The sequence below is a fragment of the Anoxybacillus sp. CHMUD genome (genome assembly GCF_013096965.1).
Taxonomy (GTDB): domain Bacteria; phylum Bacillota; class Bacilli; order Bacillales; family Anoxybacillaceae; genus Anoxybacillus; species Anoxybacillus kestanbolensis_A.
Window position 1 is genome coordinate 1 of sequence record NZ_SDLG01000011.1, and the last position, 57,671, is coordinate 57,671.

The following is a 57,671-nucleotide window of genomic DNA, read 5'->3' on the forward strand; positions in this document are numbered from 1 at the left end:
TGATGGAACAAAGTACGTCAACCCGAAATGGCTTCGTAAGCTAGAAGAACAACTAGCAAAAGCACAACGTATTCTTTCCAGACGAAAAAAAGGTGGCTCGAATTGGAATAAGCAACGAATAAAAGTTGCACGATTGCACGAAAAAATAACAAATGCACGACATGATTACTTGCACAAAATTTCCACCGAGATTGTCAAAAACCACGACATCATCGGGATGGAAGATTTGTCGGTAGCTAATATGCTAAAAAATCACAACCTTGCAAAAGCGATTCAAGAAGTATCTTGGTCAATGTTTAAAGCCATGATCGAATACAAAGCTAGATGGTACGGAAAACAAGTTGTCACCGTAGCAAAAAACTTTCCGTCTAGTCAGCTTTGTTCGTGCTGTGGCTATCAAAACAAAGACGTGAAACATCTTGCTTTGCGTGAATGGGAATGTCCTGTGTGCCATACTCATCACGACCGAGATGTGAACGCAAGTATCAATATTAAAAACGAAGCGATTAGGCTTCTTAACCGCAGGAACTGTGGGGATCGCCTACTAAATAACCGAAAAAACTTTCGGTGTTCGTAGGAATCCGCTATGGCTTTAGCCTAGTGGTAGTTCAATCGTGTATCAAATGTTTTCGATTTGCCAGTCAATCGTCTCTCTCCCTGTTCGTTGTAAAAACGCGTTCGTTTTCGAAAACGGGCGGCTGCCGAAAAAGCCTCGCGCGGCTGAAAGTGGGCTCGGATGCGGGGCTTCAATAAGATAATGATGTTCATTTGTAATGAGCGCTTTTTTCGCTTGCGCATGACGCCCCCATAAAATAAAGACGACCGGCTCCGTCTTTTCATTCACAAGTTCAATGACACGATCCGTGAAATGTTCCCATCCTTTTCCTTTGTGCGAGTTTGCTTCCCCTTGCCGTACCGTTAATACCGTATTTAACAATAATACCCCTTGCTTCGCCCATTTTAACAAATAGCCATTGTTCGGTATGTAACAGCCGAGATCATCGTGTAATTCTTTAAAGATGTTTAATAACGACGGAGGTAAAGGGACGCCCGGTTTAACAGAAAAACTTAATCCGTGCGCTTGATTCGGTCCATGATACGGATCTTGGCCTAAAATAACGACTTTCACATCGGCATATGGCGTGTAATGAAGAGCGTTGAAAATATCGTGCATATCGGGATAAATCGTTTTCGTGCGATATTCTTCTTTTAAAAACTGACGCAACTTCAAATAATACGGCTTTTGAAATTCCTCTTCTAATAGAGGCGCCCAATCATTTTTCAATATGCTCATCGTTTCACTCCTTCCTAACATAAAGGCTACCCTAACGATAGGATAGCCTGTTTTTGCTTAAAACTGAATTTTTTCTTCTAAAAAGTCTTTTAATTGTGCGATTGGAATGCGTGTTTGTTCCATCGTGTCGCGATCACGCACAGTTACCATTTGATCTTGTTCTGAGTCGAAATCATACGTAATACAGAACGGTGTTCCGATTTCATCTTGACGGCGATATCGTTTTCCGATCGAACCAGACTCGTCGTAATCGACCATGAAGTGCTGGGAAAGCTGTTCAAAAATAGCACGTGCACCTTCTGATAACTTTTTCGACAACGGCAATACGGCGGCCTTGTACGGCGCTAATGCTGGGTGAAGATGCATAACGGTGCGCGTCGTGCCATCTGCAAGTTGTTCTTCTTCATATGCATCAATCATAAAGGCAAGCGTCACGCGGTCTGCACCGAGTGAAGGTTCAATGCAGTACGGAATGAAACGCTCATTCGTCTCTTGATCGAGGTAATGGAAATCTTCTCCTGAATATTCCATATGACGGCGCAAATCGTAATCGGTGCGCGATGCAACGCCCCATAGCTCGCCCCAACCGAACGGGAACTTATATTCAATATCTGTTGTCGCGTTGCTGTAGTGAGATAGTTCATCTTCAGAATGATCGCGCAAACGAATGTTTTCACGCTTCATGCCAAGCGATAAAAGCCACTGTTCGCAATATTGTTTCCAATAATCAAACCATTGCAATTCCTCGCCCGGCTTGCAGAAAAATTCAAGCTCCATTTGCTCAAATTCGCGCGTACGGAATGTGAAGTTTCCTGGTGTAATTTCGTTCCGAAAACTTTTTCCGATTTGCGCAATACCAAACGGCAATTTTTTGCGCATCGTCCGCTGCACGTTTTTAAAGTTTACAAAAATGCCTTGTGCCGTTTCAGGACGAAGATAAATTTCGTTCGCGCTCGATTCCGTCACACCTTGGAACGTTTTAAACATTAAGTTAAATTGGCGAATGTTCGTAAAGTCGCGACTGCCGCAATCCGGACAAGCGATGTCGTGCTCTTGAATGAGCTGCTCCATTTTTTCAAATGGTAGCCCATCGACAACCATTTCAATGCCTTTCGCTTCAAGGGCGCTTTCAATAAGTTTGTCTGCCCGGTGACGCGCTTTACATTGTTTACAGTCAATCATCGGATCGTTGAAATTCCCTAAATGACCTGACGCTTCCCACGTGCGCGGATTCATTAAAATCGCTGCATCTAATCCGACATTGTACGGCGATTGTTGGACAAACTTTTTCCACCATGCGCGCTTAATATTGTTTTTTAATTCTGTCCCTAACGGACCGTAATCCCACGTATTCGCTAACCCGCCGTAAATTTCTGAGCCAGGAAAAACAAAACCGCGATGTTTCGCATGTGCCACAATTTGATCCATCGTTACCGACATATTTCATCCTCCTCTTATGAAGTGTAAACAAAAAAACGCTCTCGTCCTTAGGCCTTTCGCCTAGGGACGAGAGCGTAACTCCCGCGGTTCCACCCTAGTTGATGCGTAACGCATCCACTTTTTGCGTGAAGCAACTCCAGACTGCCGTTTCGCTAAGCGTCTTTGCTAGGCTTCCACCGCCCCTAGCTCGCTATAAAAGAACGATCTTAGCTACTATCCATCTTTCATCGTTGCACCTGTATTTCGTTTGGCTAATATTGTATCAAACGACAATACGAGCGTCAAGGGAGTGGAGAATGGTTAATTTCGAATTAAGTAGTCAAACGCACCTAAAGAAGCTGTTGCGCCTGAGCCCATGGAAATGATAATCTGTTTATATGCGCTATCTGTACAATCGCCAGCAGCGAAGACGCCAGGAACGTTTGTTGCACCGCGTTTATCGACGATAATTTCACCGAAGCGATTGCGCTCTACCGTTCCTTCTAACCATTCTGTATTCGGTACAAGCCCGATTTGCACGAATACACCTTGAAGTTCAATATGGTGCTCTTCGCCTGTTGCGCGATCAATATATGTGAGACCGTTTACTTTGTCTGTACCTGTAATTTCTTTCGTTTGCGCATTTTTAATGACTGTTACGTTCGGTAAGCTGTACAAACGATCTTGCAACACAGCATCCGCTTTTAATTCTGGCGCAAACTCAAGAACGGTCACATGCTTAGCAATTCCCGCCAAGTCAATTGCCGCTTCGACCCCAGAGTTACCACCGCCAATGACCGCGACATGCTTTCCTTCGAACAACGGACCGTCGCAATGCGGGCAGTAAGCAACCCCTTTATTTTTGAACTCCGCTTCGCCAGGGACGCCGAGATTGCGCCAACGCGCACCTGTCGCGATAATGACCGCTTTACTTCTTAAAACGGCGCCGTTTTCAAGTTCAACTTCAATGAGGTCTTTCTTTTCCAACCGTTTCGCACGCTGCAAGTTCATAATGTCAACATTGTAATGTTTCACATGTTCTTCAAGGCTTGCCGCGAGCTTTGGACCTTCTGTATATTTGACGCTAATAAAGTTTTCAATGCCTAGCGTATCTAAAATTTGACCACCGAAGCGCTCCGCAACGATTCCTGTACGAATACCTTTACGCGCTGCATAAATCGCCGCTGTCGCACCAGCAGGTCCCCCACCGATGACAAGCACATCAAATGGGTCTTTTTCTGCAAAAGTAGAAGCATCCGGCGTGCTTCCTAACTTCGCAAGAATTTCTTCAAGCGACATGCGTCCGCTTGCGAACGGTTCGCCATTTAAAAAGACAGTTGGCACCGCCATGACGTCTTTTTGTTCGACTTCTTCTTTAAACGCTGCCCCATCAATCATCGTATGAGAAACATTCGGATTTAGTACGCTCATGACGTTTAATGCTTGAACGACGTCCGGACAGTTATGGCACGTTAAGCTGACGTATGTTTCAAAACGGTACGTTCCTTGTAAACCTTTAATTTGATCAATGACCGCTTGATCGACTTTTGGTGGTCTTCCACTCACTTGAAGCAACGCAAGCACGAGAGAAGTAAATTCGTGTCCTAAAGGCACTCCTGCGAACACAATGCCCGTTTCTTCGCCAACGCGATTGACGCTAAAGCTTGGCGTTCTCTCTAACGTTGTCTTTTCTACTTTGATTTTCGATGACATTGTTGCAAGCTCATCGACTAAAGCAAGCATATCGCGGGAAACTGAATCGTCTCCCGCGCTCACTTTTAACACAATGTCATTTTCCATCAATTGTAGATATTGGGCGAGCTGTGCTTTAATTTCAGCATCCAATACCATTGGCGTAAGCCTCCTTAAATTTTACCTACAAGGTCAAGACTTGGCTTCAATGTTTGCCCACCTTCTTGCCATTTTGCTGGGCATACTTCGCCAGGGTTGTTGCGCACATATTGTGCTGCTTTAATTTTGTTTACGATTGTGCTTGCGTCACGACCGATGCCGTCAGCGTTGATTTCAACCGCTTGAATAACGCCATCTGGATCGATGATGAACGTACCGCGTTGTGCAAGACCTGTCTCTTCATCAAGCACTTCAAACATGCGTGATAATTTTTGTGAAGGGTCACCGATCATCACATATTCGATTTTGCTGATCGCAGGAGATGTATCGTGCCATGCTTTATGTGTGAAGTGTGTATCTGTTGAAACAGAGTATACTTCAACACCAAGCTCTTTTAATTTCGGATATTCGTTTTGTAAATCTTCCAATTCTGTTGGGCAAACGAACGTAAAGTCTGCTGGATAGAAGCAAACAACGCTCCATTTTCCTTTTAGATTTTCTTCTGTTACCTCGATGAAATCGCCGTTATGATACGCCATCGCTTTAAATGGTTGAATTTGTTTTCCTACTAATGGCATTGTGAATCATCCTCCTCGTTGTATTTTTTTTTTTTGCATATGCATAGCTTGTCCCAGTCATTCGAAATTTATGACTGAAACAATAATAAAATTATAACAATTACAATGCGATATAAATTATCATATAGGAATGTTTATTTGTCAAGTAGGAACTATCGAACCATCTTAGTTTTTCGACATACACCTCTTTTATTCCTTTTTCACTAATAAAAAAACAGAGCCTGCACAGCGACTCTGCTTTCTCACGTTATAAAAGTGAAACTAAGCAAAAGGAGAACATTAAATAATACTGCAACGACAAAAATCCACTTTTGTTTCCTTTTTTTCTTGACGATATATTCTGCAAATACAACAGTTAAGAAAGCGAAACAAACAAATGATAAAAATAATGCGATCCGTCCATCAAACACATGTCGAACAAGAAGTGGTGACAACAAAAGTAAAACAAATAATTGCTGGATGCTCCACCAATACATCCCGCTCCCTCCTAGCGACGAACGAGATGAGCGAGCCGCGAACGAAACGGTTCACCATCCCACATGACTTCACTCTTTGCTTGCCGTTTTTGCACATCCGGCTCTGATAAAAGGAGCCAAAAGTTTTTCGTCGGTAAATCACCCAACCCATGTTTTTCACTTAATCGGTTTAAATACATTTGTCTCGTTTCATTCATTTGTTTCGATAAATGATCTCCTTCATTGGAAAAAGCATAAAGAACACTCGCTGTCGGTACGCGTTTGACACAAAACTCTTTCGCTACACGTAAAAAGAAATCCCAATCCCAATAATTATGAACGTATGAATCAAAATACCCGATTACATCATGAATGGTGCGCCGATACATGCTCCCTGAAGGAACATACGTCGAAAATGTACGCATTGCTTGTAAATCATATTCATATGCAAATAAAAAGCGATCGGTCGGTATACGCATACCATTTTCCGTGCGATAATGAAAAATTTCTACGTCCGAATATACAAAATCCGCATCATTCATATTCGCGATCATTCGCTCCATATGGCACGGCAATAGTAAATCGTCGTCATCACAAAGCATGATAAAATCTTCTGTTGCTACACGCACACCGATATTCCGCGCTTCAACATGCCCGACGTTTTCTTGCAATTCAATGAGTTCGATCGGGAGCTCAGGATATGCATCAACCGCAACTTGTACAGATGAACCTCCATCGTTAACAATAATCACTTGCGTTGGCTTATACGTTTGTTTACTTAATGACTCTAACAATTCCGCTAATGGAAGTAGTCGGTTATATGTTGCAATGACTACAGAAACACCCAAATGACATGTCTCCTTTCAAAAATTAAAGAAGCTACAATGATACCATTATAGCTTCTTTTTGTACAATTATGCGAGTTCTTGTTGTTTCGTTTCTTTCCCGAGAAAAAGAACGGCGAGTACACCGATAAAAATGGCGACGCAAAAAATCGCAAAAATCATCGTCATCGACACGTTTTGTGCAACTAAATAACCGACAAGAAGCGGTCCTAAAATGCCCCCGATGCGTCCGAATGAAGCTGCCATGCCTGCCCCTGTCGCGCGAATAACCGTTGGGTATTGTTCTGGCGTGTAGGCATAAAGCGCTCCCCATGCGCCGAGATTAAAGAATGATAACAGCGCTCCAAACGTCACTAACATCGCAACCGACTCGGCATTTCCGAAGAAATAAGCGCTTAACGCTGTCCCAACTAAATAAATAATGAGCACCGCTTTTCTTCCGATGCGTTCAATCAACCAAGCCACGCTAAAATAGCCCGGCAACTGTGCCAACGTCATAATTAGCACATATTCAAAGCTTTTAATTAAACTAAATCCTTTCATCACCATCACGCTCGGCAGCCATAAAAACATGCCGTAGTACGAAAAGACGACCGCAAACCATAAAATCCAAAGCATCGTCGTTTGCTTCGCATAAGGTTTTGCCCATACGTCTGCGATATTGCGCCAAACAGAACGACGCTCTGCCGTTTTTACCGCAATAAACTTTTGTGAATCGGGCAAGTTAATACGCAAATAAATGGCGTATAACGCAGGTAAAGCCCCTAAAATGAGCGCCATTTGCCATCCATATGCAGGAATAACGAAAAAGGAAATAAGCGCAGCTAATAGCCAGCCACCTGCCCAAAAGCTTTCTAATAAAACGACAACTTTCCCGCGCTCATGAGCGGGTACGCTTTCCGATACGAGCGTGGAAGCAACCGGAAGTTCACCGCCAAGTCCCATACCGATAAAAAAGCGTAAAATTAAAAATACCGTTAACGTTGTCGCAAAAGCAGATAAGCCGCTTCCGATCGAAAATAATAAAAGCGTAATAATAAATACTTGCTTTCGACCGATACGATCAGCTAACAATCCGAACACAAGAGCACCGACGGCCATACCGATCGAGTTCATGCTCCCAATCCAACCCATTTGCTCAGCTGTTAATCCCCATTCCTTTTGCAAAGCCGCAAGAATGAATGAAAGCATCCCGACATCCATCGCATCAAACAACCATCCAAGCCCCGCGATCCAAAGCAACTTGTTTCTTGATACATCTTGACTCATGTCACCCCTCCGTTGTCAGCTGTCAAATTATCCTCTACACGATTATATTTCCTTTTTTGTTATGTATCAATGCAAAAAGCGTCGGAAAAGCCGACGCTTATCGCAAATCTTCTTTTAAAAAAGCTCCAGGGAGAAGTTCTTTCACCGTCGTTTCCTGTACATCGCCTTTCATATTGGCTAAAATGACAGGCATATTCGGGTCACACAATTCAACAATGACTTGACGGCATGCGCCACATGGCGGAACAGGACGCTCTGTATCCGCAACAACAGCTAACATCGCATACTCATGGTCTCCTTCTGAGTACGCTTTAAATAAAGCTGTACGTTCAGCACAGTTACATAAACCGTATGATGCGTTTTCGATGTTGCAACCTCCATACACTTTCCCATCTTTCGTTAATAGCGCTGCCCCAACTTTAAACTTTGAATACGGAACGTACGCCCGCTCTCTCGCTTGTTTTGCCGCTTCAATTAATAGTTGTTTATTCATTGTTGATCATCCCTTCTTGGGCTGTTTAGTTAAAAAACGTCTTCATTAACCAGTCAGCAACGACGCCACCTAAATATACGCCAAATACCCCTATCACTCCTGCCAACACAGGCGGGGCTGGCAACGGCAAACGTAAAAATTTAAATAAAATCCCAACAACAAGCCCAGCAAGTAAGCTAAGTACTACTTCTTTCATCGGTCAATTCCTCCATTAGTATGCTTCGTTTGAAGTTGTTCCTTCCATAATCGCTGGTCCAGAACTTGTACCGATACGGTTTGCACCTGCATCAATCATCGCTTTTGCATCTGCCGCACTACGCACACCACCAGACGCTTTCACTCCAACGTTTGGACCAACTGTTTTGCGCATTAATGCAACGTCTTCTACTGTTGCCCCACCGCTTGCGAATCCTGTCGATGTTTTCACAAAATCTGCACCAGCGCGAACAGCAATTTCGCATGCGCGCACTTTTTCTTCATCTGTTAACAACGCCGTTTCAATAATAACTTTTGTTAACGCTTTTCCTTTTGCAGCCTCGACAACAGCACGAATGTCGCGCTCTACAAGATCATCGTCACCATCTTTTAACGCACCAATGTTGATGACCATATCGACTTCTTGCGCACCGTTTTCAATCGCTTGTTTCGTTTCAAATGCTTTTACTTCTGGAGTTGTTGCTCCTAACGGGAAGCCAATGACAGTACATACTTTTACTTTTGTTCCTTGCAAACGTTCAGCCACAAATTTTACCCACGTTGGATTTACGCATACAGATGCAAATTCGTACTTTTTCGCTTCTTCCACTAGTTTTTCAATTTGTGCTTTCGTTGTTTCTGGCTTTAATAACGTATGATCGATCATGCTAGCAATGTTCATCATTCATTCCCCCTTAAAATTAGAAGTGATCGAAGTGCGCGAGGCGCTTCGTCGTTAAATAAACATACCCGCAATGGATGCACTTAACAGCGAAGCGAGCATCCCGGCAAGGACAGCTTTTAAGCCCATGCGTGCAATATCGCTACGACGATTTGGCGCTAAGCTTCCTAAACCACCAAGTAAAATTCCCATCGAAGAAATATTAGCAAATCCACATAGTGCAAAGCTAATTACAGCTACTGTTTTCACTGATAAATCTGGAATTTGTGGTGCAAAAGATGAATAAGCGACGAATTCGTTTAAAATCAATTTTTGGCCGATAAACCCACCAGCTGTTACTGCTTCAGACCACGGCACACCAATCGCAAATGCAATAGGCGCAAATAAGAAACCTAAAATTTTCTCAAGCGTTAACCCATCGTAATTAAACAAGTTACCGATTCCGCTGAGCAATCCGTTAATTAAAGCAATAAGGGCGATAAACGCTAACAACATCGCACCGATATTTAATGCTAACTTTAAACCGTCGCTTGCACCGCGCGCAGCCGCATCGATGACGTTTGTCGATTGTTCATCTTTTTCCATTTCAAACTGTTCATCTTCTTTAATCGGCTCCGTTTCAGGCACGATCATTTTCGCCATAACTAATCCCGCTGGCGCCGCCATAAAACTTGCCGCAAGTAAATATTCAAGCGGAACACCTAAAAGCGAATAACCAACAAGAACAGAACCGGCAACTGATGCTAAGCCTCCTGTCATAACCGCAAACAATTCAGATTGTGTCATTTTGGACAAATACGGACGAATGACAAGCGGCGCTTCCGTTTGACCGACGAAAATGTTCGCTGCTGCTGACATTGACTCCGATTTGCTCGTCCCAAGCAATTTCGCGAGCGGGCCACCGATCATTTTAATGATCCACTGCATCACCCCAATGTAGTAGAGAACAGAAATTAATGCAGAGAAGAAAATGACGACCGGCAACACTTGGAATGCAAACACAAATCCGATGCCTTTTGCCGCAAACATCCCGCCAAACAAAAAGTTAATTCCTTCGTTCGCATAGTTAATAATGTTTGTGACACCATTTGTCAACCACTGCAATGCCGCTTTCCCTGCTTCCCATTTTAAAACGATAAACGCAAAAGAAACTTGAATCGCAAGACCACCTAAAATCGTTCGTGGATTAATCGCTTTGCGGTTATTTGAAAAAAGAAAAGCGATCCCAAGGACAACGACAATACCGACAAGTCCCCAAACGATATTCATGTTGAACACTCCTATAAGTTGAATTTTGATTACGTAATCAATATAACAAGAAAATGAACGTATGTAAACGTTAACATGAACAAATGTCAAAGAAAATTCATGGTTTCGCTAAATCTTTCTTCCTTTTTACATAAATAAAGGAGGCTTTTATTCTTTTCCCCCTCTTCCCTTTCCTTTATTCTTTTTCTAACAAACATTCGGCAGTAAATTGATCTGTTACTAATACGTTTGCATATTTTCCTTTCAATGCTCCGTATATGCCAGCAACTTTATGAATACCTCCCGCAATCACAATCGAGTATTCCTTATTTTTCAACTCTTCTAACTCAATGCCAAGCGTGCGGGCATTTAACTCCTCGCTGCATAGCTTTCCGTTTTGATCAAAAAAGCGTGAACAAATGTCACCGGCTGCTTTTGAATAAATCGTTTGCAAATCTTCTTCTGTAAAATAACCAAGCTGGAACAATAGCGACTCCGATTTAATTGGTCCAATCGTAAATACAGCAATATTCGCTTGTCGACCGAGATCAAGAATTTTGCGAATATGGCGATCTGCCTCCATTGCCTGCTTAACAACGACATGATCCACGATCGCAGGTAACGGCAAATGATGCACTGTTGCATTGAAGGCGCTTCCAAACAAGTGTAAAATATCTGACGCAAACGTATTCGTTTCTGATAAGCTAACGCCTCCTTTTAATTGCACAACTTTCACATCTTTGACGTGTTTATGCCTTAGCTGTAATGCGACGTGATACAACGTTGTTCCCCATGTGACACCGATCACATCGCCGTCTTTGACGATCGACCGTAAATATTCTGCCGCTTCTTTTCCTAAATATTTTTTAATAATGCCATCTTGATGTTCAGGGACCGACACAACAATTGCTTTTTTTAGATTGAACTTTTGTTCAAGTTGTTTTGCTAGCTGTTGAATATCTTCAGCCGGATCGTTAATTTTAATTTCTACAATCCCTTCTTCTTTTGCTTGTTGTAGTAAACGCGACACCGTCGGCCGCGATACGCCAAGCTTTTTCGCAATATCGTTTTGATTGTAGTCTAGTAAATAATACAATTTCGCTGCTTCCACGACTTTTTTTAGCTTATCTTGCTCCATCGCTTCATCACCTTTTATTATTGACTGAAAAAAGGAGCAACCTTCCATATTTGAAGGAATACTCCCTTTTCTTTCATCATACGAAAAAAACTGAACATTTGACAAGAAAAAGTTTTAGCATAATTTCCATTTAGATAAATGAAATGAAGCTCCCGCGTTTGTCTGAAATGAGATGTGTTCATTTTCTTCTTTCGTGAAAAACCGCGCCGTAAATACTTCTTCTCCATCATTTAAGAAAATTTCAATAGACGACGTATCGATAAACATGTGAATCGTGTGTAATTGTGATAATAAACATTGTCGTTTCTCTTTCATGCCATTTCGAGCAAAACTTTCTCTCTCTAACGTCGCAACTTTTTGTTCAAAATCATATGAGAATGAAACATTGTTTTGTATATGAATGGATAAAACGCCTTTACCATCGATATGTTTAAGTAGCAGTTCAATCGTTTTTCCTTTTACACCATCAAATTGCCTAACTTCCTTCTGCAAGAATACATTTGGATGATGAACTTCGTCACTCCGAAGCAACTGCAACTGCTCAATCGGACGCTGATATAATTTATCTCCGATTAAAACGAGTTCACGCGGTAATGTCAATGCATGTACCCATCGATAAGCAATTGTCGGGTGCTGATCTTCGTCTTGATCTGGTACCCCCATCCAAGCAATCATCACACGACGCCCATGCTCGTCGACCATCGTTTGTGGCGCATAAAATTCAAACCCTCGATCCAGCTCAGTAAATGTACCGTGTACATATTGTCCTGTTTCATAATTTAACTGTCCAACAAAATATCCTGCTTGATATACGTTTTGGTAATGCATACCTTCTGGTTGTAATCCTTGTGGACAGACGATGAGAACATCTTTTCCACCCAAACGGAATACATCTGGGCACTCCCACATGTACCCAAAGTTCCCGTCCTCTCCTCCTGCTATAGCACCGATATGCTCCCAATGCATGAGATCATCAGAGCGAAATAATACTGCCTTTCCATCTAATTGCTCGCTCTGTGCGCCAATCACCATATACCACTTGTTTTCATGCTTCCACACTTTTGGGTCACGAAAATGAGCCGTGTAACCGTCTGGGAGATGAACAACAACCCCCTTTTTTTCAAAGTGAAGGCCGTCACTTGATATTGCCATACATTGATACGTATGGCGTGTTCCGTCATCGTCTTTGACATTCCCTGTATAAAAAAGTGTAAGTACACCATCATTGTCCACGGCGCTTCCAGAGTAGCAACCGTTTCGATCAAACCATTCGCTTGGAGCTAATGCAGGCGCTTGTCTTTCCCAATGAACAAAGTCATGCGATGTATAATGTCCCCAAAATTTTGCTCCATGTGTCGTTTGAAACGGCATCCACTGATAAAACACATGGTACGTCCCTTTCCAATAAATCAGTCCATTTGGATCGTTCATTAATCCGACAGGAGGCATTAAATGATAACGCAAACGATTTGGGTCACTTTCAACAATTGAAGCATATTTTTTTATTTCTTCTTCCGCGAGCTGTATTTGTTTTTTTTCGTTCAATGATTTCATCTCGACCAACCTTCTCGTAAAATTCGTTCGACTTCATCACGCGTCGGTAAAGCTGTCATCGCCCCTTTTGTTGATGCAGCTAGCGCCCCTGAAACACTCGCAAAACGCGCCATTTGTTCAACTTCCGCAAGCGACAAGTCGTCGATCGCCCCTTCTCGCTCATGCAAGCAATAAAGCATACCGGAAACAAACGCATCTCCTGCCCCTGTCGTATCAACCGCCTCTACTTTAAGCGCTGGCGTAAATACGGATCCTTCTTTCGTAAACGCATAACTACCATTCTCTCCTAGCGTAACAACGATGAGGGGAATATTGTATAGGGCAAGGGCATCAATACCTTTTTGGATATCTTGCTCTCCTGTAATGAATGTCAACTCTTCTTCGGAAATTTTCAATACGTCCGCTTCAGTTAACATAGATATAATCATTTGGCGAGCTTGTTGTTCGCTTTCCCACAGACCGAGACGTAAATTCGGGTCATACGAGACGATCATGCCGTTTTCTTTAGCTAACATAACAGCTCGCTTTGTAGCGCTTCGTGCTGGCTCACTAATGAGTGAGATCGAACCAAAATGAAGAATGCGATGTGTCCGAAATAACGACTCATCAATTTCTTCTTCGCACAAAAAGCGATCAGCGCTCGGGTTAATGTAAAAATCAAAGCTCCGTTCTCCGTTTTCGGCTAATGTCACAAAAACGACACCTGTGCGAACATCATCACTAAATTGAAGCGAAGTTGTGTTGACACCGTATTCATCGAGCGTTTCTTTCAAAAAAACACCGAGTACGTCACATCCGACTTTTCCAACAAATGTCGCTGGAACACCGAGCCGTGCAACACCAACCGCAACATTTGCCGGCGCTCCACCTGGGCTTTTTTGATACGCCTGATTTGTTGCATCGAGCGGAATAAAATCAATTAACGCTTCACCAAGACTAATGACTCCTCGTTTCATCGTTATTCCCTCCTACAAAAAAAGGCGAGTATTCGCTCGCCTCTTATTCTTCTTTAAATCCTAATATCCATGTTGCCACAAACGCTGTACCAACTGCAATTGCAAAGCCGATTAAATAGTTTATTAAGTTCGCCATCCCCATTGGTGCGACGATCGCAATCATTGGGATGCCCGTTAATCCATATGCATTTGCGACAACGTTTGTAAATACAACATACGCTCCACCAGCCGCCCCACCAATTGCTGCTGCAATAAACGGTTTTCGATATTTTAAGTTAATCCCAAAAATAACAGGCTCAGTAATGCCGAGAAAAGCGGAAAATGCAGCTGGCAAAGCGATTTCCTTCGTTTTCGTCCGTTTTGATTTTAAAAATACTGCTAAACCCGCTCCACCTTGAGCAACGTTTGCCATTGACCAAATAGGCAATAAATAGTTTTTACCAATATCCGCAAGTAATCCGGCTTCGATCGCATGGAAACTATGATGAACACCTGTAATTACAATCATCGAATACAGACCACCGAAAATGAGGCCTGCAAGCGCTCCACCTGTGTCATATACGAAGTTTAACGTTGTTGTAATTCCTTTCCCAACTATATTTCCAAGTGGACCAATGACTAAGATCGCAGTGAAGCCTGTTAAAATAACCGTAATAAACGGTGTAACAAGTAAGTCGACTGCGTGTGGAACGACTTTGCGCAAGCTTTTTTCGATTTTACTCATGACATATGTTGCAAGCAAAATTGGAATGACCGTTCCTTGATATCCAATCATTGCGATATCAAAGCCGAGGAAATGCAAATACTCTGGTTCAGCACTTCCTAACCCCCAAGGATTCAACAAAGCAGGATGGGTCATAATTCCCCCGATCACTGCTCCTAGAAACGGGTTTCCCCCAAATTCTTTCGCAGCACTATAACCAATTAAGATCGGCAAAATAATGAAAGCCGCACTTGAGAACATATCAAGTAATACAATCCATGCACTATCTGGCGCTACCCATTTAAATGCCTTCATCATCCCAAGCAATCCCATAAGCAATCCGCTAGCTACAATAGCCGGAATAATTGGAACAAAAATATTTGACAACGTTTTCGCAAGACGAGCCAGCGGATTCATTTTTTGCTTGACTGCTTCTTGGTGCACATCAGCACTTACGTTTTGTAAACCTGCTTCTTTGACAAACTGTTCGTATACTTTGTTGACAACACCTGTACCAAAAATAATTTGATACTGACCGGAACTAGAAAATGCACCTTTTACCCCATCAAGTTGTTCAATTGCTTGTTGGTCCACTTTCTTTTCGTCTTTTAGCACAAGACGAAGACGAGTTGCACAATGAACCGCACTAATGACATTTTCTTTTCCACCAAGCAAGGACAAAAGTTGCTTTGTGACGAGTTCATAATTCATATAAGTTCCTCCTCGTATAAAAATGATAAAAACAAAAAGACCTAAAATGTACATACGAATGCTTTTTAAACATGGTCGTACATTTTAGGTCTTGCCTGCTTATGCAGTCACAATCCTACGATATTTCATTTTTTATGCGCTTTCATTTTAGCTTATTATTCAAAATTCGTCAACATTCTACAAAATGATCATTTTGTGGTTAAGCGTTGAATATGTAGCGTAATATAAGCTAACTCGGTGACAGGAAATTGGATTCCGTATTCCTTTTTTGCATATTCAGCCATCGCAACAGCGCATGCAAACTCTCTTTCGTATTTCGTTTGAATGAGCGTTAACATCTCTTCATCCATCGAATGAAACAACTCACCATTTTCAATTCGGTTCAGTGCGAAGCGCAAATGTGTCACAAGTCTTTGGTAAGATATTCCTTCTTCATCAATATGAACATGTAATGTTTGTTTCATCAAATCGATCATTTCTCGAATTAAAGTGGTTTGTTTTAACGTTCTGTTCATGCTAGCTGCGTCCATTTTCGCTGTATGAATATGAAGAGCAATATGGGCAACTTCATCATCCGGAATGTCAATACCGAGACGGTCGCGAATAAGCTGCTTTGCCCAAAGACCAATTTGGTACTCTTTCTTATACAGCACTTTAATTTCATTTAACAATTTATTTTGAATTTGATACCCTTGCTGAATGCGTTCAATCGCAAACGACAAATGATCCGTTAATGCAATGTGAATGTGGTTATTCAACGGTGCCTGCAGCTGTCCTTCTGCATAGCTAATAATTTCTTCCGCGATATCAATGTGCTCTTCTGGAAGGGTACGTAACAACTCTTGGAACTTTTCATTCTCTTCTTCCATCACAAAAATTTTTTCGATTTTTGCACGAGGTACAATATCATTTTTCTTTTTTTGAAAAGCAATTCCCGGTCCCATTACAATTTTCTCTTGCCCTTCATCCAATACAACGACAGCGTTATTGTTCAAAATTTTATGGATTCGCAACGTCATCTTCGTCCCCTTAACACCGATTGTTTTATCACATATATATTATTTCAATTTCACTTTCATTAAAACAGTACTTCCTCTTTCTGCTTGTTCTATATGCTCTCGATGACACTCGTTTACCACCTCCCCGTTTGTAATCACTACTGGGGTAAGGGAACTTTTCGCCTTTTGTTGCACAAGCGTCAAGTCAAACGACAAAAGTAAATCCCCAGCCTTCACACGATCCCCTGCTTTCACGTACGCTTCAAATCCTTCTCCATGCATATGAACTGTATCAATGCCAACGTGAATAAGAATTTCTAATCCTTGATCCGAACGTAAACCAACAGCATGTTTTGTTGGGAACACTTGCACTACTTCTCCATGGATCGGTGAAACAACAACGCCATCTGTTGGTTCAATCGCAAAACCATCGCCCATCATTTTCTGGGCAAACACAGGGTCTGGAACATTTTCAAGCGATCGTACATTTCCTGTTAACGGAGAAACAATGACCTCTTCACGCTTACGAAACAAGCGAAACATTTGAAATATCTCCTTCCTTAGGAATTATTTGGATAAAAAATAAAAGACCTAAAACGCAAGAAAGAAACCTTCCTTCATCCGTTTTAGGTCTTGCCTGCAACGCAGTCACAATCCCACAATATACGACTTTCTCACTTGTAGATTAAGGTAAGCTCTTTCATTTGTCAATATGCTACAATAATCGTAAAACAACGTAAGAAACGGAGTGGATGTCATGAATCCTTTTGCCACTCATTTTGAAAGTTTAGAGGAGTTTGCCGATCGTGTGAGCGAGTTATTGCAATGTCCGATTACGATTGAAGATGCAAACCATCGCTTAATTGCTTACAGTGGACATGAGCATTATACCGATCCCGCCCGTACAGCGACCATCATTCATCGTCGTGTGCCAGAGCGCGTCATTAATAGTTTGTGGCGCGAAGGGGTGATTCCAAAACTTTTACAAAGTGAGGAGCCTGTTCGTGTCGCTGAAATTTCAGAAGTAGGGCTAGGCAATCGCATCGCTATCTCGATTTGGAAAAATAAAGAGGTGCTCGGATTTATTTGGGCAATTGAAATGAATGAGCCGTGGACAGAACATCAGTTTGATTTGTTAAAACAAGCAGCGAAAGCAGCAAAAAATTTATTGTTGCAATTACAAATTCGCAAACATAAAAAAGAAGAGCGCATTCAAGAGTTTTTTTGGAAACTACTCACCGGACATTTTTCATCTCCCCATGACATCGTTGAACAATGCCATCAACTAAACGTACATGTGTATCCGTTTTTTTCTGTCGGCATTTTTCAATTTCAACAACACATTCAAACGCAAGTAGAGCGGCAAATTGATTACTTATTAAAAACGACACAACAACTCGCTATTCCGCTTTATACGATTGATCGTCAGCGCTTAATTGTGCTCGTTGCGCCAAGTTCGAACGTCTACGGTGAAGCGCATATTGAACGATTTTTCCGTTCATTTATGACGCAAATGAAAGAACGATTTCGCGTTGACATTATGATGGGAGCATTCGGAAATGTATATGAGTGCTATACAAAAATTGCTAAAAGCTACGAAGAAGCACAAACCGTATTAAAAATGAAGCGCGCATTTCCTCATCAACTTGCCGATGTTCAAAGTTACCAACATCTCGGCATGTATCAGTTTTTCGATTTACTTTTTGAGAAAAAACGACATGGGGATTTCCACAACGCAGCACTCGAAAAGCTGAAACAATACGATGCACAGCATCATACAAACTTAGTTGAGACGATCGAAACGTATCTCGACTGTGACAGCAACGTCAATGAAACGGCGAAAATGCTCAATATTCACCCGAATACGCTTGCTTATCGGCTAAAGCGAATTAGTGAAATCGGAAACATCGACCTAGGAAACATGAGCGAAAAAGTGAAACTATATATCGATATGAAATTAGACAAATATCGGGCAACATAGCTTTTGTGGATTTCCACAAAAGCTCGTTTTTTCTTTTTCTTTTCTAAACAAACAACAAATGATAAAAAACATTTATACTGTAAATAATAATGAAAGACAACATGAAGGGGGAAACAGCACATGATTATTGGTGTTCCAAAGGAAATTAAAAATAACGAAAATCGCGTAGCGATTACGCCAGCTGGCGTTATGTCATTTGTCAGCAATGGACATACTGTTATCATTGAGAAAGATGCAGGAATTGGAAGCGGTTTCACAAATGAAGATTACGTTCGTGCAGGGGCACAAATTGTCGAGCACGCCGCAGATGTATGGGCGCAAGCGGATATGGTTATGAAAGTAAAAGAGCCGCTACCAAACGAATACGAATACTTCCGTCCAGGATTAGTGCTATTCACATACTTACATCTTGCTGCTGAGCCAGAGTTGGCACGTGCATTGAAAGAAAAAGGTGTCATTGCGATTGCTTATGAAACAGTACAAGTTGGTCGTACATTGCCACTTTTAACACCGATGAGCGAAGTAGCAGGACGCATGGCAGCACAAATTGGCGCACAATTCCTTGAAAAACCAAAAGGCGGAAAAGGAATTCTTCTTTCAGGCGTTCCTGGCGTTAGCCGCGGAAAAGTTACAATTATTGGTGGCGGTGTCGTCGGAACAAACGCTGCAAAAGTGGCGATCGGCTTAGGGGCAAACGTAACAATTATCGACTTAAGCGCAGAACGTTTACGTGAACTTGACGATATTTTCGGAAGCCAAATTAATACGCTTATGTCTAATCCAATGAACATCGCACAAGCTGTTGCGGAGTCTGACCTTGTGATCGGTGCCGTATTAATCCCAGGAGCAAAAGCGCCAAAACTTGTGACAGAAGAAATGGTAAAAGCGATGCAACCAGGCTCGGTCATCGTTGACGTAGCGATCGACCAAGGTGGCATTGTGGAAACGAGCGACCATGTGACAACACACGACAACCCAACATACGTGAAGCACGGCGTCGTTCACTATGCAGTCGCGAACATGCCGGGGGCGGTTCCACGCACATCTACACTCGCATTGACAAACGTCACAATGCCATACGCACTACAAATCGCAAATAAAGGTGTACACAAAGCTGTTGCAGATAACCCGGCATTACGTCTTGGTGTAAACGTAGCAAACGGAGAAATCACATACGAAGCAGTCGCACGCGACCTCGGTTACGATTACGTTCCTGTCGAAGTAGCGTTAGATAAACAATTGTTAGCATAAAGACGAAAGGTGTCCTGACAAACGGGACACCTTTTTCTTATAACACTTTCGATAAAAACGACTTCGTTCGCTCATGTTGTGGCGCATCAAAAATTTGTTGTGGCGTTCCTTCTTCGACGATTACTCCACCGTCCATAAAGAGAACGCGATCCCCAACTTCACGCGCAAATCCCATCTCATGTGTCACGACGACCATCGTCATTCCTTCTTTCGCCAACTGCTTCATAACCGCAAGCACTTCCCCGACCATTTCGGGATCGAGCGCAGACGTCGGCTCGTCAAATAACATCACCTTCGGCTCCATCGCGAGCGCACGAGCGATCGCTACACGCTGTGCCTGTCCACCTGATAATGAATCCGGATATACGTGCGCTTTATCTTGTAAACCGACTTTCGCAAGCAATTGTAGCGCTTTTTCTGCCGCTTTTTCCTTTGGCCATTTGCGCACTTTCATCGGGGCGAGTGTAATATTATGAAGTACCGTCATATGCGGAAATAAATTAAATCGTTGAAACACCATGCCGACTTCTTCACGCACTTTATTTAAATCCGTTTTCGGATCTTTCAAATGAAATCCGTCAACGACGATATCCCCCTCATCAAAATCTTCCAACATGTTTAAACAACGTAAAAATGTCGACTTTCCCGATCCAGACGGACCGATGACAACGACCACTTCTTTTTCACGAATGTGTGCGTCAATACCTTTTAACACTTGTAGTGATCCGTATGATTTTTTCAGATTTGTGACTTTAATCATGCATCATACCTTCTTTCTAACCGGTGTAACAGCTTGCTTAGCGAAAGAGTGAGAATTAAATAAATAAGGGCAACAGTTAAGTAAGGCTCCCAAACGCGATAATATTGACCTTGCATCGCCCGTCCCCAATACATTAGTTCAGGTGCTGCAATGATAGCCGCAAGTGACGAGTCTTTAATAAGGACGATAAATTCATTGCCAAGCGGTGGGATCATTCGCTTAATCGCTTGCGGTAAAATGATGTAACGCATCGCTTGTACATGTGTCATACCGAGCGAGCGAGCTGCTTCCATTTGACCACGATCGATCGATTGAATGCCGGCCCGAAAAATTTCTGCGATATACGCAGCTGCGTTTAACGATAAAGAAATCGCTCCTGATACGAGCGGATTCGGCTGCGCTGTAAACATCGGCATGACACCGAAATGAATCAGTAAAATCTGTACAAATAGCGGTGTTCCACGAAAAAAATGAACGTACCAATCAAACGGAAGACGAATGAAGCGGTTTTGAACCATTTTTCCAAGCCCAATCACTAACCCGAGCACCGTACCAAAGACGATACCGACTAATGATAGGCCGATCGTCCACAATACCCCTTTAAGAAAGAACGGCGCATATTCAACTACAATATCAAAACGAAAATCCATATGTCTCACCTTTCCCTTTGAAAAAGTTGCGTAACCGGGAACAGTTACGCAACTTTTACGTCCATGTTATTGCTGTTGTTGTAATGATTCAATATTCGGTTCTGTGCCAAACCACTTTTTATAAATTTCTGTATACGTGCCATTTTCAATGACTTTTTTCAACGCTTCGTCTACTTTTTGTTTGAGCTCGCTACCTTTCGGGAACATAAAACCGTAAAATTCGGATTCAAAATGATCTGGATCTTCAAATGCTACAATTTTCGCATCTGGGTTGTTTTTCACATATTCGTTCGCAACAGCATTATCTGTCACAACCGCCTCGACACCACCGTTTAATAAATCCATAATCGCAACAACTGAATTCTCAAACTTTTTAATATTTGGATTCTCTTTTCCTAAAATTTTTTCAACCGCCGTTTGTCCAGTTGTACCATTTTGCACTCCGACTACTTTTCCTTGTAAATCTTTCGCGCTTTTAATTGAACTTCCTTCTTTCACGAGAATCATATGTGTCGATTCAAAGTACGGAATAGAGAAGTCGTATGTTTTTTTCCGATCGTCGTTAATCGTAATGCCCGAAACGGCCATATCTGCTGTCTTTCCTTGAATGGCCGCAAACAGTGGATCCCAGCCGATATTTTTTAATTCATATTCTAACCCTGCTTCTTCCATGACTGCTTTTAATAAGTCGACATCAAATCCGACAATTTCTCCTTTATCCATATATTCAAACGGGGCAAATGCTGCATCTGTTACAACGGTAATTTTCTTTTCTGTTGTTTCCGTTTTTTCTGTCGAACCGCCGCATCCGACAAGCGCAAACATAAGTATAAAAACAAGTGTTGCAATCATTCCTTTTTTTATCATTGTTACTCCCCCTTACTATTTGCTGTAAAATAATAAACGCTTGTGTATAAACATGTTATGCTCTCTATGTTTCACATATTATCAGCTTTTTATTTTTTATGCAACAAATTTTATAAAAATAATTTTTTGAAAAATCTTTATTTTAAAAAATGTTTTCACTCAATCTTTCACAAATTTTTCAACACTTTATTCTCCCGTGCGTGTAATAAAGTAGTATTCTTTATATAGGGGGTTACTATTCCTTAATGATTGGGAGGAGATTATGATGGCGCTACTTACTGTGAACGAAGCTTTAATGGACGCTTGGAGAACGTTCAAAGGCGATAAGTGGAAAAAAGAAATTGACGTTCGCGATTTTATTTTAAATAACGTAACCGTTTACACAGGGGATGAATCGTTTTTACAAGGTCCAACGGAAGCGACAAAAACACTTTGGGAACAAGTGATGGAACTTTCAAAACTTGAACGCGAAAAAGGCGGCGTTCTCAACATGGATACAGAAATTATATCGACCATCACGTCGCACGGACCAGGCTATTTAAACAGGGAACTTGAAAAAGTTGTCGGTTTTCAAACAGATCAGCCATTTAAGCGAGCGCTCATGCCATTTGGGGGCATTCGTATGGCTGAACAAGCATGCGAAGCATACGGTTACCAGGTGAGCGACGAAGTAAAGAAAATTTTCACACAATATCGGAAAACGCATAACCAAGGCGTATTTGACGTGTATACGGACGAAATGAAAGCGGCGCGCAAAGCAGGCATCATTACAGGGCTTCCTGACGCCTATGGACGCGGTCGCATTATCGGAGACTATCGCCGCGTCGCGTTATACGGTGTCGATCGCTTAATTGAAGAGAAGAAAAAAGATTTACGCAACACAGGCGCGCGTACAATGAGTGAAGATATCATTCGTCTCCGCGAAGAATTAGCTGAACAAATTCGCGCCCTCCAAGAACTAAAAGAAATGGCGGCAAGCTACGGCTACGATATTTCAAAGCCGGCGCGCAACGCACACGAAGCGTTCCAATGGTTATATTTCGCTTATCTTGCGGCGATTAAAGAACAAAACGGTGCAGCAATGAGTTTAGGTCGCGTTTCTACGTTTTTAGATATTTATATCGAACGCGACTTGCAAGAAGGGGCATTAACAGAACGGGAAGCACAAGAGCTCGTTGACCATTTCGTTATGAAGTTACGCCTCGTCAAATTCGCGCGAACACCAGAATATAATGAGCTATTTAGCGGCGACCCGACGTGGGTAACCGAGTCGATCGGCGGTGTCGCGATTGACGGGCGTCCACTTGTGACGAAAAACTCATTCCGCTTCTTGCATACGCTTGATAACTTAGGTCCAGCACCAGAACCAAACTTAACAGTTCTTTGGTCAACACAATTGCCAGAAGCGTTTAAGAAATATTGTGCGAAAATGTCGATTCAAACAAGCTCTATCCAATATGAAAATGACGATTTAATGCGTCCGGAGTTTGGAGATGACTACGGTATCGCATGCTGCGTCTCCGCGATGCGCATCGGTAAACAAATGCAATTTTTCGGCGCGCGCGCAAACCTTGCGAAAGCATTATTATATGCGATTAACGGCGGCATTGACGAAAAACTAAAAGTGCAAATCGGTCCAGAATTTGCGCCAATCACATCTGAATACTTAGATTACGATGAAGTGATGCGCAAATTTGACAACGTCATGGAATGGCTTGCTGAATTGTATATTAATACATTAAATGTCATCCATTACATGCACGATAAATATTGTTATGAACGCATTGAAATGGCGCTCCACGACACACATGTCATGCGTACAATGGCAACGGGAATCGCCGGCCTTTCTGTTGTCGCCGACTCATTGAGCGCAATGAAATATGCAAAAGTAAAAACGATTCGCGACGAAAACGGCTTAGCTATCGACTTTGAAATTGAAGGAGACTTCCCGAAATACGGTAACAACGATGATCGCGTTGATGCGATTGCGGTCGATATTGTTGAGCGCTTTATGACAAAATTGCGCAAACATAAAACGTATCGCGATTCAAAACATACAACATCGATCTTAACAATCACGTCAAACGTCGTCTATGGGAAAAAGACAGGAAATACACCTGACGGCCGCCGCGCAGGCGAACCGTTCGCACCGGGCGCTAACCCGTTGCACGGTCGCGACACAAAAGGAGCGCTTGCGTCATTAAGCTCTGTCGCAAAATTACCGTATGAATATGCATTAGATGGCATTTCAAACACGTTCTCAATCGTGCCAAAAGCACTCGGTAAAGATGATGCAACACGCGTTCAAAACCTTGTGGCAATTTTAGACGGATATGCTAAAAAACGCGGTCACCATTTGAACGTCAACGTCTTTAACCGCGAAACGTTGCTCGACGCGATGGAACATCCTGAAAAATATCCGCAACTAACGATTCGCGTATCAGGTTATGCGGTCAACTTTATTAAATTAACACGTGAACAACAAATTGACGTCATTAATCGGACGTTCCATGAAACAATGTAACGGAAGCTCCCACGATGCGTGGGAGCTTTCTACCTAGGAGGAAAACATCATGAACGGATTTATTCATTCAGTCGAATCGTGCGGAACAGTTGACGGTCCTGGTATTCGTTACGTCATTTTTACACAAGGGTGTTTATTGCGTTGTCAATATTGCCACAACGCAGATACGTGGGAAATTGGCAAAGGAAGACAAATGTCTGTTGATGAAATCATCGCTGATGCCCAAACATACTTGCCTTTTATGCAGGCATCCGGTGGTGGAATAACGGTCAGCGGTGGCGAACCGCTTTTACAAATCGACTTTTTAACGGAACTATTCCGTCGCTGTAAACAGCTTGGCATTCATACAACGATTGATTCGTCTGGCGGATGTTATACGACGGAGGCATCGTTCCAACAAAAGCTTGATAAATTGCTTCAATATACGGATTTAATTTTGCTAGATTTAAAACATATCGACGAAAAAAAACATCGAAAACTAACAGGAAAAACGAACGAACATATTTTAGCTTTTGCACGTCTATTATCAGAACGAAACGTACCCGTCTGGATTCGCCATGTGCTCGTTCCAACCATCACAGACGATGAAGAAGATTTGCATCGCTTAGCTGACTTCATTCGTACGTTGCGCAACGTCGAAAAAATTGAGGTGCTTCCGTATCATCAACTCGGCGTTTACAAATGGAAAGCACTTGGACTGACGTATCCGCTTGAAGGCATCCCGACACCATCAGAAGAAAGTGTTGAAAAAGCAAAACAAATATTAGGCGTAAAATAAGCTGGTCGTCATTGACCAGCTCTTTGCATAAACCGTTGTTTTAACTCGCCCCACGTCAATTGTGTTGTCCGCTGAACGAGCCAATCAGGCGACAGCGGAGCTAAATGAGCTCCGATACCAACGGAAAACATATTTGTTTGCTTGATCGCCTTCATTCCTGCCTCACCGTCTTCAATGGCAACACAAAAGCGCGGATCGACATAAAGATGTTTAGCGGCCGTTAAAAAGATTTCTGGATCGGGCTTCATGCGCGTAATTGTTTTTACGTCGACGATGACGTCGAAAAATGAACGCACACCAAGCCGCTCAACAACTACACTTGCATTTGAACTTGACGATGCGAGCGCCATCGGGACACCGTCGCGCTGAATGTCGCGAAGGAGATCTATCATTCCCGGCAACACGTCGTTTGGCGACAATTGCTCGATCAACACACGATAATATTGACCGCGCCGGTCGCCAAGGGCTCGCTTTTCTTCTTCCGACCATTCACGCGCCTTTTCTCCAAGAAGCGCCTCAACCATCGCCTGTCTGCTCATGCCTTGTAGCTTTTGATTGAGCTGTCGATCAAACGGTACCCCAATTTCATCGGCGACACGTTTTGTCGCGATATAATATAGCTCAACCGTATCTGCAATGACGCCATCTAAATCAAAAATAACTGCTTCAATCATTGCGTCCTCCCATTTGACTTTCCACCATTTTTCTTAGCCGCGGGCTAAGCGAAAGCTTCATCCAATGTTCATATATTTCTTTCTTTTCCGCTAGCGACAAATGATAAAGCTCCCCTGCCACTTGTTTTGCTCGCTTCGTCACATCGTAAAGAGAAATAGCTGCTGCAACGGAAATATTGAAACTTTGCACAAATCCATTCATCGGAATGACGAACTTTCCATCTGCCAAAGCAAGCGCCTCTTCTGATACACCACGATGCTCATTTCCGAACAAAAGCACTGTCGGCTTCGCTACGTCAATTTGTTCAAGCGGAATTGTTCCTTCTCCTAAATAGCTTGCATATACTTGATAGCCGTTTTGTTGGAGATGGCGGATGGCCTGTTCAATCGATGAATGTTTATGCACATTGAGCCACTTGTCCGCATGTCGCGTCACCCATTTATTCGGTTCAAATGGAGCCGCTCCGGTGACGACATGAACGTCTTGAATACCGAACGCCTCGGCTGAACGTAACACCGCGGCTTGATTGTGCGGGTCATCAACCGCTTCCGTCAAAATGGTGATATATCTTGTTCGTTCGCTTAACACATCGTACATGCGCTTTAAGCGACTTGGCAAAATCATTTCCCAAAGCAAGCGATTGTCGTCAGTTAACAATCCTTCTTCTATACGTTGTGCTAACCATTGCTGTTCTTCCTCTTTTGCCATTCGCATGCGACAACCCTCCTACGCTTTAATGACATGTGCGGTTTTCCCATTTGTCAACTTTAATAAGTCTTGAACAGAAAGCTTCATTTGCATGCCAATTTTTCCTGCGCTCACAATGATTTGCTCGTGCAAAAGCGCCGATTCGTCGACATATGTCGCATATAGTTTTTTCATCCCAATGGGCGAGCAACCGCCACGCACATACCCTGTCATTTTTTCGATGTCTGCCACAGGCAACATATGCACGCTTTTTTCACCGACAATATTCGCCGCTTTTTTCAAATCTAGCTCTGCTGCGACAGGGATGACGAATACGTAAAGTTGACCGCTTGCCCCTTTTGTGACAAGCGTTTTATACACTAGTTCTTCACGTTGCCCAATTTTTTTCGCAACCGATATTCCATCAATTTGTCCATCCGTATAATCGTAAGTAAACAGTTCATATGGTACACGTGCACGATCGAGCATGCGCACAGCATTCGTCTTTGCTTGTTTCATGATCCGTCCCTCACTTTCCTCTATTAGTGTACCATAAACAAAAAGAAGGGACATCCTTCATCGGACGTCCCTTATCCTCTTAAACCCCCTTATACGCTTGGCGATAAATGTCGGCAAGGTCGCTGACTAACGGCAATTTTGGATTGGCTGTTGTACATTGATCTTCAAAAGCTAGTTCAGCGAGTTGTTCGACTTTGCTTTCAAACTCTTCTTTTTTCACACCTGTAGCTGCGATGCTTAGCGGCATATCGAGTTCTTTCGCTAGCTTAATGATTGCTTGAACAAGGCTTTCGACACCTTCTTCTGTCGTTTTTGATGGCAAGCCAAGCAGGCGAGCAATTTGAGCATAACGCTCATCAGCGACGAAATGTTCGTACTTCGGAAACGCTGTAAACTTCTTCGGTTTTTGCGCGTTGTAACGAATGACATGCGGCATTAAAATTGTGTTCGCACGTCCGTGTGGGATATGGAATTCTGCCCCAAGTTTATGCGCTAAACTATGGTTAATGCCCAAAAATGCGTTCGCAAATGCCATACCAGCGATCGTTGATGCGTTATGCATTTTTTCACGCGCGACTTCATCGTTGCCGTTTTTATATGCGCGTGGCAAGTATTCAAAGACGAGTTGAATCGCTTTTAGTGCTAATCCGTCTGTGTAGTCGTTTGCCATGTTCGATACGTACGCTTCAATCGCATGTGTTAATACGTCCATACCTGTATCCGCTGTAATATGTTTTGGCATCGTCATGACGAATTGTGGGTCAACGATGGCGACATCTGGTGTTAACTCGTAGTCAGCAAGCGGATATTTGACGTTATTTTTCTTATCTGTAATGACCGCAAACGATGTCACTTCTGAACCTGTACCAGATGTTGTTGGAATCGCGACAAATTGCGCTTTTTGACCGAGTTTTGGATATTTAAATACGCGTTTACGAATATCTAAAAACTTTTGTTTTAAGCCATTAAAGTCGGTATTTGGATGTTCATAGAACAACCACATCGCTTTCGCCGCGTCCATCGCCGAACCACCGCCGAGCGCGATGATGACGTCTGGCTGGAACGCATGCATCATGTCGGCACCTTTCATCACTGTTTCAATTGATGGATCTGGTTCAACTTCTGAGAAAATTTCACAATGCACATAATCTGGACGTTTACGCAAATAGTATAACACTTTATCAACATAGCCGAGCTTCACCATGTCTGGGTCTGTAACGATAAAGGCACGTGAGATGTTTGGCATTTTCGCTAAATATTGTGTCGCGTATTTTTCGAAATAAATTTTCGGCGGAACTTTAAACCATTGCATGTTTACATTCCTTCTCGCTAATTTTTTAATATTAATTAAATGTGTCGCACCGACGTTTGTCGAAACGGAGTTGCCACCGAATGTACCGCAACCGAGCGTCAACGATGGAATGTATGCGTTATAAATATCACCGATCGCCCCTTGTGAAGACGGTGCGTTCGAAATGATTCGTCCCGCCTTCATTCGCTTACCGAATTCAAGAATGACGTCTTGATTTTCCGAATGAATGACAGCGGAGTGGCCAAGTCCACCAAATTCAAGCATTTCTTCTGCCCGCTTTAATCCTTCTTCTGTGCTATTCACCTTATAACAAGCCAATACCGGACTTAGTTTTTCACGAGAAAGCGGCTCTTGCTGACCAACGCTCTTTAACTCCGCAACAAGAATTTTCGTATCAGCAGGAACATCAACCCCTGCCATTTTCGCAATGTCATACGCTCGTTTCCCGACAATATTCGGATTCACTGCGCACGTATTTTCGTTAATCACTAGTTTTTCTACTTTTTTCTTTTCTTCCTCGTTTAAAAAGTAGCATTTGTTAGCGATCATTTCTTTTTTTACTTCATCATAAATTTCCTTATCGATAATGACCGCCTGTTCAGATGCACAAATCATGCCGTTATCAAACGTTTTAGAAAGAATAAGATCGTTCACCGCACGTTTAATATTTGCTGTTTTCTCAATATAGCAAGGTACGTTACCAGGTCCAACCCCTAATGCTGGCTTTCCTGAGCTATATGCCGCTTTCACCATGCCTGCTCCACCTGTCGCAAGAATGAGTGAAACACCAGGGTGATGCATCAATTGTTGCGTCGCTTCGACAGAAGGAGTTTCGATCCATTGAATACAATGTTCTGGCGCACCCGCAGCAATCGCTGCATCCCGTAAAATGCGTGCCGCTTCACTGCTGCATGTTTGAGCGGATGGGTGGAACGCAAAAATGATTGGATTGCGCGTTTTAATAGAAATGAGCGCTTTAAACATTGTTGTTGAAGTCGGGTTCGTGACTGGGGTTACCCCGGCGATAACGCCAACAGGCTCAGCAATTTCAATGATGCCTTCCTGTTCATTTTCGCGAATAACGCCGACGGTTTTATCGTATTTAATGTTATGGTAAATATATTCTGTCGCAAAAATATTTTTAATGATTTTATCTTCATATACACCGCGCTTTGTTTCTTCAATGGCTAGTTTCGCTAAATACATATGTTTATCAAGCCCAGCTAACGCCATTTGCTTGACGATATGATCGATCGTCTCTTGATCATAGTCACGAAACGCTTTTAACGCTTTTTGCGCATTGGCTACAAGCGTATCAATCATTTTCGTAACTTCTTTCTTTTGGTCTAATACTTTTTCCTCCACAGCCATATAAGCCCCTCCCATAATCATTTTTGTGAAAAACTTCACAAATTAGTTGAAAATAAAAATGTGATTGTTTTCACATTTTTATTTTAGTGAATTAGGCTTTGTTTGTGTGTGTCAACTTTGTGAAATATTGAGCAATTATATTGTATAAGAGAACCGCTTCTCATGAAGAAGACGGTTACTCACATACTGGATTGCGTGGAATTTTTGTAAAAGAAATATCGTTGTACATACGCGTATTCCGCTTAACAATGACGACATAATTTACTGTCCATATATAAGAAGGAATTTCTTGATCATCTTCAAACATCATTGCTTCAAATTCATCACCAATCATTTCTTCGAATAGCTCCAATGTATATGTTTCCGCATCTGTGGAAAAGTTTCTCCATTCGCATATAAGCATCAGCTGTCACCTCAACTTTTCTTTTGTTACCATCATTGTAACATTCTTTTCCCTAATTTAAATTGTGAAATATTGAACAAATCATGAATATTACTTATTCGTTATATACGCTTGTTTTGGATGATTTGGTTGATCTGGATACTTTAAGCGCATTTTCCCTTCCGCTAATAGCTTTCCTAAATAATTATTGCGCAATCCGTCTGGCGTTCGATCTAGTAAATGGGATAACTGTTTTAACATTAATGGTCGACGGGCACATAACTGCAAAATGACTTCTTCCATCTTAGCCGGTGCAAGTCTTTTTTTCTTACGCGCAATTTCAGCAATGCTCCATAGCTCCTGATCGATATTTCTTTCTTCTTCCTCATCCAATTTATTTACGGAGTTGAATGAGATGTTTACGGAGTTATCATCTTTATTTACGGAGCTATCCTTTTTATTTATGGAGTCAAGCACTTTATTTACGGGGTTTATTTCAATATTTAAGGAGTTTGGGTCTTTATTTACGGACTCAAACTCATTATTTACGGAGTTTTGATCGTTATTATAGGAGTTGTTTTCTTTATTTATGGAGTCTGATAATGGTGCATCGCCCATCCAATCACTCAATACCTCGATCTCATTTATACAGTCGTGTCTTTCTGGGAAGGACACAATAGGCAATGTAACAACCGTTCGTTTTTGAAAATCATATTGCTCAACAGCAAATTGTTGTGAGTAAATTGTCTCCATCGTTTTTAAACCGACTCCAGCACGTTTACAAAACTGAATGTAAATAAACATTTTAAACATATTTGGATTGCGCAAATAGCTGACTCCACCACTATTTGCTTGTTCTAAAGGAATACCAAACAAACCAGGGTTAGACATTTGAATACATGATCGCTGCCGTTCAACAATAATCCCTCCATCACCGCTATAATCAGCATGGACGATTGCATTCATTAACGCTTCATGGACAGCGTCTTTTTCAACTTGTGATACGTCGTTGACCTCGTGCATCACTTTAAAATAAAAATCATAAATATTTCCCGACCATGTTCCGTCCTGTGAAGTAAAACGGTTTGACCAATGCAGCTCATCATCTCCATATTCACGATACTCTAAAAAGTATTGTGGTAAAACTTCTGTAATCATTCGCTCTTCGCTAAACATAAGAAGTCCTGCGAGTGTGAGTCCCTCTTTGTTTGTGTCTCGTATTTTTCCCCATGCGCCGATTTTATATAAAAAATCTTTTGTTTCTAATCCGTTCCACGGGTGGTTTGGTTTCACTTTTGCAAATTGTTCGCGATAATGGCGAACAGATTCTAAATGCAGCTCATTAAGCCCATAATGTTCTAACACGACGTTATCTTGTAAACGAATATTTGCATCTTTATTCACTTTAACTCTCCCTCTTACGTTATGTTATTAAAACGTTTCGATACTCGTCTATTTCCATTTTATCATCTTTGCAAATGTTCATCATAAACTTTTCGATTTGGGGAAAATTAAGAAAAACATGGGTATGGAGGAACAAAAACATGTCTTTACCAAAGTTATCTCAATCGTATTGGCTACAAACAACAACGCTTCCGTCTTTTCCATCTTTGACGCAACCGATTGAAACGGATGTAGCGATTATTGGTGGAGGAATAACAGGTATTACAACCGCTTATTTGCTCGCTAAACAAGGCGTGCGTGTCGCCGTCATCGAAGCAAATCGGCTATGTCACGGCACAACAGGGCATACGACGGCAAAAATAACTGCCCAGCATGATCTCATTTATCATGAGCTGATTGCTCACTTCGGTGAGGATAGCGCTCGTCAATATTACGAAGCAAATAGCGAGGCAATACAGTTTATTTTGCAAACAATAAAAGAAAACGATATGCATTGCGACGTATCGCTAGAAGATGCATACGTATATACGACTGAAGAAACGCAATTATATAAGCTCGAGGCGGAATGGAAAGCATATGAAACGATCGGCATTGACGGAGCATATGTCGATCAACTGTCGCTTCCTTTTTCCGTTCAAGGTGCAATCATGATGCGCAACCAAGCGCAATTCCATCCGCTCCATTATTTAAAAACATTAGTGGAACTCGCTGTCAAACATGGGGCATCTTTTTATGAACAAACCGTTGCACAACATATTGAGACATCGACAAGACCGGTTGTACAAACGAAAAATGGAGCAACGATCACTTGTGACACCGTTGTCATTTGTACTCATTTTCCGTTTTTCGATCCTGCTTTTTACTTCGCACGACTGCATGCAGAACGATCATACGTCATTGCAGTCGAGTCGCATGAACGATTGCAAGGCATGTATTTAAGCGCAAATGAGCCAAAGCGATCGTTGCGATATACGATGATAGACGGAAAACCTCTTCTTTTCGTTGGTGGCGAGTCACATAAAGTCGGACAAGGAACCAACATGATTCATCACTATGAAGCGTTACAATCATTTTCAAAACATATATTCGGATTGTCGGACGTGCAATATCGCTGGTCGGCGCAAGATCTTGTCACACTAGACAATCTCCCATACATCGGTCCGATTCGCACAAGCCTTCCACACATACTTGTCGCGACAGGATATCGTAAATGGGGCATGACGACAAGTACAGTTGCTGCTCATCTGTTAGCCGATTTAGCGTTACAAAAAGAAAATCGTTACGCTCAACTGTTTGCCCCGTCACGCTTTGTCGCTGATCCATCACTCAATCACTTACTGACGGAAGGAATCGATGTCGCGAAACACTTCTTAATCGGAAAGCTTGAATACGCCCTTCGTACCCCTCGCGACATATCGCCAGGAGAAGGAGCTGTAGTCAATGTAGACGGAAAACGGGCAGGTGCATACCGCGACGAACAAGGAAGGCTATATGTCGTCGATACGACATGTACACATATGGGATGTGAACTCGAATGGAATAATAGCGAACGGTCATGGGACTGTCCTTGTCACGGTTCACGCTTCTCTTTCAGCGGAAAAGTACTAGAAGGGCCAGCAACTGAACCACTTCGACAGCTTGAAGGGGATGAATGATGAACAGCATACAACAAACGCTTACGCATTCGCTTGATATGAATGAACAAACGTTGCGTGACTATTTCACAAAAACTCCCGACCTCATTTATTGTCATATATGGATTGGCGAGCCGAAGAAAAGAGCATTGCTCGTATACCTCAACACGCTCGTTGATAAAAATTCGATTAACAATAACATTATTGATCCGCTTTTATTTGAAACGAAACAAATTGAAGAGACGACGGACATTCAATTGCCGATCGGGTCGAAATCATATACGACAAAATGGGAACACGTCATTCAACATGTGTTTCAAGGAGAAACCGCGCTATTGCTCGATGGCGATAACCGCGTATTGCTGTTTTGGATACACAAGGATGGCCGCAACGAGCGATCACTGAACCGCAAATTGAATCATCGCTGAAAGGATCGCACCAAAGGTTTATTGAAACGTGCGAAATGACTATAGTACACGTTGGATGATCGCTTCGTTTTTACGCTTACTGCGCCTGCTTGCCTTTTTCATGGCGATTTTTTACCGTCAGCTTACATTACGGCTCTTTCGTCCCATTACGGGATTATTCCGCTCAATTCGGCGAATCGCGCGAACGCGTTCCACGACGTGTTATATCGTGATCCGAAAAACTCAACTACTGCGAACTTTATCGTTTTTGACGACCCGTTAAAAAATTTAATGTACATTCGGCCTGATGATAAGCCTCGTCTATCTGTCGCCATTCGAGACGTATTGCTGACAGCTGATAAAGGGAAGCAAACGACAAAAATCAATCTTCTTCAATTTCGTCGTTTATCGATTGATCGCGCTCAAACGCCTTTTGCGCCGATGATGAAAGTATATAAAGGGGATCTCGTCGCAGGCGGGATCGCTTTATTTAATGAGAAACGAAAATATGTCGGCTCGTTATTACAAAAAGAAAGCCCATATTTTGCGATATTGCAAAAGCGTGTCAAACCGACAACCTCACTTACGTCACCAATTAAAACATTAACAAAACGAACGGAATACGTAAGCATCTCTATTGAATATGGCGATGTTTCATATAAACCGTCGTTTCAACACGGAACATTTCGTTTTGATGTGCGTATGAAATTAAGCGCCGTCTTAACGGAATCTACAACGTACCTAAATATGAAAAAAGATTAAGGAGAAAGTTGAAAAATTGCTCGCCAAAGAAATACAAAAACAGCTTGAGTCAATTGTAAAAAAATGCAAACATATGAAGTCGATCCGATCGGATTCGGCTTATACGCTCGCGCTTATGAGTACGAAGCATTTAAAAAACAAAAAAGCTGGGCAAAAGCATTTGCGAAGGCGGACGTCAACATTCGTCCGACCGTTGAAATCGTTAATTATGGCGTTCTCCAATAGCGAAAAAAAGTTGCTCAATATAGGCCGATCATTCATAATAAACTTAAACATGCGAAAAATGAGGTGAGATAAAAAAGATGGATGATCGTGTCATCATTCGCTTTGAACATGTCACAAAACGATACGATGATGATGCTCCTGTGCTCGATGATGTGAGCTTTGAAATGGAGCGCGGGAAGTTTTATACGCTTCTTGGTCCGTCCGGCTGCGGAAAAACGACCATTCTCCGGTTAATTGCTGGGTTTATCGAGCCGACAAAAGGCGATATTTATTTTCATGGCCAACGGATAAACCACGTGCCTTCAAACAAACGACGAGTGAATACGGTGTTTCAAGATTACGCACTTTTTCCTCACTTAAACGTATTTGAAAACGTCGCTTTTGGCTTACGTATTAAAAAAATACCGGAGGCAGACATTGAACGAAAAGTGAAAGAGGCGCTCCGTTTCGTCAACTTGGAAGGCTATGAACAGCGCGCGATTCATGAAATGTCAGGTGGACAACGACAACGTGTCGCCATCGCCCGCGCGATCGTCAACGAACCGGACGTACTGTTGCTAGATGAACCGCTTTCTGCGCTCGATTTAAAGCTTCGAACAGAAATGCAATATGAGTTGCGTGAATTACAACGAAGACTTGGCATTACGTTTATTTTCGTTACTCACGATCAAGAAGAAGCGCTTGCGATGTCGGATGAAATTTTCGTATTAAATAAAGGGAAGATTGAACAACGTGGCACACCAAAAGACATTTATGATGAACCTGTCAACCGTTTCGTTGCTGATTTTATTGGGGAATCAAATATTATTACTGGGGTGATGATGGACGATTTTGTTGTGGAATTTGCTAATCAACAATTTACATGCGTTGATCGCGGTTTTGCGAAAAACGAACGCGTCGACATTGTTATTCGTCCTGAAGATTTAGAGTTAACAACTGTTGAGCGTGGCAAATTGCGTGTGCGCGTCGATTCTGTTTTATTCCGTGGTGTGCATTATGAGCTTTGTTGTTATGATGCGTATGGGAACGAGTGGCTCGTTCACTCGACAAAAAAAGCAGAAATTGGGGAAGAAATCGGCCTTCATTTTGAACCAGAAGCGATTCATGTCATGAAGCGGAGTGGAGGTGAATAATATGCGCCGCTACGCTTATGCTGTTCCGTATTGGTTATGGATCGCATTGTTTGTTATTGCACCGATCATTCTTATCGTTTATTATTCGTTTTTCGATATTGAAGGGAATTTCTCGTTCGTTAACTATGAAACTTTTTTCACACCTGTTTACTTACGAATGACGCTAAACTCGTTTTGGTATGCTTTTGTCATTACAGCAATCTCGCTTGTTATTGCTTATCCAACCGCATATTTGTTGACAAAAACGAAGCATAAGCAGTTATGGTTGTTGCTTATTATTTTGCCGACATGGGTCAATTTGTTGTTAAAAGCATACGCTTTCCTCGGACTGTTCGGCACGTACGGAGCTGTCAATGCACTGCTTGAAACGATTGGAATTGGAACGAAACAACTATTGTTTACGGACTTTAGTTTTGTTTTTGTATCTGTTTATATTTTTATCCCGTTTATGATTTTGCCGATTTTTAATGCGCTTGAAAAATTAAACCCTTCTTTGATCGATGCAGCGCGCGACTTAGGAGCAAGCGAATGGACGACATTTCGTCGCGTCATTTTTCCGCTTACGCTTGATGGCGTGAAAGCAGGCTGTCAAGCAGTGTTCATTCCGTCGCTCTCGCTCTTTATGTTGACGAGACTGATCGCTGGAAACCGCGTCATTACGCTCGGCACCGCGGTTGAGCAACATTTTCTCGTGACGCAAAACTGGGGAATGGGTGCGACAATCGCTGTCTTTTTAATGATCGCTATGGCTAGCATTATGGCGATCACAGGAAATAAAAAATGGGGGGTGAGACAATGAAAATTTCTCGCCTCTATTTAGCATTTGTCTTTTTTATATTATACATGCCTATTTTTTATTTAATTTACTATTCGTTTAATAGCGGCGGGACGATGCACCATTTCGAATCGTTTACACTTGATTGGTATAAAGAAGTGTTTGACGACACACGCCTGCTCATTATTGTATTGCATACGATTATTATCGCCTTATTGTCATCATCGCTTGCGACAATCATTGGCGTATTTGGCGCCATCGCCATTTATTATGCGAAGCATCGTTGGAAACAAACGTTGCTTACGTTAAATAACATCTTAATTGTCAGCCCTGACGTTATTATTGGGGCATCGTTTCTAATCTTGTTTACGATTGCTGGCATTCAACTCGGATTTACGTCCGTTCTTTTGTCGCACATTGCTTTCAGCATCCCGATTGTCGTGTTAATGGTATTACCGAAGCTACAAGAAATGAGCCCAACATTAATTGACGCAGCACGCGACTTAGGGGCAAACGAATGGAACGTATTGACGAGAGTCGTTCTCCCGTACGTGACACCGGGCATTTTTGCTGGTTTTTTCATGGCGCTCACATATTCACTCGATGATTTTGCGGTTACGTTTTTCGTAACAGGAAATGGTTTCTCAACATTATCTGTCGAAATTTATTCACGTGCACGCCAAGGGATTTCTTTATCCGTTAACGCTTTATCTACCCTTCTTTTCTTATTTACGCTTTTCCTCGTCGTTGTGTATTACATAATGACACAACGTGCTAGCGTAAAGGGGGGAAAAAAATGAAAAAAGTACTGTCGCTTTTTTTGCTTGTTTGGCTCATTACTTTTAGTTTGCTTTATGTGACAAAAACGATCGAATCATCCGAAGGGTATGGAGGAAACAACACGTTAACGATTTATAACTGGGGCGATTATATTGATCCTGCGCTTATTAAAAAATTTGAAAAAGAAACAGGTCTCAAAGTCATTTATCAAACGTTTGATTCAAATGAAGCGATGATGACGAAAATTTCCCAAGGCGGCGCGACATTCGATGTCGCTGTTCCTTCAGAATATGCCATCAGTAAAATGAAAGAAGAAGGATTGTTGCTCCCGATCGATCATGCAAAAATCCCAAATTTACGCTATATTGATGAGCGTTTTCTTAACTTATCGTTTGATCCAGGGAATCAATATTCCATTCCTTACTTTTGGGGAACGGTCGGCATTGTCTACAATCGCGCACTTCTTGGAGGAAAAGAAATAACGAGCTGGAACGACTTGTGGGATCCTTCCTTTAAAAACCAAATTTTGCTTGTCGACGGTGCGCGAGAAATTATAGGCATGGCGTTAAATAGTTTACATTACTCGCTCAACGATACAAATAAAATACATCTGCAAGAAGCAAAACAAAAACTAGATGCCCTCACGCCAAACGTAAAAGCGATTGTCGGAGACGAAATTAAAATGCTACTTGCGAACGAAGAAGCAGCGATCGGTATCGTTTGGTCAGGGGATGCGGCAGAAATCATGTGGGAAAACGAGCGACTCGATTATGTCATCCCAAAAGAAGGAACAAACTTATGGTTTGATAATATGGTTATTCCAAAGACGGCAAAAAACATTGAAGGAGCCCATCAATTCATTAATTTTATGCTCGATCCGAAAAATGCAGCCCAAAATGCCGAATACGTTGGCTACTCGACACCAAATAAAAAAGCGCTCGAATATTTGCCGAAAGAAGTCGTTGAAGACGAACGTTTTTATCCGAGCGAACAACTAGCTAATAAACTGGAAGTGTATGAAAACCTCGGAAAAAGCATGCTTGCCTATTACAATGAATTATTTTTACAGTTTAAAATGCATCGCAAATAAGAGGATGGCGAAAAGCTATCCTCTTATATTATTTTAGAATTTTTTTATTTACTTAATCTGTATATTGTTTTAAAATCATTATTTGTGAAGCCTTTTTATTACTAAGGATTGGCTTCATATAGAAAATACAGAAAATAAAAATTATTATTTTCAAAAATGGAAGGGGTTTCGTTATGTCACAAAGCAGACAACGAATGATCGAGAGCGTTCCCCAACGCGGCTTTTTCGGCCACCCAAAAGGACTTTTTACATTATTTTTTACGGAGTTTTGGGAGCGCTTCTCCTACTATGGCATGCGCGCCATTCTCGTGTTTTACATGTACTATGAAGTATCAAAGGGCGGTTTAGGGCTGGATCAAACGACTGCTCTAGCAATTATGTCGATTTACGGTTCTCTCGTTTATATGTCAGGAATCATTGGCGGATGGGTTGCTGACCGATTGTTTGGAACGGCAAAAGCTGTGTTTTATGGGGGCATTTTAATTATGCTCGGTCACATTGCTCTAGCTGTTCCGGGAAGTGTGACAATGTTTTTTGTTTCGATGGTGTTAATCGTTCTTGGGACAGGATTGCTTAAACCAAACGTTTCAAGCGTCGTTGGAGATTTATATGCTGAAGGGGACCACCGTCGCGATGCGGGGTTTAGCATTTTCTACATGGGGATTAACCTCGGTGCCTTTTTAGCTCCGCTCGTTGTCGGAACGGTTGGCATGAAATATAATTTCCATCTCGGTTTTGGGATTGCCGCGATCGGAATGTTTTTCGGACTTCTCGTATTTGTCGCAACGAAAAAGAAAAATCTCGGTCTTGCGGGAACGCATGTACCAAACCCATTATCTGCAGATGAAAAGAAAAAAGTGTTCACATGGGGAGCAATTGGCGCAGCGATCATCGCTTTACTCATTTTCATCGGCTCATGGACAAACGTATTAACGATCGATTTGTTCGTCTCACTCGTTGGCATTTTCGGTATCGTCATTCCAACGATTTATTTCGTCGTGATGTATCGTAGTCCGAAAACGACAGATGTGGAACGTTCACGCATTATTGCTTATATCCCGTTATTCATCGCATCAGCGATGTTTTGGTCGATTCAAGAACAAGGTTCCACTATTTTAGCAACGTATGCAGATAAACGAACGCAGTTACATTTTGCTGGTATCGATCTTTCACCAGCTTGGTTCCAATCGTTGAATCCGTTGTTTGTTATTACGTTTGCGCCGATTTTCGCTTGGCTATGGGTGAAGCTAGGAGATAAACAACCATCCATTCCAAAGAAATTTTCTTTAGCTTTATTGTTTGCTGGGTTATCGTTTGTCGTCATTTTATTGCCGGCTTATCTCGGTGGAAACGACTCATTAGTGAGCCCTCTTTGGCTCGTGCTAAGCTACTTAATCGTTGTGTTTGGTGAGCTATGTTTATCACCGGTCGGCTTATCGGCAACGACAAAGCTCGCTCCAGCGGCATTTTCAGCTCAAACGATGAGCTTATGGTTTTTATCAAGCGCAGCCGCTCAAGCGATTAACGCGCAAATCGTAAAGTTTTATACACCAGAAACAGAAATGGCTTATTTCGGAACGATCGGTGGAATCGCCATCGCCTTTAGCGTCATTCTTTTCATCATCTCACCAAAAATTGAAAGCTTTATGAAAGGGGTAAAATAAGCGGCTGGATTCGGCCGCTTATTTTACTTATGATACGGTTCTCCACGATTAATCCGAAAAGCGCGGTAAATTTGCTCGGTTAAAATGAGGCGCATGAGTTGATGAGGAAATGTCATTTTTGAAAACGAGAGCGATTCGTTTGCTCGTTTCATGACGTCGTCGCTTAAGCCTAGTGACCCACCGATAATAAAAGCAATCTTGCTTTTTCCGTATGTCGCTAACCGATCAAGCGTTTGAGCAAACTGTTCAGATGACATCATTTTTCCATCAATCGCTAAAGCAATCACGTGCATATCATCTGTCACTTTTGCTAAAATACGCTCGCCTTCTTTCTTCTTGACGAGCTCCATTTGTTGTTCACTTAACTGCTCTGGCGCTTTTTCATCTGCTACTTCAATGATGTCGACTTTCGCATAGGCTGATAATCGTTTCGTATATTCTTCAATCCCTTGTTTTAAATATTTTTCTTTCAGTTTACCCACAGCAATAATGTATATATTCACAAGTGATCCCCACTTTACAAACATGATATCCACAAGATTTATCCACATATCCACAACACAAATCCACATATTGTGTAGAAACATTAGTTCCCTACTACATATATTGCTTTTTGTTCACAAAAATCACATATTTCCTCTTTTTTATCCACAGAAATTGTTAATATTTCTGGTGCTTGTTGTTTTTCATCCACATACATATCAATTGCCAGTTCAACATGTTGTTCACAACATTTCCACACGTCCCATCACTCCTTGTTCATGAATGAAACGACAGGGCTCCCCTGTCGTTTCGTTACAACGATTGTTTCGCTAATTTTAATGTCACCGTTTGTTTTTTACCATCGCGATAAAATGTCACTTTCATCGTATCACCAACTTGTTTGCGATTATATAAATGCTTTCTTAATTCAACCACATCGGCGATTTTTTCATCATCTAACGCAACGATGACATCAAATTCACGCAATCCAGCTTGCGCAGCAGGTGATCCCGGTACGACTTGTAAGATCGCTACTCCTTCTTTGACGCTTGCTGGCAAATGAAGTGTCTGTTGCCAATGATAGGCTGGAATATCACTTAACGAACGCAATTCTACGCCCATATATGGCCGGCGAACTTGTCCAAACTTCTCTAAATCCGCAATAATTGGTTTGGCATAGTTAATCGGTATCGATAATCCGATTCCTTCCACAGCTTCTTGCGCAATTTTCATCGAGTTGATTCCAATGACTTGACCTTCGATATTTACGAGTGCGCCCCCGCTGTTTCCTGGGTTAATGGCAGCGTCTGTTTGTAGTACTTCTGCATGCCAATCCGGAATACCGTCTTGATCAATATCAATTGGGATTGTACGATTTACACCAGAAATAATTCCTTGTGTCACAGAACCTGCAAATTGCAAGCCAAGTGGGTTTCCGACCGCAATGACCGGTTCTCCTACTTTTACGACGTCGGAGTTGCCAAATTCAGCTACTTTTGTGACATGTTTCGCATCGATTTCTAATACAGCTAAATCCGTCCACACATCGCTCCCAAGCAATCGCGCTGCCACCTTTGTTCCGTCGCTTAAGCTCACTTCCACACGACTTGCTCCTTCAACGACGTGATGGTTTGTAACAATATATGCTTTGTTTCCTTCTTTTTTATAAATGACTCCCGAACCAGTTCCCGCTTCTCCACCTTCCGACCAAAAACTTGCTTCTTGAATGTTTACGATCCCTACCACTGCATCAGACACTTTATTAACTGCTTTCGTCACTTGCGTCTCAACATTTACCGCTATAGTTTTTTCGGTTGTTGGCTGCTCCGTCACCGTTTTCTGTTTTTCTTCCGTTTGTTCGACATGATAAGGAAGCACGTCCCATTTCACTAATGAAGGAATAGCCACGATGACAAGCATTCCCCCTAAAACAGCGCCGACTAATCCTGCTAAAAACGTTCCTCTACGATTTCCTTTTTGTTTTTGACGAATATGTTCGTAATGATCATCATAATACCCCATCTTTCACCCGTCCTTTCTTTATAACATGTTGCTCCCTTTTTCATTATAATACTCTTTTTTCCTAACTATCTAATCTAATGATATACATACAATATATTGGTGAAAAAACGATGAAATTTATACAGAAATAAGCTCCGTTGGACGAGCCGGATCTGTATCGTACAGTTGAAATGATTCTCCTACGATCACCCCTTTTCTTTCAAGCGTCTGAGCAACTGTCATGCGCGCTAATTCTTTCATATTGTTATCTTGGCTTAAGTGGGCCAAATAAATGCGCTTTGTTTGATCGCCAATGACATCCGCTAAGGCAAAGCCAGCATCTTCATTTGACACATGTCCTACATCGCTTAAAATGCGACGTTTAATATGCCACGGATATTTTCCCATCCGTAACATATCCACGTCGTGGTTGCTTTCAAACACAAATACATCGGCATGGCGAATGACACCTTTCATCCGATCGCTCACATATCCTGTATCTGTAATCAACACTAGTTTCTTTCCGCCATAATGAAACACGTAAAACATCGGCTCAGCCGCATCGTGCGACACGCCAAACGACTCCACATCCATATCGCCAAACGTACGAACTGTACCAGTAGGAAAAATAAATTTTTGTTCAATAGGGATGTCGCCAATCAATCCGTCCATTGCTTTCCACGTTTTTTCATTCGCGTAAATCGGGAGGCGATATTTGCGAGCAATGACCCCTAGTCCTTTAATATGATCGCTATGTTCATGTGTCACTAAAACACCGGTTACATCTTGAATATTGCGATGAATATGAGCAAACAATTGTTCTAACTGTTTGCCGCTTAACCCTGCATCAACGAGCAATCGTTCGCGTTCCGTTTCCACGTAAAAAGCGTTTCCGGTACTGCCACTTGCTAGGACGCTAAACCTCATCTCATTCACTCCAACACTTTATTTTCGTCACTAATGACTTGTCCTTCAAATGCATTTACATAATAATCCGTTTTCCCGTTCACAACAACACGCCACGTCGGCGTTAATACTTGTGAAGCAGTAAATTGAACGAGCGCATAGTAACCAAGGTCGATTTTCGTCACTCGATCCCCAGGCTTTAAGTAATTTCGTTTGTACAGCGTCTCTAACGCTTTAATGGCCGGTAAAATCTCTTGTTTTTTCTCATCCTTTTCTAGATCAATGAGCAATGTTTGTTCATAACCGACCATTTCATTTTGGTCGTTCACGTAAATAATTAGCATGCTACTTACATTTTTATAAATCGTCTTCCCATCATATTGTTGAAAGTAAATCATTGCTTGTAAATCTTCGTCGTACTTCCAAAACGTATATTGATCGCCGGCAATTATATTTTGCTTTAAAAATTCGGTTAACCGATAGCCATCTTTTGGGTCTTGTAGGGGAATCGGTTTAATAAAATGGGCTTGTAGCACCGTTTCATTTGCGGTTTCAACTTGTTGATTAGGCAATCTCCTTATCTCTTCTTCCGTAAATGTTTTACTTTTCCCACTCACATATGTCGCCTTTGTTATTTCTTTTGGTAAATCGACATATGTAATACCATCGGCTTCAAGTTGCTCCTCAATCGTCGCTTCTAAAATGACATCGAGCTGACTGCTATTTTTTTTCTGAATAAATTGATAGCCTAAAAATATATCAAGAATGAGGAACGTAATAATAAAAATAGTTTTCGTTTTACTCCAATCCAATGATATCCCCTCTTCGTTCATCTTTCGTCATCACGATTTTTCGCCATGTGCCGTTGTATAAACAGTACCAAGCCGGTTCTAGCATAACGATATTTTCCCGTTCTGTATCGCGAACGAGTTCGTAACCGATTGTAATGTCATCGATAAACTCATGCTGAACATTTTTTTGCTTTTTTAATTGATCAACGACTTCATACCCGGACGAAAGTGTAATGGGCAAGCTAACGCGGTCAGGAATTGCCAATGTAAATAGCGGCCTTTGGTAATTCATAATCTCATTTTCTCCCCATATTTGTATGATTTCCGCCATTCCGTAACGATTAAATACAGGGTGCCCATTGGCAAACAAACGAAACGTCACTTTTCTATCTTCTTCATCGAATCGGTCAAAATAATACGTATCTGTCCATCCACCGTGATCGTTCACAAAATCAATGCTCTTTTGCAAAATGGTTGAATCTGACGTTTTTACCTCACCGCGAGCCGCAGGATTGACATACAGCAATAACTTTTTAGATAAATCGACATCCATTAAACGCGATCCGTCTGTATATTCCTCTCCAAAAGCAAGTACATCTTTTTTGACAAAGCTTGGATCTGTAAACAAGGCATCTTTAAAACGATCTGTACTTAATTCATCCATATAGTACTGCAATCGGTTCAACACGAGCGGACGAGCAGGTAAAAATAAAGATTTTGTTTCACTAATGTCATACGATAAAAAAGGCGTATAGCGATCTGCACGATCATAATACGTTTGTTTTACGTGTTCGATGGATGCATTTTGAACGACTGCTTTATATATTCGTTTTTCATTTGCAGAAACGAAATATACGTTTATCTCTTCTTCATTTTCATTCATTGGAATGACGACACGATCAAAACGCACCTTTTCCACGTCTTGATCTTCAATTTGGAAAATAGTTCGATATATTTCAATCGGTATATCATCTGGATAAATGATCTCTATTTTCCCTTTCCCATGTATAAAAGAGAGAAACTGTTCTCTTCCTATAGATCCTGATATATTTTCAAAGTGATCAAATGTCCAATTTTTCATTTCCTTCATCAACTTATAAATATCCGAGTGCTGCGTCATTCCATAATGTTGTGTACCTTTATGAATAAGAACATAACGCGGCTGAATAACTGTGCCATAATCAACAGCGACGTTGCTGACAGGAACGTTTTGAATGTACTTTGCGTTTTCAATGAAGTCATATTTTGGCTGATACGTCCATAAACTCCAAGTTAAAAAAACGCTCGTACATACAAGAATCGTCAATACAATCGACTTGATCGTTTCGTATTTCATCGCTTTCATCCTTTTTTCTGTTGTTCAATCGGCAAAGTAAAGTAAATCGTTGTCCCTTTTCGCTCTTGACTTTCTGCCCAAATACGCCCACCGTGCGCCACGACAACTTCTTTTGCGATAGCCAAACCTAATCCTGTGCCACCGAGTTTGCGTGAACGCGCCTTATCAACACGATAAAAGCGCTCGAAAATTTTTGATAAGTCTGCTTTCGGAATACCTACTCCTTCATCTTTTACGCTTACTTGAATGTCGTTTTCTAGTTTTTCAACGCGGAACGTAATTGTGCCACCTTGTGGCGAGTATTTAAGGGCATTCGAAATAATATTATCAAGCACTTGGGTAATTTTATCTTCATCCATATGAACAATAATTTTTTCATCTGGAAAGTTACGAACAAATGAAACGTTCTCTTTTTTCGTTAATTCAAATCGGTCAATTACCTTATGGAAGTAAGGAATGAAATGCACACGTGTTTTTTTCAATTTATAGTCTTTGCTGTCGAGCTTAGAAAGTTGTAATAAATCATTCACAAGGCGAATCATTCGTTCCGTCTCGTTTTGGGTCACTTCAATAAATCGTGGGGCAATTTCTTCATCGCGCCAAGCGCCGTCAGCAAGCGCCTCTAAATAACTGCGCATCGTTGTTAATGGCGTGCGCAATTCATGCGAAACATTTGCAACAAACTCCCTACGGTCGCGATCAATTTTTTCGTGCTCCGTAATATCATGTAGCACGACGATGAGCCCATTTACAAACCCTTTTTCTTTTTGAATGACAGATAAAGAGGCACGTAAAATATACATTTCTTCTTCTGTGCTAAAGTCTAAAATTAACGTTTCCCGCTCTTCAATCAACGTTTCAAACGTATATTGTTCATCCAAACCTAATATCGTCACAATCGGAGCAGAAATGACTGTTTCACGTGAAACATTCAAAATGTTTAACGCTGCATCGTTAATTAAAATAATTCTCCCTTTCCGATCAGTCGCAATGACACCATCTGTCATATGTGTCAAAACAGACTCTAATTTACGTCGTTCACCTTCTGTCGTTGCTTGCGCTTCTTGTAACTTTTTCGTTAAGTTATTAAAGCTGAGAGCAAGTTGTCCAATTTCATCATATCCGTACACTTTTACTTTTCGTGAAAAGTTACCTTTCGCCATCGCTAACGCCTGTTTACGCATATCTGAAATAGGACGTGTAATTGTCTGTGCTAATAAAATGCCTAACAATGCCGTAATGACTAAAGCAATCCCTGTTCCTGTCGCTAAAATGTTGTTAATTTGCCTCATTTGTGCGAAAACATTTTCCATTGACGCGATGACATAAATCGCGCCCTTAATTTCATTTTTTACTTTAATAGGTGTAGAGGAAATGTACATCCGATGTCCCGTTTTCGGATCGACAAGCATTTTTTCTGCCATTTCCCCTGCCACTAGCGTTCGTTTAATAAGCAAGTCTGTTGTTCGTTTCCCAACGATATTTTGATTGTATGGATTCGATGTGCCTAATACTTTACTTTTATTATCAATGACCCGTACTTCAGAAATATCTTGTGAGACGAAATCTTGTAAAATCGAACGAATTTCCTCTTCGAGTGTAGGACTTTTTTTATCTCGTTCTTTATTCATTTCTTGTTCAATGTTATAGGCAAGTAAAATAACCCGTTCATTTAATGAGTTTTTGAAGTTTTCAACAAGCTGAGCTTCCAGCTGGCGAACGAAATAAGCTCCGATAATTTGCATAGCAATTAAAATAAGCAAAATGTAAATTAGGGCAAATTTGACGTGAATCGATTGAAATATACTTACTTTTTTCATGCTGTTACTCCTGTTCCGGATTTCGTAAATAATACCCTACCCCGCGTCTTGTAACAATCCATGTTGGGTGCGAAGGATTGTCTTCAATTTTTTCACGCAAACGTCTGACGGTTACATCAACGGTGCGCACATCGCCAAAGTAATCGTACCCCCATACTGTTTGCAATAAATGTTCTCTCGTCATGACTTGACCGATATGTTTCGCCAAGTAATGAAGCAGTTCAAATTCGCGATGAGTTAATTCAATTTGTTCTCCTCGTTTGGATACAGTATAGGCGTCCGGATGAATGGTAAGCGAACCGATTTTGATTTCGCTCATTTCTTTTGGATCTTGTTCTTGTTTTTGTTGATGACGTCGTAAATTCGCCTTCACGCGCGCCAATAGCTCACGTGTGCTGAATGGCTTCGTTACATAATCGTCAGCGCCAAGCTCTAACCCGAGCACTTTATCGATTTCAGAATCTTTTGCTGTCAACATAATAATCGGCATATCGTATTTTTTTCGAATTTCTCTACATACTTCCATTCCATCTTTTTGTGGTAGCATAATATCCAATAAAATTAAGTCTGGTTGTACGTCTTCTACTTTTTGCAACGCTTCGACACCATCATATGCACAATATACGTCATATCCTTCTTTTTTTAAATTAAATTGCAAAATATCAGCAATTGGTTTTTCATCGTCGACAACTAAAATTTTTTTTTCCATGTATGTTCACTCCCCCAAAGGCATATTTACATATAGTGTACCATGTCACCATTATAAAACAAAAAAGCATAGACACATATACGTATCTATGCTTGCAAGTGGCTCGGGACGGAATCGAACCGCCGACACAAGGATTTTCAGTCCTTTGCTCTACCGACTGAGCTACCGAGCCATATAAACAATTTTCTCCACCATACTATTCCACTTGAAACAACGTCCTTCGTCCCGCTCTCCGTTTGCTTATTCAAGGTGCAGTTCGAGCGGTACGCTGGTGCCTCATCAAAGAAGCTAACTCGAACGTGCTCTACCGACTGAGCTACCGAGCCATATAAACAATTTTCTCCACCATACTATTCCACTTGAAACAACGTCCTTCGTCCCGCTCTCCGTTTGCTTACTCAAGATACAGTTCGAGCGGTACGCTGAGGCCTTGGCACAGAAGCCAATTCGAACGTGCTCTACCGACTGTGTCCCTTCCTCTACTTGTTTATTCAAAGAAGGGTGATGCGTCGGGACAACTCGTAGCTCGACACTGACGCCTTGACTTGTAGCTACCGAGCCATATGTATAACTGACTTCCCAATTTTTATCGCATTGCTATTTCAATAAAAATGGCGGTTCCGACGGGATTCGAACCCGCGATCTCCTGCGTGACAGGCAGGCATGTTAACCCCTACACCACGGAACCGTATTTCAACAGACATCTATTATTCTATTATATAATTAGTAATAAGACAATAGTTTTTTTAAAAAAACGCCGACGAACGAGTCATCGACGTTTTTTCTTATGCATATACGTTGCGGACAACATTCGTTTGAGAGCGGTCTGGTCCGACCGAGAAAATCGAAAGCGGAATACCCGTTAATTGCGAAATGCGCTCAACATAACGACGTGCATTAGCTGGAAGCTCGTCTAAACTTTTTACACCCGTAATATCTTCCGTCCATCCCGGCAATTCTTCATATACCGGCTCACATTCCGCTAATACTTTCAAACTCGCCGGAAACTCCTCTATGATTTGTCCTTTGTAACGATAAGCAACACAAATTTTCAACGTTTCAATACCTGTTAACACGTCGATCGAGTTTAATGATAAGTCTGTAATTCCACTAACACGACGCGCATGACGAACAACGACGCTATCAAACCAACCGACACGGCGTGGACGCCCGGTTGTCGTTCCGTATTCACGACCTACTTCACGAATACGATCACCAATTTCGTTGTTTAACTCTGTTGGAAACGGACCGTCACCAACACGTGTTGTATATGCTTTCGCTACCCCCACAACATGTTTAATTTTTGTCGGGCCAACACCAGCCCCAATGGTAACCCCACCAGCAACAGGATTTGACGACGTAACAAATGGGTACGTACCTTGGTCGATATCTAACATAACGCCTTGAGCACCTTCAAATAAAACACGGCGTCCTTCATCAAGTGCATCGTTTAATACGACAGATGTGTCACAAACATATTTGGCAATTTGCTGTCCGTATTCGTAATATTCATCAAGAATGTGTTCTAACTGAAACCCTTCTACACCGTACACTTTTTCAAAAAGCACATTTTTCTCAGCTAAGTTACGAGCTAACTTTTCTTCAAACACTTCGCGATCAAGCAAATCTGCAATGCGAATGCCGACACGCGCGGCTTTGTCCATATAAGCAGGGCCAATGCCTTTTTTCGTCGTCCCAATTTTATTAGCCCCTTTTCTCTCTTCTTCTACTTCATCTAGCTTTAAGTGATAAGGCAAAATGACATGCGCACGGTTGCTAATGCGTAAATTGTCTGTGCTTACACCACGCTCATGCAAATACGCTAATTCTTGCACGAGCGCTTTCGGATCGACAACCATTCCATTTCCAATCACACAAATTTTATCTTTATAAAAAATACCAGAAGGGATTAAATGTAATTTATACTTTTCGCCGTTAAATACAATCGTATGTCCGGCGTTATTTCCACCTTGATATCGCGCAATCACTTCTGCATGCTGTGATAAAAAGTCTGTAATCTTTCCTTTTCCCTCATCGCCCCATTGTGTTCCAACAACAACAACTGAAGACATAGCGAGCACCTCCGCTTCATCAATTCCAAACATAGTAAGTGTACCAAATCAACTATGAAAAATCAACAAAAAACCGAACATTTATATAGTTATATGTTATTTTTATTCGTATACATTACGCTCCCGGTGGAACGTTCGTATCATCGAAGCGGCGCTCTAAGTTGACAAACTTGTTGTACTCTTTTACAAACGCAAGTTGTACAGTACCAACAGGACCGTTCCGTTGTTTCGCAATAATAATTTCGATAATGTTTTTGTTTTCTGATTCTTTGTCGTAATAATCATCACGATATAAAAAAGCAACAATATCCGCGTCTTGTTCAATACTTCCCGATTCGCGCAAGTCAGACATCATCGGTCGCTTATCTTGACGTTGCTCCACGCTACGCGAAAGCTGAGATAAAGCGATAACAGGAACGTCTAATTCACGTGCTAGCGCTTTTAGCGAGCGGGAAATTTCCGATACTTCCTGTTGGCGATTTTCACGATTTCGTCCACTTCCTTGAATAAGTTGCAAATAGTCGATGAGTACCATACCAAGCCCCTGCTCTTGCTTTAAACGACGGCATTTGGCGCGAATTTCACTGACGCGAATGTTCGGGGTGTCATCAATAAAAATACCTGCATTCGAAAGGCTTCCCATTGCCATCGTCAACTTTCCCCAATCTTCCGGTGTCAATTTGCCCGTCCGTAAATTTTGGGCGTTAATGTTGCCCTCCGCACAAAGCATACGCATAACGAGTTGCTGTGCCCCCATCTCTAAGCTAAAAATTGCCACGTTCTCACCTGTACGTGTCGCCACATTTTGGGCAATATTTAATGCAAACGCTGTTTTCCCGACAGACGGACGAGCAGCAACAATAATAAAATCGCTTCGTTGAAATCCTGCTGTCATTCGATCAAGTTCAATAAAACCTGTTGGAATTCCCGTGATCTCACCTTTTCGGTTATGAAGCATTTCGATGTTGTCATACGCTTGAACAAGCACATCTTTTATATTTTGAAATCCCGTCGTATTTTTTCGTTGCGATACTTCTAAAATTTTTCGCTCCGCTTCATTTAACACATCGTCTACTTCATCTTCGCGCGTATAACCGTCTTGAGCAATCGATGTAGCCGTGCGAATTAAACGGCGCAAAATAGATTTTTCCTCTACAATTTTCGCATAATAGTGCACATTCGCCGCTGTTGGAACGGCATTGGCAAGCTCTGTTAAATATGACACGCCTCCTACTTCTTCAAGCGCATTTGCATCTGCTAGTTCCGATGTAACCGTCACTAAATCAACGGGCTCGCCACGATCAGATAGTTGTAACATCGTTCGGAAAATTTTTTGATGTGCCGCTCGATAAAAATCTTCGGGAATTAATATTTCTGAAGCGGTTGTGAGCGCGGATGGCTCTAGTAAAATCGCTCCGAGCACAGCCTGTTCAGCTTCGATATTTTGTGGGGGGAGTCGATCAGCAAATATGTCTGTCATGTACGCTCACCGTCCTTTCTCATAAGAAAAATGTGATTATATGCACGGAAAAAATCCGGCATAAAATCACATTTCATTACTTTTGCTCTTGTACATGTACTTTTAATGTAGCAGTTACTTCTGGATGAAGTTTAATTGGTACATTTGTATAGCCAAGCGCTCGAATGGCGTCATCTAATTCAATTTTTCGTTTATCAATTTTAATATCATGTTGTTGCTGAAGCGCCTCCGCAATTTGCTTGCTCGTAATTGAACCGAATAGACGACCACCTTCACCAGCTTTCGCAAATAATTCAACAGTTAACGTATCAATTTTTTCTTTCAATTTTTTTGCGCGAGCTAATTCTTCTTCCGCTTCTTTCTTCTGTTTATTTTTTTGGGCTTCTAATGCTTTTAAATTGGCTGGGGTTGCCTCGATCGCTAACCCTTGTTTAAATAAAAAGTTTTGCGCATAACCATCAGCAACGTTTTTTACTTCCCCTTTTTTTCCTTTTCCTTTCACATCTTTTAAAAAGATCACTTTCATGTGTCCTTACCTCCTGCAATATATTCTCGAATGGCTTCCTTCAATCGCTTTTCTGCTTCATCGATTGTAATATTGGCAAGCTGAGTGGCCGCATTCGTGAGATGACCACCACCATCAAGTTTTTCCATAATTAACTGCACATTCACATCTCCTAACGAACGGGCACTAATCCCGATCATTTGATCGTTTCGCTTCGAAATAACAAACGAAGCGACAACACCATTTAGAGATAATAGCGTATCCGCTGCTTGAGCAATTAAAACCGGATCATATGTTTCATTGGCGCTTCCCTTTGCAATCGCAAACCCGTGCTCATCAATGATAGCGTTCTCAATTATTTTAGCACGCTTAATGTAATGCTCAATATTTTCTTTTAACAGTTTTTGGACAAGTGTCGTGTCCGCTCCTTGGGCGCGTAAATATGAAGCTGCATCAAACGTTCTTGATCCTGTGCGTAATGTGAAACTTTTCGTATCGACAACGATGCCTGCTAGCAAAGCTGTTGCCTCGAGCATAGATAATTTTGAACGCTTTGGTTGATATTGTAACAATTCTGTTACGAGCTCTGATGTAGACGAAGCATATGGCTCCATATATACGAGAATCGGATCTTCAATGAACTCTTCGCCACGACGATGATGGTCAATCACAACAACCCGATCTAATCGTAACAACAACCGTTCTTCTATAACGAGCGAAGGTTTATGCGTATCTACGACAACAAGTAACGTATCTTCCGTCGCCAACTCTAATGCTTGCTCGGGAGAAATAAAACGCGACCAGAGTTCTGTCTGCTTTTTCACTTCTTCTAGCAAACGTTGGACCCCAGAGTCAATACGGCTTGTATCAATCACAATGAACGCTTCCTTTTGATTCATTTGAGCCACTTTTAAAATACCGATCGCCGAACCGATCGCATCCATATCAGGATATTTATGCCCCATAATAAACACTTGTTCACTTTCTAAAATGAGCTCCTTTAATGCATGTGATATGACGCGGGCACGAACTCTTGTCCGTTTCTCCATCGGATTCGTTTTGCCACCATAAAATTTTACTTTTCCATTCGGTTGTTTAATCGCGACTTGATCACCGCCGCGTCCAAGCGCTAAATCTAAACTAGACTGTGCTAACGTACCGAGTTCTGGCAAAGACGGAGAGTTTGTCCCTATTCCGATACTTAGTGTTAACGGCACATGATTTTTCGCTGTCTGCTCACGCACTTCATCTAAAATAGAAAATTTATTTTTTTCGAGTTTTTCTAAAATATGTTCGTTTAACACAGCAACAAATCGATCCGACGACGTCCGTTTCAAAAATAGACCATATTCGCTCGCCCATCTATTTAAGATAGATGTCACTTGACTATTGAGTTGGCTTTTCGTTTGATCATCCATTCCTTGCGTCACATCGTCGTAATTATCAAGAAAAATGACACCTAATACAATTTTTTCTTGTTCGTATTTTTTCTCCAATTGTGCTTGCTCGGTAATATCAAAAAAGTAAAGCAATCGCTCTTCTCGGCGAATGATTGCTTTAAACGTTCGATCGTGAAATGTAACGACTTCTTCTGTTGCCTCTGTTTTTATAAGCGGAACAAGTTGTTCAGCAACATCATATAATGATTGCCCAACGAGCGTATCCACTCCGAAACAAGAAGATAAAAAAGAGTTCGTCCATTCAATTTCTAACTCATCGTTAATGAGCATAATACCAATTGGCATCCCCATTAACGCTTCTTCCCCAACTTTTTTTATCCGGTAAGAGAGAGTAGAAATGTAATCTTCAATTTCCTCTTGAGCAACTTTATACGATCGAAATACGTGAAATAACGTAGGGCCAAGGAGCACAGCAGCGACTATCCCAATCATCCATTCAAAATACGTAACAATGATAAGCAGTACAAACGTAATACCGATTAAAACATACAAGGGATAGCGATGCCTCTGCTTTTCATATAAACTCGACATGAACGTCAGCTCCTTGCGTCATTAATCTTTCAGCTTCTTTCGTAAATCAAATCCTAAATCAATTATACCCAATATTCGCACGAGGTGAAGTAAAAAAGGGAAAAATAGCGATAGAACAACAATCGCAATAGCTCCTTTACGCCCAATATTTTTTTGATGCATCCAATAAAAAATGAACGAGAATCCTTGAATGGTCATAAGTAGCTGTAAAATTTGAAACAAATTAAGCAACGCAATATAAAGAAATGAACCATGCTCGATTGGGAAAAATAACAAAAGCATAACCGCTAAATAGTACCATAACAAACTTTTCGGTAAAACGAGCTCGCGAAACGGCTGCCAGTTACCAATCGGCATATTTAATCGTTTTAAAATGGGCAAGGCAGCTTGTTGAGTAATCCAAGCAAAACATGCAGCCGCGAAAACGAACGCAGTCGGCAATAAGTCAATAACAATGTCCATCGTTTGTCTCATTGTTTTTTCGAATTGCTCATTTGCTGGTTGTCCGATTCTTTCTAACACTATTTGTGCACTTTGAAATGATTGTTGCATTATTTCTTCAATTTGTTTGCCAATGTGAATATCGAAAAACAAAACAGAACTTGCATAAATGATGATCATGCTCACTAAAAAAGAAAGCGTCCCAACGAGCAAAACGACATATTTTCCACCTTTTCTTTGCCACACATGTCCCATCGCAACTCCGCTACTTGCAAACATAAATGTCATCGGAACAGAGAAAAGTGAACCAAACCAAATAGATGGAATAAATGATGCAGCAAGTAAAAACAAGCCGTTTTTATATGTATGGCGCATCGTAAATAAAAGAAATGGAATTGCCAAAAAAAATGTTGTAACCATTCCAAACACCGGCATGTATAAACTGAGCAAGAGGAGAACCGTAAAAATAGCGAGTTGCACAGCTCCTTCCGTCAATACACGAGCGTTTTTCACCTTTTTCCCTCCTTGAAAACAAAAAGCAGTAAGGCTCCGTCCCCCTTACTGCTTTCTCTTTTTATTCGCCCGCAACGTATGGTAATAAAGCCATTTGACGAGCACGTTTGATCGCAACTGTTAATTTACGTTGATATTTCGCGCTCGTACCTGTTACGCGACGAGGTAAAATTTTACCGCGCTCAGAAATGAATTTCTTTAATGTGTCCACATCTTTGTAGTCGATGTGCGTAATTCCGTTTGCTGTAAAGTAGCAAACTTTACGACGTTTTGTGCGTCCACCTTTACGTCCTGCCATCGTATATCCTCCTTTCATTGATCAAGTATTATATTAAAACGGCAAATCATCATCCGATATGTCGATTGGTTGTCCATCGTTCGCAAATGGATCATCATCAATTCGACTAAATCCGCTGTTACGTCCTTGGTTCGGGTTCTGATTTGATCCAAATGGAAACGGCTCGCCATAGCTGCCTGATGCCATGCCACGTTGCTCACCGCCACCTCGCGGCTCTAAAAACTGCACGCTATCGGCGACAACCTCTGTCACGTACACTCGTTTTCCTTCTTGGTTTTCATATGATCTCGTTTGAATTCGACCTTCTACTCCAGCTAAACTACCTTTTTTCAAATAGTTGGCCACATTTTCAGCTTGTCGGCGCCAAACGATACAGTTAATAAAATCTGTTTCACGTTCACCTTGTTGGTTCGTATACGTTCGATTCACCGCTAGCGTAAACGTGGCAACAGCAACTCCATTTGGAGTATAGCGTAATTCCGGATCTTTCGTCAGTCTTCCAACGAGAATTACGCGATTAATCATCAGAACCACTCCTATTCATGAGGAAATTATTCTTCTTCCTTCACGACGATATGACGAATGATATCTTCGCTGATGCGTGCTAAACGGTCAAACTCTTGAACCGCTGCTGGCTTCGCAACAACATTTAAAATCATGTAGTAACCGTCACGGAATTTTTCAATTTCATAAGCGAGACGACGCTTGCCCCATTCTTTTACGTTTGTAATTTCTGCGCCATTTTCAGTTAACACGTTATTAAAACGCTCAACAACTGCTTTTCTCGCTTCTTCTTCCATGTTTGGACGGATAATGTACATAATTTCGTACTTTCTCATCACAGTCACCTCCTTTTGGTCTACACGGCTCTCTACAGAGCAAGGAGCAATATATCATTACTCACATTTGATGATTATATCATGAACGTCGTCCATATGCAAGATTAGACGTTAAAGCGGAAATGAATAATATCGCCATCTTGCACTTCATAATCTTTTCCTTCTAATCGTACTTTTCCTGCTTCGCGGGCAGCAGCCATCGATCCTGCTGCAACTAAATCTTCATAAGATACCGTTTCGGCACGAATAAATCCTCTTTCGAAATCAGAATGAATAATTCCAGCACATTGTGGTGCTTTCATTCCTTTACGAAACGTCCATGCACGCACCTCTTGCTCGCCCGCTGTAAAGTACGTAGCGAGTCCGAGCAAGCTGTATGATGCACGAATAAGTTGGTCTAATCCTGATTGTTCAATGCCAAGTTCTTGTAAAAATAACTCTTTTTCTTCATCATCTAACTCCGCCATCTCTGCCTCAACTTTAGCACATACAACGATGACTTCTGCATTATCTTCTTTCGCAAATGCTTTTACTTGTTGCACGTAATCATTGCTGTTCGGGTCCGCTAAATCTTCTTCTCCGACGTTAGCGACGTATAACATCGGTTTGATCGTTAATAAATGCAATTGCTTCACGACTTTCATTTCTTCTTCCGTAAATGAAAGCGTTCTAGCTGGTTTTCCTGCTTCGAATGTTTCTTTCAAGCGACTTAAAATGTCATATTCAAATACTGCTTCTTTATCTTTTTGTTTTGCCATTTTCCCAACACGATCTATCCGCTTATCTACCGTCTCTAAATCAGCAAAAATAAGTTCTAAGTTAATTGTTTCAATGTCAGCAATCGGGTCTACTTTCCCCGCCACATGCGTAATATTTTCGTCAGCAAAGCATCGCACAACTTGACAAATGGCATCAACTTGGCGGATGTGCGATAAAAACTTATTTCCTAATCCTTCGCCTTTACTTGCACCTTTCACGATTCCTGCGATATCCGTAAACTCAAATACAGTTGGAACCGTACGTTTTGGATTAAATAATTCCGTCAATGTTTTTAGACGCTCATCTGGCACTTCAACAATGCCAACGTTTGGTTCGATCGTACAAAACGGATAGTTGGCAGACTCAGCGCCCGCTTTTGTGATTGCATTAAATAACGTTGATTTTCCGACGTTCGGAAGACCAACAATTCCTGCTGTTAAACCCATAATGAAACTCCTCTCTTCGTCTATTCCTCGTGCTTTACGAGCACTTTTTTCATTTTTTTCTCAAACTCTTTTCGCGGCAGCAATACGCTATGGCCGCATCCTTCACACTTAATTCGAATATCCATGCCCATCCGAATAATTTTCCAACGATTTGTACCGCAAGGATGTTCCTTTTTCATTTCAACGATATCATGCATGCCATACTCCTTATTCAATATAGCACACTCCTTTCCGTTGTTTAAGCACGTTCCGCTTGTTGTTCGCGACTATAGAGAACTAAACGAGGAAACGGGATTTCAATTCCACGCTCGTCCAAACGAAGCTTAATCTCTTTTCGCAACGCACGGGCGATGTGCCAATGACGCATCGGCTTCGTCTCGCATGTAATGCGCATGACCACTTCAGACGGTCCTAAATTTTGTACTCCTAACAACTCTGGTGGACTGACGATGTCTTCATATTTACTTGGCATTTCCTCTAACACTTCGCGAATAACAGCCTCTGCCTGCTCTAAATCACCTTCATACGCAATACTTACATCGACAACTGCCACACTATTATTCAAAGAAAAGTTCGTCACTTGTGTAATCGTTCCATTTGGCAAAATGTGCACTTCACCTGTAAAACTTTTTAACTTCGTTGTGCGCAATCCGATTTCCTCAACATGCCCTTCAAATGTTCCGATGCGCACATAATCTCCGACGGCAAACTGATCTTCAAGGATAATAAAAAATCCTGTAATAATATCACGAACAAGGTTTT

At 41.6% G+C, this 57,671-nt stretch carries 58 protein-coding genes, 2 tRNA genes, 1 pseudogene and 1 other annotated feature (1 of these 62 running past the window's edge); of the genes and pseudogenes, 14 read left to right on the forward strand and 47 right to left on the reverse strand.

Features of this window, described 5'->3' with window-relative positions:
- Window positions 1-577, forward strand: a 577-nt coding sequence (locus ETB99_RS08990; RefSeq protein ID WP_171700427.1) for an RNA-guided endonuclease TnpB family protein, incomplete at its 5' end; no start/stop codon positions are given.
- Window positions 578-619: 42 nt separating this feature from the next.
- Here ETB99_RS08990 and ETB99_RS08995 read toward each other — a convergent pair.
- The 17 genes from ETB99_RS08995 to ETB99_RS09075 form a co-directional block, all read right to left on the reverse strand.
- Complete coding sequence (locus tag ETB99_RS08995) at window positions 620-1,294, reverse strand: uracil-DNA glycosylase (RefSeq protein ID WP_171700428.1); 675 nt, start codon at window positions 1,292-1,294, stop codon at window positions 620-622.
- Window positions 1,295-1,351: 57 nt separating this feature from the next.
- The gene (locus ETB99_RS09000) at window positions 1,352-2,734 is read right to left on the reverse strand and encodes a glycine--tRNA ligase (protein ID WP_077429133.1); all 1,383 of its coding nucleotides are present in this window, start codon (window positions 2,732-2,734) and stop codon (window positions 1,352-1,354) included.
- A 59-nt stretch (window positions 2,735-2,793) separates the two neighbouring features.
- Window positions 2,794-2,971 (reverse strand) — a binding site (T-box leader).
- 63 nt (window positions 2,972-3,034) lie between these two features.
- Complete coding sequence (ahpF, locus tag ETB99_RS09005) at window positions 3,035-4,564, reverse strand: alkyl hydroperoxide reductase subunit F (RefSeq protein WP_171700429.1); 1,530 nt, start codon at window positions 4,562-4,564, stop codon at window positions 3,035-3,037.
- 14 nt (window positions 4,565-4,578) lie between these two features.
- On the reverse strand, window positions 4,579-5,142 hold the full coding sequence (gene ahpC / locus ETB99_RS09010; RefSeq protein ID WP_171700430.1) for an alkyl hydroperoxide reductase subunit C: 564 nt from the start codon (window positions 5,140-5,142) through the stop codon (window positions 4,579-4,581).
- Between the two features lie 242 nt (window positions 5,143-5,384).
- Window positions 5,385-5,618, reverse strand: coding sequence for a hypothetical protein (locus tag ETB99_RS09015; protein WP_171700431.1), 234 nt, complete (start codon window positions 5,616-5,618; stop codon window positions 5,385-5,387).
- 11 nt (window positions 5,619-5,629) lie between these two features.
- The gene (locus ETB99_RS09020; protein ID WP_171700432.1) at window positions 5,630-6,445 is read right to left on the reverse strand and encodes a glycosyltransferase family 2 protein; all 816 of its coding nucleotides are present in this window, start codon (window positions 6,443-6,445) and stop codon (window positions 5,630-5,632) included.
- 66 nt (window positions 6,446-6,511) lie between these two features.
- Complete coding sequence (locus ETB99_RS09025; RefSeq protein ID WP_077429130.1) at window positions 6,512-7,711, reverse strand: MFS transporter; 1,200 nt, start codon at window positions 7,709-7,711, stop codon at window positions 6,512-6,514.
- A 97-nt stretch (window positions 7,712-7,808) separates the two neighbouring features.
- The gene (locus ETB99_RS09030; protein ID WP_171700433.1) at window positions 7,809-8,204 is read right to left on the reverse strand and encodes a cytidine deaminase; all 396 of its coding nucleotides are present in this window, start codon (window positions 8,202-8,204) and stop codon (window positions 7,809-7,811) included.
- A 25-nt stretch (window positions 8,205-8,229) separates the two neighbouring features.
- Window positions 8,230-8,400, reverse strand: a complete 171-nt coding sequence (locus ETB99_RS09035) for a XapX domain-containing protein (protein ID WP_171700434.1) — start codon at window positions 8,398-8,400, stop codon at window positions 8,230-8,232.
- A gap of 15 nt (window positions 8,401-8,415) precedes the next feature.
- Window positions 8,416-9,081, reverse strand: a complete 666-nt coding sequence (gene deoC / locus ETB99_RS09040) for a deoxyribose-phosphate aldolase (protein WP_091700122.1) — start codon at window positions 9,079-9,081, stop codon at window positions 8,416-8,418.
- Between the two features lie 54 nt (window positions 9,082-9,135).
- Window positions 9,136-10,350 (reverse strand): NupC/NupG family nucleoside CNT transporter, encoded by a 1,215-nt coding sequence (locus ETB99_RS09045; RefSeq protein ID WP_171700435.1) that lies wholly within the window; start codon window positions 10,348-10,350, stop codon window positions 9,136-9,138.
- Window positions 10,351-10,525: 175 nt separating this feature from the next.
- Window positions 10,526-11,467, reverse strand: coding sequence for a DNA-binding transcriptional repressor DeoR (locus ETB99_RS09050; protein WP_077429126.1), 942 nt, complete (start codon window positions 11,465-11,467; stop codon window positions 10,526-10,528).
- 114 nt (window positions 11,468-11,581) lie between these two features.
- Complete coding sequence (locus tag ETB99_RS09055; protein ID WP_171700436.1) at window positions 11,582-13,021, reverse strand: glycoside hydrolase family 32 protein; 1,440 nt, start codon at window positions 13,019-13,021, stop codon at window positions 11,582-11,584.
- The gene (locus tag ETB99_RS09060; protein ID WP_171700437.1) at window positions 13,018-13,977 is read right to left on the reverse strand and encodes an aminoimidazole riboside kinase; all 960 of its coding nucleotides are present in this window, start codon (window positions 13,975-13,977) and stop codon (window positions 13,018-13,020) included. Before ETB99_RS09060 ends, ETB99_RS09055 begins: the two co-directional genes overlap by 4 nt.
- Window positions 13,978-14,020: 43 nt before the next feature.
- Window positions 14,021-15,391 carry a sucrose-specific PTS transporter subunit IIBC gene (locus tag ETB99_RS09065; protein ID WP_171700438.1) on the reverse strand — a complete coding sequence of 457 codons (1,371 nt, stop codon included), beginning with the start codon at window positions 15,389-15,391 and terminating at the stop codon, window positions 14,021-14,023.
- Between the two features lie 188 nt (window positions 15,392-15,579).
- Entirely contained in the window at window positions 15,580-16,410 is an 831-nt protein-coding gene (locus ETB99_RS09070; RefSeq protein WP_077429122.1) for a PRD domain-containing protein, read from the reverse strand.
- Between the two features lie 39 nt (window positions 16,411-16,449).
- Entirely contained in the window at window positions 16,450-16,932 is a 483-nt protein-coding gene (locus tag ETB99_RS09075; protein WP_006321069.1) for a PTS sugar transporter subunit IIA, read from the reverse strand.
- Window positions 16,933-17,146: 214 nt separating this feature from the next.
- Between ETB99_RS09075 and ETB99_RS09080 the strand changes: the two genes are divergently transcribed.
- Both ETB99_RS09080 and ald read left to right on the forward strand, forming a co-directional pair.
- Window positions 17,147-18,370 (forward strand): PucR family transcriptional regulator, encoded by a 1,224-nt coding sequence (locus ETB99_RS09080; protein WP_077429121.1) that lies wholly within the window; start codon window positions 17,147-17,149, stop codon window positions 18,368-18,370.
- Between the two features lie 120 nt (window positions 18,371-18,490).
- Window positions 18,491-19,621 (forward strand): alanine dehydrogenase, encoded by a 1,131-nt coding sequence (ald, locus tag ETB99_RS09085; protein WP_128999557.1) that lies wholly within the window; start codon window positions 18,491-18,493, stop codon window positions 19,619-19,621.
- 37 nt (window positions 19,622-19,658) lie between these two features.
- On the opposite strand, the gene ETB99_RS09090 is transcribed toward ald, so the two are convergent.
- The 3 genes from ETB99_RS09090 to ETB99_RS09100 form a co-directional block, all read right to left on the reverse strand.
- Window positions 19,659-20,381, reverse strand: a complete 723-nt coding sequence (locus tag ETB99_RS09090) for an amino acid ABC transporter ATP-binding protein (RefSeq protein WP_128999556.1) — start codon at window positions 20,379-20,381, stop codon at window positions 19,659-19,661.
- A complete protein-coding gene (locus ETB99_RS09095) occupies window positions 20,378-21,031 on the reverse strand; it encodes an amino acid ABC transporter permease (RefSeq protein WP_091700138.1) in 654 nt (217 codons plus the stop codon). Before ETB99_RS09095 ends, ETB99_RS09090 begins: the two co-directional genes overlap by 4 nt.
- A gap of 66 nt (window positions 21,032-21,097) precedes the next feature.
- A complete protein-coding gene (locus tag ETB99_RS09100) occupies window positions 21,098-21,898 on the reverse strand; it encodes a basic amino acid ABC transporter substrate-binding protein (protein WP_077429117.1) in 801 nt (266 codons plus the stop codon).
- 295 nt (window positions 21,899-22,193) lie between these two features.
- Between ETB99_RS09100 and pflB the strand changes: the two genes are divergently transcribed.
- Both pflB and pflA read left to right on the forward strand, forming a co-directional pair.
- A complete protein-coding gene (gene pflB / locus ETB99_RS09105) occupies window positions 22,194-24,422 on the forward strand; it encodes a formate C-acetyltransferase (protein WP_375153714.1) in 2,229 nt (742 codons plus the stop codon).
- Window positions 24,423-24,468: 46 nt separating this feature from the next.
- Complete coding sequence (gene pflA, locus ETB99_RS09110) at window positions 24,469-25,200, forward strand: pyruvate formate-lyase-activating protein (protein WP_171700463.1); 732 nt, start codon at window positions 24,469-24,471, stop codon at window positions 25,198-25,200.
- An 8-nt stretch (window positions 25,201-25,208) separates the two neighbouring features.
- Here the strand turns inward: pflA and pgmB are convergent, their stop codons facing one another.
- The 6 genes from pgmB to ETB99_RS09140 form a co-directional block, all read right to left on the reverse strand.
- Complete coding sequence (pgmB, locus tag ETB99_RS09115) at window positions 25,209-25,874, reverse strand: beta-phosphoglucomutase (protein WP_171700440.1); 666 nt, start codon at window positions 25,872-25,874, stop codon at window positions 25,209-25,211.
- Window positions 25,867-26,583, reverse strand: a complete 717-nt coding sequence (locus ETB99_RS09120; RefSeq protein ID WP_375153715.1) for a TrmH family RNA methyltransferase — start codon at window positions 26,581-26,583, stop codon at window positions 25,867-25,869. Before ETB99_RS09120 ends, pgmB begins: the two co-directional genes overlap by 8 nt.
- A gap of 18 nt (window positions 26,584-26,601) precedes the next feature.
- The gene (gene ybaK, locus ETB99_RS09125) at window positions 26,602-27,081 is read right to left on the reverse strand and encodes a Cys-tRNA(Pro) deacylase (RefSeq protein WP_077429113.1); all 480 of its coding nucleotides are present in this window, start codon (window positions 27,079-27,081) and stop codon (window positions 26,602-26,604) included.
- A 79-nt stretch (window positions 27,082-27,160) separates the two neighbouring features.
- Complete coding sequence (gene adhE / locus ETB99_RS09130; RefSeq protein WP_171700442.1) at window positions 27,161-29,764, reverse strand: bifunctional acetaldehyde-CoA/alcohol dehydrogenase; 2,604 nt, start codon at window positions 29,762-29,764, stop codon at window positions 27,161-27,163.
- Window positions 29,765-29,939: 175 nt separating this feature from the next.
- Window positions 29,940-30,167: a hypothetical protein gene (locus ETB99_RS09135; RefSeq protein WP_006321087.1), complete on the reverse strand. Its 228-nt coding sequence runs from the start codon at window positions 30,165-30,167 to the stop codon at window positions 29,940-29,942.
- A gap of 90 nt (window positions 30,168-30,257) precedes the next feature.
- A complete protein-coding gene (locus ETB99_RS09140) occupies window positions 30,258-31,550 on the reverse strand; it encodes a transcriptional regulator (protein ID WP_171700443.1) in 1,293 nt (430 codons plus the stop codon).
- Between the two features lie 140 nt (window positions 31,551-31,690).
- Here ETB99_RS09140 and ETB99_RS09145 point away from each other — a divergent pair, with 140 nt between their 5' ends.
- The 9 genes and pseudogenes from ETB99_RS09145 (at window position 31,691) to ETB99_RS09180 (ending at window position 40,020) form a co-directional block, all read left to right on the forward strand.
- A complete protein-coding gene (locus ETB99_RS09145; RefSeq protein WP_171700444.1) occupies window positions 31,691-33,205 on the forward strand; it encodes an FAD-dependent oxidoreductase in 1,515 nt (504 codons plus the stop codon).
- On the forward strand, window positions 33,205-33,612 hold the full coding sequence (locus tag ETB99_RS15255; protein ID WP_230403164.1) for a spore germination protein: 408 nt from the start codon (window positions 33,205-33,207) through the stop codon (window positions 33,610-33,612). The genes ETB99_RS09145 and ETB99_RS15255 overlap by 1 nt, the downstream gene beginning before the upstream one ends.
- Window positions 33,597-33,671 carry a hypothetical protein gene (locus ETB99_RS15260; RefSeq protein WP_309138145.1) on the forward strand — a complete coding sequence of 25 codons (75 nt, stop codon included), beginning with the start codon at window positions 33,597-33,599 and terminating at the stop codon, window positions 33,669-33,671. Before ETB99_RS15255 ends, ETB99_RS15260 begins: the two co-directional genes overlap by 16 nt.
- Window positions 33,672-33,810: 139 nt before the next feature.
- Window positions 33,811-34,578: pseudogene (locus ETB99_RS09155) on the forward strand (Ger(x)C family spore germination C-terminal domain-containing protein).
- Window positions 34,579-34,655: 77 nt separating this feature from the next.
- A complete protein-coding gene (locus ETB99_RS09160; RefSeq protein WP_077429109.1) occupies window positions 34,656-35,711 on the forward strand; it encodes an ABC transporter ATP-binding protein in 1,056 nt (351 codons plus the stop codon).
- A gap of 1 nt (window position 35,712) precedes the next feature.
- On the forward strand, window positions 35,713-36,510 hold the full coding sequence (locus ETB99_RS09165; protein ID WP_006321094.1) for an ABC transporter permease: 798 nt from the start codon (window positions 35,713-35,715) through the stop codon (window positions 36,508-36,510).
- Window positions 36,507-37,286, forward strand: coding sequence for an ABC transporter permease (locus ETB99_RS09170; protein WP_006321096.1), 780 nt, complete (start codon window positions 36,507-36,509; stop codon window positions 37,284-37,286). Before ETB99_RS09165 ends, ETB99_RS09170 begins: the two co-directional genes overlap by 4 nt.
- Complete coding sequence (locus ETB99_RS09175) at window positions 37,283-38,356, forward strand: ABC transporter substrate-binding protein (RefSeq protein WP_171700445.1); 1,074 nt, start codon at window positions 37,283-37,285, stop codon at window positions 38,354-38,356. Before ETB99_RS09170 ends, ETB99_RS09175 begins: the two co-directional genes overlap by 4 nt.
- Before the next feature lie 173 nt (window positions 38,357-38,529).
- Window positions 38,530-40,020, forward strand: a complete 1,491-nt coding sequence (locus ETB99_RS09180) for a peptide MFS transporter (RefSeq protein WP_171700446.1) — start codon at window positions 38,530-38,532, stop codon at window positions 40,018-40,020.
- A 23-nt stretch (window positions 40,021-40,043) separates the two neighbouring features.
- On the opposite strand, the gene rlmH is transcribed toward ETB99_RS09180, so the two are convergent.
- The 21 genes from rlmH to ETB99_RS09285 form a co-directional block, all read right to left on the reverse strand.
- A complete protein-coding gene (gene rlmH / locus ETB99_RS09185; protein WP_171700447.1) occupies window positions 40,044-40,523 on the reverse strand; it encodes a 23S rRNA (pseudouridine(1915)-N(3))-methyltransferase RlmH in 480 nt (159 codons plus the stop codon).
- An 83-nt stretch (window positions 40,524-40,606) separates the two neighbouring features.
- Window positions 40,607-40,762, reverse strand: a complete 156-nt coding sequence (locus tag ETB99_RS09190; RefSeq protein WP_171700448.1) for a CxxH/CxxC protein — start codon at window positions 40,760-40,762, stop codon at window positions 40,607-40,609.
- A 53-nt stretch (window positions 40,763-40,815) separates the two neighbouring features.
- Window positions 40,816-42,024: a S1C family serine protease gene (locus ETB99_RS09195; RefSeq protein WP_171700449.1), complete on the reverse strand. Its 1,209-nt coding sequence runs from the start codon at window positions 42,022-42,024 to the stop codon at window positions 40,816-40,818.
- 117 nt (window positions 42,025-42,141) lie between these two features.
- Window positions 42,142-42,930: an MBL fold metallo-hydrolase gene (locus ETB99_RS09200; protein WP_003397556.1), complete on the reverse strand. Its 789-nt coding sequence runs from the start codon at window positions 42,928-42,930 to the stop codon at window positions 42,142-42,144.
- A 5-nt stretch (window positions 42,931-42,935) separates the two neighbouring features.
- On the reverse strand, window positions 42,936-43,721 hold the full coding sequence (locus tag ETB99_RS09205; protein WP_003397557.1) for a two-component system regulatory protein YycI: 786 nt from the start codon (window positions 43,719-43,721) through the stop codon (window positions 42,936-42,938).
- On the reverse strand, window positions 43,708-45,036 hold the full coding sequence (locus ETB99_RS09210; RefSeq protein WP_171700450.1) for a YycH family regulatory protein: 1,329 nt from the start codon (window positions 45,034-45,036) through the stop codon (window positions 43,708-43,710). Before ETB99_RS09210 ends, ETB99_RS09205 begins: the two co-directional genes overlap by 14 nt.
- A gap of 5 nt (window positions 45,037-45,041) precedes the next feature.
- On the reverse strand, window positions 45,042-46,856 hold the full coding sequence (gene walK / locus ETB99_RS09215; protein WP_003397561.1) for a cell wall metabolism sensor histidine kinase WalK: 1,815 nt from the start codon (window positions 46,854-46,856) through the stop codon (window positions 45,042-45,044).
- A gap of 4 nt (window positions 46,857-46,860) precedes the next feature.
- A complete protein-coding gene (gene yycF / locus ETB99_RS09220) occupies window positions 46,861-47,565 on the reverse strand; it encodes a response regulator YycF (protein WP_003397562.1) in 705 nt (234 codons plus the stop codon).
- Window positions 47,566-47,664: 99 nt separating this feature from the next.
- Window positions 47,665-47,737 (reverse strand) — tRNA-Phe (locus ETB99_RS09225).
- A gap of 440 nt (window positions 47,738-48,177) precedes the next feature.
- Window positions 48,178-48,253: transfer RNA gene (locus ETB99_RS09230), tRNA-Asp, on the reverse strand.
- A 97-nt stretch (window positions 48,254-48,350) separates the two neighbouring features.
- Window positions 48,351-49,637 carry an adenylosuccinate synthase gene (locus tag ETB99_RS09235; RefSeq protein ID WP_041639210.1) on the reverse strand — a complete coding sequence of 429 codons (1,287 nt, stop codon included), beginning with the start codon at window positions 49,635-49,637 and terminating at the stop codon, window positions 48,351-48,353.
- A 115-nt stretch (window positions 49,638-49,752) separates the two neighbouring features.
- A complete protein-coding gene (dnaB, locus tag ETB99_RS09240; protein WP_171700451.1) occupies window positions 49,753-51,117 on the reverse strand; it encodes a replicative DNA helicase in 1,365 nt (454 codons plus the stop codon).
- A 76-nt stretch (window positions 51,118-51,193) separates the two neighbouring features.
- Window positions 51,194-51,643: a 50S ribosomal protein L9 gene (rplI, locus tag ETB99_RS09245; protein ID WP_006321121.1), complete on the reverse strand. Its 450-nt coding sequence runs from the start codon at window positions 51,641-51,643 to the stop codon at window positions 51,194-51,196.
- On the reverse strand, window positions 51,640-53,613 hold the full coding sequence (locus tag ETB99_RS09250; RefSeq protein ID WP_171700452.1) for a DHH family phosphoesterase: 1,974 nt from the start codon (window positions 53,611-53,613) through the stop codon (window positions 51,640-51,642). Before ETB99_RS09250 ends, rplI begins: the two co-directional genes overlap by 4 nt.
- A 21-nt stretch (window positions 53,614-53,634) precedes the next feature.
- Window positions 53,635-54,567 carry a YybS family protein gene (locus ETB99_RS09255; RefSeq protein ID WP_077429096.1) on the reverse strand — a complete coding sequence of 311 codons (933 nt, stop codon included), beginning with the start codon at window positions 54,565-54,567 and terminating at the stop codon, window positions 53,635-53,637.
- 61 nt (window positions 54,568-54,628) lie between these two features.
- Window positions 54,629-54,865, reverse strand: coding sequence for a 30S ribosomal protein S18 (rpsR, locus tag ETB99_RS09260; RefSeq protein ID WP_077429095.1), 237 nt, complete (start codon window positions 54,863-54,865; stop codon window positions 54,629-54,631).
- Between the two features lie 33 nt (window positions 54,866-54,898).
- Window positions 54,899-55,390 carry a single-stranded DNA-binding protein gene (gene ssb / locus ETB99_RS09265; protein WP_171700453.1) on the reverse strand — a complete coding sequence of 164 codons (492 nt, stop codon included), beginning with the start codon at window positions 55,388-55,390 and terminating at the stop codon, window positions 54,899-54,901.
- 26 nt (window positions 55,391-55,416) lie between these two features.
- Window positions 55,417-55,704 (reverse strand): 30S ribosomal protein S6, encoded by a 288-nt coding sequence (rpsF, locus tag ETB99_RS09270; RefSeq protein WP_009361077.1) that lies wholly within the window; start codon window positions 55,702-55,704, stop codon window positions 55,417-55,419.
- A gap of 104 nt (window positions 55,705-55,808) precedes the next feature.
- Complete coding sequence (gene ychF / locus ETB99_RS09275) at window positions 55,809-56,909, reverse strand: redox-regulated ATPase YchF (protein ID WP_171700454.1); 1,101 nt, start codon at window positions 56,907-56,909, stop codon at window positions 55,809-55,811.
- Between the two features lie 20 nt (window positions 56,910-56,929).
- Window positions 56,930-57,106, reverse strand: coding sequence for a DUF951 domain-containing protein (locus ETB99_RS09280; RefSeq protein ID WP_006321132.1), 177 nt, complete (start codon window positions 57,104-57,106; stop codon window positions 56,930-56,932).
- A 41-nt stretch (window positions 57,107-57,147) separates the two neighbouring features.
- On the reverse strand, window positions 57,148-57,671 hold the 3' portion of the coding sequence (locus ETB99_RS09285; protein WP_171700455.1) for a mechanosensitive ion channel family protein. 352 nt of this gene lie beyond the right edge of the window; the window shows 524 of its 876 coding nt (coding positions 353-876); its start codon lies beyond the right edge, outside the window; its stop codon occupies window positions 57,148-57,150.

Coding starts and splice junctions, on each gene's coding strand:
- ETB99_RS08995 (WP_171700428.1), bottom strand. CDS start 1,294: ATGAGCATATTGAAAAATGATTGGGCGCCTCTATTAGAAGAGGAATTT.
- ETB99_RS09000 (WP_077429133.1), bottom strand. CDS start 2,734: ATGTCGGTAACGATGGATCAAATTGTGGCACATGCGAAACATCGCGGT.
- ahpF (WP_171700429.1), bottom strand. CDS start 4,564: ATGGTATTGGATGCTGAAATTAAAGCACAGCTCGCCCAATATCTACAA.
- ahpC (WP_171700430.1), bottom strand. CDS start 5,142: ATGCCATTAGTAGGAAAACAAATTCAACCATTTAAAGCGATGGCGTAT.
- ETB99_RS09015 (WP_171700431.1), bottom strand. CDS start 5,618: ATGTATTGGTGGAGCATCCAGCAATTATTTGTTTTACTTTTGTTGTCA.
- ETB99_RS09025 (WP_077429130.1), bottom strand. CDS start 7,711: ATGAGTCAAGATGTATCAAGAAACAAGTTGCTTTGGATCGCGGGGCTT.
- ETB99_RS09030 (WP_171700433.1), bottom strand. CDS start 8,204: ATGAATAAACAACTATTAATTGAAGCGGCAAAACAAGCGAGAGAGCGG.
- ETB99_RS09035 (WP_171700434.1), bottom strand. CDS start 8,400: ATGAAAGAAGTAGTACTTAGCTTACTTGCTGGGCTTGTTGTTGGGATT.
- deoC (WP_091700122.1), bottom strand. CDS start 9,081: ATGAACATTGCTAGCATGATCGATCATACGTTATTAAAGCCAGAAACA.
- ETB99_RS09045 (WP_171700435.1), bottom strand. CDS start 10,350: ATGAATATCGTTTGGGGACTTGTCGGTATTGTCGTTGTCCTTGGGATC.
- ETB99_RS09050 (WP_077429126.1), bottom strand. CDS start 11,467: ATGGAGCAAGATAAGCTAAAAAAAGTCGTGGAAGCAGCGAAATTGTAT.
- ETB99_RS09055 (WP_171700436.1), bottom strand. CDS start 13,021: ATGAAATCATTGAACGAAAAAAAACAAATACAGCTCGCGGAAGAAGAA.
- ETB99_RS09060 (WP_171700437.1), bottom strand. CDS start 13,977: ATGAAACGAGGAGTCATTAGTCTTGGTGAAGCGTTAATTGATTTTATT.
- ETB99_RS09065 (WP_171700438.1), bottom strand. CDS start 15,391: ATGAATTATGAACTCGTCACAAAGCAACTTTTGTCCTTGCTTGGTGGA.
- ETB99_RS09070 (WP_077429122.1), bottom strand. CDS start 16,410: ATGACGTTGCGAATCCATAAAATTTTGAACAATAACGCTGTCGTTGTA.
- ETB99_RS09075 (WP_006321069.1), bottom strand. CDS start 16,932: ATGTTTCGCTTGTTTCGTAAGCGTGAAGAGGTCATTGTTTCTCCGTTA.
- ETB99_RS09080 (WP_077429121.1), top strand. CDS start 17,147: ATGAATCCTTTTGCCACTCATTTTGAAAGTTTAGAGGAGTTTGCCGAT.
- ald (WP_128999557.1), top strand. CDS start 18,491: ATGATTATTGGTGTTCCAAAGGAAATTAAAAATAACGAAAATCGCGTA.
- ETB99_RS09090 (WP_128999556.1), bottom strand. CDS start 20,381: ATGATTAAAGTCACAAATCTGAAAAAATCATACGGATCACTACAAGTG.
- ETB99_RS09095 (WP_091700138.1), bottom strand. CDS start 21,031: ATGGATTTTCGTTTTGATATTGTAGTTGAATATGCGCCGTTCTTTCTT.
- ETB99_RS09100 (WP_077429117.1), bottom strand. CDS start 21,898: ATGATAAAAAAAGGAATGATTGCAACACTTGTTTTTATACTTATGTTT.
- pflB (WP_375153714.1), top strand. CDS start 22,194: ATGGACGCTTGGAGAACGTTCAAAGGCGATAAGTGGAAAAAAGAAATT.
- pgmB (WP_171700440.1), bottom strand. CDS start 25,874: ATGATTGAAGCAGTTATTTTTGATTTAGATGGCGTCATTGCAGATACG.
- ETB99_RS09120 (WP_375153715.1), bottom strand. CDS start 26,583: ATGGCAAAAGAGGAAGAACAGCAATGGTTAGCACAACGTATAGAAGAA.
- ybaK (WP_077429113.1), bottom strand. CDS start 27,081: ATGAAACAAGCAAAGACGAATGCTGTGCGCATGCTCGATCGTGCACGT.
- adhE (WP_171700442.1), bottom strand. CDS start 29,764: ATGGCTGTGGAGGAAAAAGTATTAGACCAAAAGAAAGAAGTTACGAAA.
- ETB99_RS09135 (WP_006321087.1), bottom strand. CDS start 30,167: ATGCTTATATGCGAATGGAGAAACTTTTCCACAGATGCGGAAACATAT.
- ETB99_RS09145 (WP_171700444.1), top strand. CDS start 31,691: ATGTCTTTACCAAAGTTATCTCAATCGTATTGGCTACAAACAACAACG.
- ETB99_RS15255 (WP_230403164.1), top strand. CDS start 33,205: ATGAACAGCATACAACAAACGCTTACGCATTCGCTTGATATGAATGAA.
- ETB99_RS09160 (WP_077429109.1), top strand. CDS start 34,656: ATGGATGATCGTGTCATCATTCGCTTTGAACATGTCACAAAACGATAC.
- ETB99_RS09165 (WP_006321094.1), top strand. CDS start 35,713: ATGCGCCGCTACGCTTATGCTGTTCCGTATTGGTTATGGATCGCATTG.
- ETB99_RS09170 (WP_006321096.1), top strand. CDS start 36,507: ATGAAAATTTCTCGCCTCTATTTAGCATTTGTCTTTTTTATATTATAC.
- ETB99_RS09175 (WP_171700445.1), top strand. CDS start 37,283: ATGAAAAAAGTACTGTCGCTTTTTTTGCTTGTTTGGCTCATTACTTTT.
- ETB99_RS09180 (WP_171700446.1), top strand. CDS start 38,530: ATGTCACAAAGCAGACAACGAATGATCGAGAGCGTTCCCCAACGCGGC.
- ETB99_RS09195 (WP_171700449.1), bottom strand. CDS start 42,024: ATGGGGTATTATGATGATCATTACGAACATATTCGTCAAAAACAAAAA.
- ETB99_RS09200 (WP_003397556.1), bottom strand. CDS start 42,930: ATGAGGTTTAGCGTCCTAGCAAGTGGCAGTACCGGAAACGCTTTTTAC.
- ETB99_RS09210 (WP_171700450.1), bottom strand. CDS start 45,036: ATGAAATACGAAACGATCAAGTCGATTGTATTGACGATTCTTGTATGT.
- walK (WP_003397561.1), bottom strand. CDS start 46,856: ATGAAAAAAGTAAGTATATTTCAATCGATTCACGTCAAATTTGCCCTA.
- yycF (WP_003397562.1), bottom strand. CDS start 47,565: ATGGAAAAAAAAATTTTAGTTGTCGACGATGAAAAACCAATTGCTGAT.
- ETB99_RS09235 (WP_041639210.1), bottom strand. CDS start 49,637: ATGTCTTCAGTTGTTGTTGTTGGAACACAATGGGGCGATGAGGGAAAA.
- dnaB (WP_171700451.1), bottom strand. CDS start 51,117: ATGACAGACATATTTGCTGATCGACTCCCCCCACAAAATATCGAAGCT.
- rplI (WP_006321121.1), bottom strand. CDS start 51,643: ATGAAAGTGATCTTTTTAAAAGATGTGAAAGGAAAAGGAAAAAAAGGG.
- ETB99_RS09250 (WP_171700452.1), bottom strand. CDS start 53,613: ATGTCGAGTTTATATGAAAAGCAGAGGCATCGCTATCCCTTGTATGTT.
- rpsR (WP_077429095.1), bottom strand. CDS start 54,865: ATGGCAGGACGTAAAGGTGGACGCACAAAACGTCGTAAAGTTTGCTAC.
- ssb (WP_171700453.1), bottom strand. CDS start 55,390: ATGATTAATCGCGTAATTCTCGTTGGAAGACTGACGAAAGATCCGGAA.
- rpsF (WP_009361077.1), bottom strand. CDS start 55,704: ATGAGAAAGTACGAAATTATGTACATTATCCGTCCAAACATGGAAGAA.
- ychF (WP_171700454.1), bottom strand. CDS start 56,909: ATGGGTTTAACAGCAGGAATTGTTGGTCTTCCGAACGTCGGAAAATCA.
- ETB99_RS09280 (WP_006321132.1), bottom strand. CDS start 57,106: ATGCATGATATCGTTGAAATGAAAAAGGAACATCCTTGCGGTACAAAT.